This is a genomic window from Actinomycetospora callitridis, assembly GCF_028737265.1.
GTDB lineage: Bacteria > Actinomycetota > Actinomycetes > Mycobacteriales > Pseudonocardiaceae > Actinomycetospora > Actinomycetospora callitridis.
Window position 1 is genome coordinate 794339 of record NZ_JAQZAK010000002.1, and the last position, 55917, is coordinate 850255.

Annotated in this window: 57 protein-coding genes and 3 tRNA genes; 26 read left to right on the plus strand and 34 right to left on the minus strand. The window is 71.3% G+C overall.

Annotated elements, in window-relative coordinates; all coding sequences use genetic code 11:
- Positions 1-95: 95 nt before the first annotated feature.
- The 7 genes from rplL to PH191_RS09670 form a co-directional block, all read right to left on the minus strand.
- Positions 96-485, minus strand: a complete 390-nt coding sequence (rplL, locus tag PH191_RS09640; RefSeq protein ID WP_274190786.1) for a 50S ribosomal protein L7/L12 — start codon at positions 483-485, stop codon at positions 96-98.
- 47 nt (positions 486-532) lie between these two features.
- The gene (gene rplJ / locus PH191_RS09645) at positions 533-1171 is read right to left on the minus strand and encodes a 50S ribosomal protein L10 (RefSeq protein WP_274194367.1); all 639 of its coding nucleotides are present in this window, start codon (positions 1169-1171) and stop codon (positions 533-535) included.
- Positions 1172-1533: 362 nt separating this feature from the next.
- Entirely contained in the window at positions 1534-2244 is a 711-nt protein-coding gene (gene rplA, locus PH191_RS09650) for a 50S ribosomal protein L1 (protein ID WP_274194368.1), read from the minus strand.
- 88 nt (positions 2245-2332) lie between these two features.
- Positions 2333-2767, minus strand: a complete 435-nt coding sequence (rplK, locus tag PH191_RS09655; protein WP_274194369.1) for a 50S ribosomal protein L11 — start codon at positions 2765-2767, stop codon at positions 2333-2335.
- 34 nt (positions 2768-2801) lie between these two features.
- Complete coding sequence (nusG, locus tag PH191_RS09660; RefSeq protein ID WP_274194370.1) at positions 2802-3842, minus strand: transcription termination/antitermination protein NusG; 1041 nt, start codon at positions 3840-3842, stop codon at positions 2802-2804.
- Between the two features lie 66 nt (positions 3843-3908).
- Positions 3909-4292: a preprotein translocase subunit SecE gene (gene secE, locus PH191_RS09665; protein ID WP_274194371.1), complete on the minus strand. Its 384-nt coding sequence runs from the start codon at positions 4290-4292 to the stop codon at positions 3909-3911.
- A 63-nt stretch (positions 4293-4355) separates the two neighbouring features.
- Positions 4356-4428, minus strand: a tRNA-Trp gene (locus PH191_RS09670).
- A 191-nt stretch (positions 4429-4619) separates the two neighbouring features.
- Here PH191_RS09670 and PH191_RS09675 point away from each other — a divergent pair.
- Both PH191_RS09675 and PH191_RS09680 read left to right on the plus strand, forming a co-directional pair.
- Positions 4620-5855: a pyridoxal phosphate-dependent aminotransferase gene (locus PH191_RS09675; protein WP_274194372.1), complete on the plus strand. Its 1236-nt coding sequence runs from the start codon at positions 4620-4622 to the stop codon at positions 5853-5855.
- A 58-nt stretch (positions 5856-5913) separates the two neighbouring features.
- A complete protein-coding gene (locus PH191_RS09680; protein ID WP_274194373.1) occupies positions 5914-6795 on the plus strand; it encodes an SGNH/GDSL hydrolase family protein in 882 nt (293 codons plus the stop codon).
- A 162-nt stretch (positions 6796-6957) separates the two neighbouring features.
- On the opposite strand, the gene PH191_RS09685 is transcribed toward PH191_RS09680, so the two are convergent.
- From PH191_RS09685 to PH191_RS09710, 6 genes are all read right to left on the minus strand, one after another.
- A complete protein-coding gene (locus PH191_RS09685; RefSeq protein ID WP_274194374.1) occupies positions 6958-7377 on the minus strand; it encodes a MaoC/PaaZ C-terminal domain-containing protein in 420 nt (139 codons plus the stop codon).
- Complete coding sequence (locus PH191_RS09690; RefSeq protein WP_274194375.1) at positions 7374-7832, minus strand: FAS1-like dehydratase domain-containing protein; 459 nt, start codon at positions 7830-7832, stop codon at positions 7374-7376. The genes PH191_RS09685 and PH191_RS09690 overlap by 4 nt, the downstream gene beginning before the upstream one ends.
- A gap of 13 nt (positions 7833-7845) precedes the next feature.
- Positions 7846-8010, minus strand: coding sequence for a 50S ribosomal protein L33 (gene rpmG / locus PH191_RS09695; RefSeq protein ID WP_274190796.1), 165 nt, complete (start codon positions 8008-8010; stop codon positions 7846-7848).
- Between the two features lie 57 nt (positions 8011-8067).
- A tRNA-Met gene (locus PH191_RS09700) sits at positions 8068-8140 on the minus strand.
- Between the two features lie 61 nt (positions 8141-8201).
- A tRNA-Thr gene (locus PH191_RS09705) sits at positions 8202-8274 on the minus strand.
- A 37-nt stretch (positions 8275-8311) separates the two neighbouring features.
- Positions 8312-9829 (minus strand): putative bifunctional diguanylate cyclase/phosphodiesterase, encoded by a 1518-nt coding sequence (locus PH191_RS09710; RefSeq protein ID WP_274194376.1) that lies wholly within the window; start codon positions 9827-9829, stop codon positions 8312-8314.
- A 345-nt stretch (positions 9830-10174) separates the two neighbouring features.
- On the opposite strand from PH191_RS09710, the gene PH191_RS09715 reads away from it, so the two are divergent.
- Positions 10175-11503 carry a competence/damage-inducible protein A gene (locus PH191_RS09715; RefSeq protein WP_274194377.1) on the plus strand — a complete coding sequence of 443 codons (1329 nt, stop codon included), beginning with the start codon at positions 10175-10177 and terminating at the stop codon, positions 11501-11503.
- Between the two features lie 66 nt (positions 11504-11569).
- Here the strand turns inward: PH191_RS09715 and PH191_RS09720 are convergent, their stop codons facing one another.
- The 8 genes from PH191_RS09720 to PH191_RS09755 are packed head-to-tail and all read right to left on the minus strand — an operon-like array spanning position 11570 to position 21096.
- On the minus strand, positions 11570-12379 hold the full coding sequence (locus PH191_RS09720; RefSeq protein WP_274194378.1) for an alpha/beta hydrolase: 810 nt from the start codon (positions 12377-12379) through the stop codon (positions 11570-11572).
- The gene (locus tag PH191_RS09725; protein WP_274194379.1) at positions 12376-13197 is read right to left on the minus strand and encodes an alpha/beta fold hydrolase; all 822 of its coding nucleotides are present in this window, start codon (positions 13195-13197) and stop codon (positions 12376-12378) included. Before PH191_RS09725 ends, PH191_RS09720 begins: the two co-directional genes overlap by 4 nt.
- Positions 13194-14639, minus strand: a complete 1446-nt coding sequence (locus PH191_RS09730) for a wax ester/triacylglycerol synthase domain-containing protein (RefSeq protein ID WP_274194380.1) — start codon at positions 14637-14639, stop codon at positions 13194-13196. Before PH191_RS09730 ends, PH191_RS09725 begins: the two co-directional genes overlap by 4 nt.
- Positions 14636-16042 (minus strand): 1-acylglycerol-3-phosphate O-acyltransferase, encoded by a 1407-nt coding sequence (locus PH191_RS09735; RefSeq protein WP_274194381.1) that lies wholly within the window; start codon positions 16040-16042, stop codon positions 14636-14638. The genes PH191_RS09730 and PH191_RS09735 overlap by 4 nt, the downstream gene beginning before the upstream one ends.
- Positions 16023-18287, minus strand: coding sequence for a glycerol-3-phosphate 1-O-acyltransferase (locus PH191_RS09740; RefSeq protein WP_274194382.1), 2265 nt, complete (start codon positions 18285-18287; stop codon positions 16023-16025). The genes PH191_RS09735 and PH191_RS09740 overlap by 20 nt, the downstream gene beginning before the upstream one ends.
- A 44-nt stretch (positions 18288-18331) precedes the next feature.
- On the minus strand, positions 18332-19615 hold the full coding sequence (locus PH191_RS09745; protein WP_274194383.1) for a cytochrome P450: 1284 nt from the start codon (positions 19613-19615) through the stop codon (positions 18332-18334).
- A complete protein-coding gene (locus PH191_RS09750) occupies positions 19612-20901 on the minus strand; it encodes an NAD(P)/FAD-dependent oxidoreductase (RefSeq protein ID WP_274194384.1) in 1290 nt (429 codons plus the stop codon). Before PH191_RS09750 ends, PH191_RS09745 begins: the two co-directional genes overlap by 4 nt.
- 3 nt (positions 20902-20904) lie before the next feature.
- Positions 20905-21096 (minus strand): ferredoxin, encoded by a 192-nt coding sequence (locus tag PH191_RS09755; protein WP_274194385.1) that lies wholly within the window; start codon positions 21094-21096, stop codon positions 20905-20907.
- Between the two features lie 235 nt (positions 21097-21331).
- On the opposite strand from PH191_RS09755, the gene PH191_RS09760 reads away from it, so the two are divergent.
- Together PH191_RS09760 and PH191_RS09765 are read left to right on the plus strand one after the other, a co-directional pair.
- Positions 21332-22180: a crotonase/enoyl-CoA hydratase family protein gene (locus PH191_RS09760; RefSeq protein WP_274194386.1), complete on the plus strand. Its 849-nt coding sequence runs from the start codon at positions 21332-21334 to the stop codon at positions 22178-22180.
- A gap of 260 nt (positions 22181-22440) precedes the next feature.
- The gene (locus PH191_RS09765) at positions 22441-23502 is read left to right on the plus strand and encodes an IS110 family RNA-guided transposase (RefSeq protein ID WP_274194387.1); all 1062 of its coding nucleotides are present in this window, start codon (positions 22441-22443) and stop codon (positions 23500-23502) included.
- 67 nt (positions 23503-23569) lie between these two features.
- Here the strand turns inward: PH191_RS09765 and PH191_RS09770 are convergent, their stop codons facing one another.
- Positions 23570-24181, minus strand: a complete 612-nt coding sequence (locus PH191_RS09770) for a TetR/AcrR family transcriptional regulator (RefSeq protein WP_274194388.1) — start codon at positions 24179-24181, stop codon at positions 23570-23572.
- A 109-nt stretch (positions 24182-24290) separates the two neighbouring features.
- On the opposite strand from PH191_RS09770, the gene PH191_RS09775 reads away from it, so the two are divergent.
- Positions 24291-25841 (plus strand): acyl-CoA synthetase, encoded by a 1551-nt coding sequence (locus PH191_RS09775; RefSeq protein WP_274194389.1) that lies wholly within the window; start codon positions 24291-24293, stop codon positions 25839-25841.
- On the opposite strand, the gene PH191_RS09780 is transcribed toward PH191_RS09775, so the two are convergent.
- On the minus strand, positions 25838-25990 hold the full coding sequence (locus PH191_RS09780) for a hypothetical protein (protein ID WP_274194390.1): 153 nt from the start codon (positions 25988-25990) through the stop codon (positions 25838-25840). The two genes, PH191_RS09775 and PH191_RS09780, sit on opposite strands and share 4 nt — an antisense overlap.
- Before the next feature lie 178 nt (positions 25991-26168).
- On the opposite strand from PH191_RS09780, the gene PH191_RS09785 reads away from it, so the two are divergent.
- A complete protein-coding gene (locus tag PH191_RS09785; protein WP_274194391.1) occupies positions 26169-27008 on the plus strand; it encodes an alpha/beta fold hydrolase in 840 nt (279 codons plus the stop codon).
- 138 nt (positions 27009-27146) lie between these two features.
- Here PH191_RS09785 and PH191_RS09790 read toward each other — a convergent pair whose 3' ends face one another.
- Entirely contained in the window at positions 27147-27515 is a 369-nt protein-coding gene (locus tag PH191_RS09790) for a hypothetical protein (protein ID WP_274194392.1), read from the minus strand.
- Positions 27516-27670: 155 nt separating this feature from the next.
- On the opposite strand from PH191_RS09790, the gene PH191_RS09795 reads away from it, so the two are divergent.
- Together PH191_RS09795 and PH191_RS09800 are read left to right on the plus strand one after the other, a co-directional pair.
- Positions 27671-28249, plus strand: a complete 579-nt coding sequence (locus PH191_RS09795; RefSeq protein WP_274194393.1) for a CGNR zinc finger domain-containing protein — start codon at positions 27671-27673, stop codon at positions 28247-28249.
- A gap of 368 nt (positions 28250-28617) precedes the next feature.
- Positions 28618-29058 carry a hypothetical protein gene (locus PH191_RS09800; protein ID WP_274194394.1) on the plus strand — a complete coding sequence of 147 codons (441 nt, stop codon included), beginning with the start codon at positions 28618-28620 and terminating at the stop codon, positions 29056-29058.
- A gap of 115 nt (positions 29059-29173) precedes the next feature.
- On the opposite strand, the gene PH191_RS09805 is transcribed toward PH191_RS09800, so the two are convergent.
- The gene (locus tag PH191_RS09805; RefSeq protein ID WP_274194395.1) at positions 29174-29713 is read right to left on the minus strand and encodes a hypothetical protein; all 540 of its coding nucleotides are present in this window, start codon (positions 29711-29713) and stop codon (positions 29174-29176) included.
- Positions 29714-29761: 48 nt separating this feature from the next.
- On the minus strand, positions 29762-30121 hold the full coding sequence (locus PH191_RS09810; protein WP_274194396.1) for a cupin domain-containing protein: 360 nt from the start codon (positions 30119-30121) through the stop codon (positions 29762-29764).
- Positions 30122-31573: 1452 nt separating this feature from the next.
- Between PH191_RS09810 and PH191_RS09815 the strand changes: the two genes are divergently transcribed.
- The 6 genes from PH191_RS09815 to PH191_RS09840 all read left to right on the plus strand — a co-directional run bounded on the left by PH191_RS09815 (position 31574) and on the right by PH191_RS09840 (position 38108).
- Positions 31574-32794, plus strand: coding sequence for a hypothetical protein (locus PH191_RS09815; protein WP_274194397.1), 1221 nt, complete (start codon positions 31574-31576; stop codon positions 32792-32794).
- 65 nt (positions 32795-32859) lie between these two features.
- Positions 32860-34644, plus strand: coding sequence for an AIPR family protein (locus PH191_RS09820; RefSeq protein ID WP_274194398.1), 1785 nt, complete (start codon positions 32860-32862; stop codon positions 34642-34644).
- Positions 34645-35133: 489 nt separating this feature from the next.
- The gene (locus PH191_RS09825) at positions 35134-35676 is read left to right on the plus strand and encodes a class IV adenylate cyclase (RefSeq protein ID WP_274194399.1); all 543 of its coding nucleotides are present in this window, start codon (positions 35134-35136) and stop codon (positions 35674-35676) included.
- Complete coding sequence (locus tag PH191_RS09830) at positions 35669-36274, plus strand: GTP cyclohydrolase II (protein WP_274194400.1); 606 nt, start codon at positions 35669-35671, stop codon at positions 36272-36274. Before PH191_RS09825 ends, PH191_RS09830 begins: the two co-directional genes overlap by 8 nt.
- A 17-nt stretch (positions 36275-36291) precedes the next feature.
- Positions 36292-37395: a dCTP deaminase domain-containing protein gene (locus tag PH191_RS09835; RefSeq protein WP_274194401.1), complete on the plus strand. Its 1104-nt coding sequence runs from the start codon at positions 36292-36294 to the stop codon at positions 37393-37395.
- Between the two features lie 20 nt (positions 37396-37415).
- A complete protein-coding gene (locus PH191_RS09840) occupies positions 37416-38108 on the plus strand; it encodes an HAD family hydrolase (RefSeq protein WP_274194402.1) in 693 nt (230 codons plus the stop codon).
- A gap of 25 nt (positions 38109-38133) precedes the next feature.
- On the opposite strand, the gene PH191_RS09845 is transcribed toward PH191_RS09840, so the two are convergent.
- Positions 38134-38613 carry an NUDIX domain-containing protein gene (locus PH191_RS09845; RefSeq protein ID WP_274194403.1) on the minus strand — a complete coding sequence of 160 codons (480 nt, stop codon included), beginning with the start codon at positions 38611-38613 and terminating at the stop codon, positions 38134-38136.
- 33 nt (positions 38614-38646) lie between these two features.
- Positions 38647-39867 (minus strand): helix-turn-helix domain-containing protein, encoded by a 1221-nt coding sequence (locus tag PH191_RS09850; protein WP_274194404.1) that lies wholly within the window; start codon positions 39865-39867, stop codon positions 38647-38649.
- 134 nt (positions 39868-40001) lie between these two features.
- Here PH191_RS09850 and PH191_RS09855 point away from each other — a divergent pair, with 134 nt between their 5' ends.
- Genes PH191_RS09855 through PH191_RS09865 form a run of 3 tightly spaced genes read left to right on the plus strand, consistent with a single transcriptional unit; the run spans position 40002 to position 41934 of the window.
- Positions 40002-40412 (plus strand): hypothetical protein, encoded by a 411-nt coding sequence (locus tag PH191_RS09855; protein ID WP_274194405.1) that lies wholly within the window; start codon positions 40002-40004, stop codon positions 40410-40412.
- Positions 40412-40687, plus strand: a complete 276-nt coding sequence (locus PH191_RS09860; RefSeq protein WP_274194406.1) for a hypothetical protein — start codon at positions 40412-40414, stop codon at positions 40685-40687. Before PH191_RS09855 ends, PH191_RS09860 begins: the two co-directional genes overlap by 1 nt.
- The gene (locus PH191_RS09865; RefSeq protein WP_274194407.1) at positions 40684-41934 is read left to right on the plus strand and encodes a hypothetical protein; all 1251 of its coding nucleotides are present in this window, start codon (positions 40684-40686) and stop codon (positions 41932-41934) included. Before PH191_RS09860 ends, PH191_RS09865 begins: the two co-directional genes overlap by 4 nt.
- 26 nt (positions 41935-41960) lie before the next feature.
- Here PH191_RS09865 and PH191_RS09870 read toward each other — a convergent pair whose 3' ends face one another.
- Complete coding sequence (locus PH191_RS09870) at positions 41961-42290, minus strand: DUF4190 domain-containing protein (RefSeq protein ID WP_274194408.1); 330 nt, start codon at positions 42288-42290, stop codon at positions 41961-41963.
- A 98-nt stretch (positions 42291-42388) separates the two neighbouring features.
- Between PH191_RS09870 and PH191_RS09875 the strand changes: the two genes are divergently transcribed.
- From PH191_RS09875 to PH191_RS09890, 4 genes are read left to right on the plus strand one after another with little or no spacing between them, the layout of a single operon-like run.
- Positions 42389-42619 (plus strand): hypothetical protein, encoded by a 231-nt coding sequence (locus PH191_RS09875; RefSeq protein ID WP_274194409.1) that lies wholly within the window; start codon positions 42389-42391, stop codon positions 42617-42619.
- Positions 42616-42822 carry a hypothetical protein gene (locus tag PH191_RS09880; protein WP_274194410.1) on the plus strand — a complete coding sequence of 69 codons (207 nt, stop codon included), beginning with the start codon at positions 42616-42618 and terminating at the stop codon, positions 42820-42822. The genes PH191_RS09875 and PH191_RS09880 overlap by 4 nt, the downstream gene beginning before the upstream one ends.
- Before the next feature lie 2 nt (positions 42823-42824).
- Positions 42825-43040 (plus strand): helix-turn-helix transcriptional regulator, encoded by a 216-nt coding sequence (locus tag PH191_RS09885; protein ID WP_274194411.1) that lies wholly within the window; start codon positions 42825-42827, stop codon positions 43038-43040.
- Complete coding sequence (locus PH191_RS09890; RefSeq protein WP_274194412.1) at positions 43037-44431, plus strand: tyrosine-type recombinase/integrase; 1395 nt, start codon at positions 43037-43039, stop codon at positions 44429-44431. The genes PH191_RS09885 and PH191_RS09890 overlap by 4 nt, the downstream gene beginning before the upstream one ends.
- A gap of 123 nt (positions 44432-44554) precedes the next feature.
- Here the strand turns inward: PH191_RS09890 and PH191_RS09895 are convergent, their stop codons facing one another.
- The gene (locus PH191_RS09895) at positions 44555-46093 is read right to left on the minus strand and encodes a long-chain-fatty-acid--CoA ligase (protein ID WP_274194413.1); all 1539 of its coding nucleotides are present in this window, start codon (positions 46091-46093) and stop codon (positions 44555-44557) included.
- A gap of 218 nt (positions 46094-46311) precedes the next feature.
- On the opposite strand from PH191_RS09895, the gene PH191_RS09900 reads away from it, so the two are divergent.
- Together PH191_RS09900 and PH191_RS09905 are read left to right on the plus strand one after the other, a co-directional pair.
- A complete protein-coding gene (locus tag PH191_RS09900) occupies positions 46312-47454 on the plus strand; it encodes an acyl-CoA dehydrogenase family protein (RefSeq protein ID WP_274194414.1) in 1143 nt (380 codons plus the stop codon).
- Positions 47455-47459: 5 nt separating this feature from the next.
- Positions 47460-48500, plus strand: a complete 1041-nt coding sequence (locus PH191_RS09905) for an LLM class F420-dependent oxidoreductase (protein ID WP_274194710.1) — start codon at positions 47460-47462, stop codon at positions 48498-48500.
- A 30-nt stretch (positions 48501-48530) separates the two neighbouring features.
- On the opposite strand, the gene PH191_RS09910 is transcribed toward PH191_RS09905, so the two are convergent.
- From PH191_RS09910 to PH191_RS09925, 4 genes are all read right to left on the minus strand, one after another.
- The gene (locus PH191_RS09910) at positions 48531-49178 is read right to left on the minus strand and encodes a TetR/AcrR family transcriptional regulator (protein WP_274194415.1); all 648 of its coding nucleotides are present in this window, start codon (positions 49176-49178) and stop codon (positions 48531-48533) included.
- Positions 49179-49246: 68 nt separating this feature from the next.
- A complete protein-coding gene (locus PH191_RS09915; protein ID WP_274194416.1) occupies positions 49247-49855 on the minus strand; it encodes a TetR/AcrR family transcriptional regulator in 609 nt (202 codons plus the stop codon).
- Complete coding sequence (locus PH191_RS09920; RefSeq protein ID WP_274194417.1) at positions 49852-50571, minus strand: acetoacetate decarboxylase family protein; 720 nt, start codon at positions 50569-50571, stop codon at positions 49852-49854. Before PH191_RS09920 ends, PH191_RS09915 begins: the two co-directional genes overlap by 4 nt.
- On the minus strand, positions 50568-52325 hold the full coding sequence (locus PH191_RS09925; protein WP_274194418.1) for an FAD-dependent oxidoreductase: 1758 nt from the start codon (positions 52323-52325) through the stop codon (positions 50568-50570). Before PH191_RS09925 ends, PH191_RS09920 begins: the two co-directional genes overlap by 4 nt.
- Positions 52326-52486: 161 nt before the next feature.
- Between PH191_RS09925 and PH191_RS09930 the strand changes: the two genes are divergently transcribed.
- Both PH191_RS09930 and PH191_RS09935 read left to right on the plus strand, forming a co-directional pair.
- A complete protein-coding gene (locus PH191_RS09930) occupies positions 52487-53695 on the plus strand; it encodes an acetyl-CoA C-acetyltransferase (RefSeq protein ID WP_274194419.1) in 1209 nt (402 codons plus the stop codon).
- 59 nt (positions 53696-53754) lie between these two features.
- A complete protein-coding gene (locus tag PH191_RS09935; RefSeq protein WP_274194711.1) occupies positions 53755-55911 on the plus strand; it encodes a 3-hydroxyacyl-CoA dehydrogenase NAD-binding domain-containing protein in 2157 nt (718 codons plus the stop codon).
- The last annotated feature ends 6 nt before the right edge of the window (positions 55912-55917 follow it).

Below are 55917 nucleotides of genomic sequence, written 5' to 3' on the forward strand. Positions count from 1 at the left end.
CGGACGCGGGCTTGACGGGGCCGGAGACGACGACGGGGCGGGGACCGACCGGTCCCCGCCCCGTACGTTCCGTGCAGCGCTCGTGCGCGCCGAGATCAGGTCAGGCTGATCTTGGCGCCGGCCTCCTCGAGCTTGGCCTTGGCCGCGTCGGCGGCCTCCTTGTTGACGCCCTCGAGGATCGGCTTCGGGGCGCTCTCGACGAGCTCCTTGGCCTCCTTGAGGCCCAGGCCCGAGACGACCTCGCGGACGACCTTGATGACCTGGATCTTCTTGTCGCCGGCGCCCTCGAGGACGACGTTGAACTCGTCCTTCTCCTCCTCGACCGGGGCGGCGGCACCGCCGGCGGCCGGGGCGGCGGCCGCGGCGACCGGCGCCGCCGCGGTGACCTCGAAGACCTCCTCGAACTTCTTCACGAACTCGGAGAGCTCGATCAGGGTCATGTCCTTGAAGGCGTCGAGCAGCTCGTCGGTGGACATCTTCGCCATGGTGGCTCCTAAAGAATGGTCAGTGATGGGGACGGGACCGGCCGCACTCAGGCGTCGGCGGTCTCGGTGTTCTCGGCGGCGGCCTCGGTGGCGGCCTCGGCGTCGGCGGACTCGACCGCCGCGACGGCGTCCTCGGTGCTCGAGGTGCCCTCGGCGGCCCGCTTGTCCTGCAGGGCCTGCGCGAGACGCGCGACCTGCGAGGCCGGGGCGCTGAACAGCTGGGCGGCCTTCGTGAGGTTGCCCTTCATGGCGCCGGCCAGCTTGCCCAGCAGCACCTCGCGGGACTCGAGGTCCGCGAGCTGGGTGACCTCGACGGCGGAGAGCGCGCGGCCCTCCATGTAGCCGCCCTTGACGACCAGGGCCTTGTTGTCGCGCTGGAAGTCGCGGAGCGCCTTGGCGGCGTCCACGGGCTCCCCGCTGACGAACGCGATGGCCGTCGGGCCGACGAGCAGGTCGTCGAGACCCTCGACCCCGGCGTCGGCGGCAGCCCGCTTGACCAGGGTGTTCTTCGCGACCGTGTAGGTGACGTCCGTGCCCAGCGAACGCCGCAGCTGCGAGATCTGCTTCATCGACAGGCCGCGGTACTCGGTGACGACCATCGCCGACGCGTCGCGGAACTCCGCGGCGATCTCGGCGACCGCGGCCACCTTGTCGGCGTTCGGAGGCCTCTCGGTCTCTGTAGCCATGCGCGCCTCCTCTCTGCGTACTCGGGCGACCGCGGTGTGCGGGGCCCGGAACGACGAACGCCCCGTGCGCAGGCGCACGGGGCGTGGAGGTGACGCACGGGCCGGGGCCCGGCGGACTCGCTGCCCTCGTCCTCCTGCGCGGGACGCCCCTCGTGGGGCCTTCGTCCGCTCGGGCCTGACGTGCAATGGCCCGGGCGGAGACCAGCGGTCTCGGGTGGATCGGGGTTCGATCTGGTTCTCAGTCTACGCGGGGACCTCGGGGACCCTGGACACCAGGGCCCGGTAACCCAACCGCACCGAGTGATGCGGTGGGAGCGCTCCTACGTCGCGCTCCCACCGCTCACCGGCACGGGGGCGTCAGGTCAGGAGTCCGCGGTGAGCAGGTTGCGCGTGCGGTTCGGGTCGACCGGGATGCCCGGGCCCATGGTCGTGGTGACGGTGATCTTCTTGACGTAGCGGCCCTTCGCGGCCGACGGCTTCACGCGCAGGATCTCGTCGAGCGCGGCGCCGTAGTTCTCGACGAGCTTCTCGACGTCGAAGCTCGCCTTGCCGATGATCAGGTGCAGGTTGGCCTGCTTGTCGACGCGGAAGTTCACCTTGCCGCCCTTGATGTCGCCGACGGCGCGGGCGACGTCCGGGGTGACCGTGCCGGTCTTCGGGTTCGGCATGAGCCCGCGGGGGCCGAGGATGCGGGCCACGCGGCCGACCTTGGCCATCTGGTCGGGCGCGGCGACGGCGGCGTCGAAGTCGAGCCAGCCGCCCTGGATGCGCTCGATGAGGTCGTCCGACCCCACCACGTCGGCGCCGGCCGACTCGGCCTCGCGCGCCTTGTCGCCGGTGGCGAACACGATGACGCGGGCGGTCTTGCCGGTGCCGTGCGGCAGGTTGACGGTGCCGCGGACCATCTGGTCGGCCTTGCGCGGGTCGACACCCAGGCGCATGGCGACCTCGACGGTCGCGTCCATCGACGTCGGCGACGTCTCCCGGGCGAGCTCGATGCCCTCGAGCGGGGCGTAGAGCTTGTCGAAGTCCACCTTCTCGGCGGCGTTCTGATAGGCCTTGCTGCGCTTCATGTCTGTCCTTGTCCTGATGGATCAGTGGTGGTCAGGGCTGCGCCGCCCTCCCACGTGTCGCCGACCGGGTCGGCGCGGGTCACACTGCTCAGTCTGCGACGGTCAGACCCATCGACCGGGCGGTGCCGGCGATGATCTTCGACGCCTGGTCGAGGTCGTTCGCGTTGAGGTCCGCCATCTTGGTCTGGGCGATCTCGCGGACCTGGTCCGCGGTGACCGACCCGACCTTCTTGCTGTGCGGCGTCGCGGAGCCGGACTTCACGCCGGCCGCGGCGAGCAGCAGCTTGGCCGCCGGCGGGGTCTTGAGCTCGAAGGTGAAGGACCGGTCCTCGTAGACCGAGATCTCCACCGGCACGACCTGACCACGCTGCGCCTCGGTGGCGGCGTTGTAGGCCTTGCAGAACTCCATGATGTTCACGCCGTGCTGACCCAGGGCCGGGCCGACGGGCGGGGCCGGCGTGGCCGCGCCGGCGTTGATCTGCAGCTTGACGACTGCGGAGAGTCGCCTCTTCTTCGGGGGCATCGGATTCCTCTACTGCGTTGTGCTGGGTGGTGCCTTAAATCTTGGAGACCTGGTTGAACCCGAGCTCGACCGGGGTCTCGCGGCCGAAGATCGAGACGAGCACCTTCAGCTTCTGGGCGTCGACGTTGACCTCGGAGATGCTGGCGGGCAGCGTCGCGAACGGGCCGTCCATGACGGTGACCGACTCGCCGACCTCGAAGTCGACCTCGACGGCGGGCTTGGCGCCGAAGGACTCGGTGCCCGACTTGTCGGCACCCTTGGCCTTCTTCGGCGTCTCCTGCCTCGGCAGGAGGAACTTGACGACCTCGTCGAGGGTCAGCGGCGACGGACGGGAGGTGGCCCCGACGAAGCCGGTGACGCCCGGCGTGTTGCGCACGGCGCTCCACGAGGCGTCGTTGAGCTCCATCCGCACGAGGATGTAGCCCGGCAGCACCTTGCGCTGGACCTGCTTGCGCTGCCCGTTCTTGATCTCGGTGACCTCTTCGGTGGGCACCTCGACCTGGAAGATGAACTCCTCGACGTCCAGCGTCTGCACGCGGGTCTCGAGGTTGGCCTTCACCTTGTTCTCGTAGCCCGCGTAGGAGTGCACGACGTACCAGTCGCCGGGGGCCAGACGCAGCGAGTCCTTGAGGGCCTGCGCCGGGTCGACCTCCTCCTCCTCGACCTCGGCGGCGGGCTCCTCGACCGGCGTCTCGTCGACGGCGATGTCGTCCTCGGTGTCGCCGCGCGCGGCGACGTCGCCGGTACCCGCCGACTCCTCGGGGAGGTCGGAGTCGTCCTCGTCGGCCGGTCCGCCGAGCGCCGCCCGCGCGGCCTGCAGCTCGGCCTCGGCGTCGACCTCGTCCTCGGCGCTCTCGTCATCGGCGTCGTCGGCGGCCTCGCGGGCCTCCTGGCCGGCGCGGGCCACCGCGGCGTCGTCGAGCGTCGCCGGGTTCTCCTCGGTGCTGAGATCCCCGTACGTCCCACTGCCCTCACGCACCATGACGCCGCGCGTGCGGGCTTCACCGACGAGCTCGGGCTCGCCGCCTTCGGGGGTGGTGGTCTCGGAGTCTGCGCCGGATCCTGCGGAGGTCACTTCTCGTCTCACTTCCTTTGCACGGCGGGCACCGCGGAGGTGCCCGGCCGGCCGCTCGCGGAACGGTCAGCCGAAGAGGGCGAACACGGCCTTGGCGAACACCCAGTCGAGGGCCGCCACCAGGGACACCATGAACGCCACGAACACGAGGACGACGAACGTGTAGACCACGATCTGCCGTCGGGTCGGCCAGTGGACCTTGCGGAGCTCGGCCACGACCTCGCGCAGGAACCGGCGCAGGCGCGTGATGAGCGAGCCCTCCGGCTCGGCCTGCGCCCGGTCGCGCGTCGGGGTGGTCGTGCCCTTGCCGCCGGGACGCCGTGACGTGCCGGTGTCCGCGGCGTCCCCGGCACCGTCGCCGGAGGCCCGCCGTCGACGGCCGGCGGCGGTGACCGGACGCGCCTCGTCGTCGTCGCTCGCGCGCCGACGTCGGCTGCTGTCCTCGCTCACGGGGCCGTCCTCACCGTCCTCGTCCATCGTCCCGCCGGCCGGCGGGCCCGTTGTCGTGTAGTGCAGGGGCGACAGGACTTGAACCTGCAACCTGCGGTTTTGGAGACCGCTGCTCTGCCAATTGAGCTACGCCCCTGTGGCGGACCCGGAGGCCCGCCCGGACGATCCGAGGTCGTTCCCGGCACGCCGACGGACGCGCGAGGACGACGGACGAACCGTCCCGACCATCGATGGTACGCAACGACCCGCGGGAGCAGCGCCCCGACCCCTGGCCACGGCGGGACCTGGCCGGGAACGCTGTCGCTGCTGTCTGCCAATATCTGTGACATGGCATCGGTGACCTCGCTCCAGTCCACCGCGACCGACCGCCGGATCTCGGCCCGTGTGGGCGGGATCGCGGAGTCGGCCACGCTGGCCGTGGACGCGAAGGCGAAGGCCCTCAAGGCGGCCGGCCGGCCGGTCATCGGCTTCGGCGCGGGTGAGCCCGACTTCCCCACCCCGCAGCCGGTGGTGGACGCGGCGATCGCGGCGTGCTCGGACCCCAAGAACCACCGCTACTCCCCCGCCGCCGGGCTCCCCGAGCTGCGCGACGCGATCGCGACGAAGACCGCGCGGGACTCGGGCTGGCAGGTCGAGGCGCGCCAGGTGCTCGTCACCAACGGCGGCAAGCAGGCCGTGTTCGAGGCGTTCGCGACGCTGATCGACCCGGGCGACGAGGTCCTGCTGCCCGCGCCGTACTGGACGACCTACCCCGAGGCCGTGCGCATGGCCGGCGGCGAGCCGGTCGTCCTCGGCACCGACGAGTCCACCGACTTCCTGCCGACCGTCGAGGCCCTCGAGGCCGCGCGCACGCCGAACACCAAGGCGCTGCTGTGGTGCTCGCCGTCGAACCCCACGGGCGCGGTCGCGCCGCGGGCGCTCGTCGAGGCCGTCGGGCGCTGGGCGGCCGAGCACGGCGTCTGGGTGATCGCCGATGAGATCTACGAGCACCTGACCTACGACGGCGCCGAGCACGTGTCGATGCCCGTCGCCGTGCCCGAGATCGCCGACCGCTGCGTCGTGCTCAACGGCGTCGCCAAGACCTACGCCATGACCGGGTGGCGCGTCGGCTGGATGATCGGGCCCGCCGACGTGGTCGCGGCCGGCGTCAACATGCAGTCGCACCTGACCTCGAACGTCTGCAACGTCGCCCAGCGCGCGGCGCTCGCCGCCGTCTCCGGGCCCCTCGACGCGGTCGCCGAGATGCGCGAGGCGTTCGACCGCCGCCGCCGGCTGATCGTCGAGCTGCTCTCGGGCATCGACGGCATCACCTGCCCGACCCCGCAGGGCGCGTTCTACGCCTACCCGTCGGTGGCGGGCCTGCTCGGACGCGAGCTGCGCGGCGAGCGCCCGCAAACCAGCGTCGACCTCGCCGCGCTCATCCTCGAGCACGCCGAGGTGGCCGTGGTGCCGGGCGAGGCGTTCGGGACGCCCGGCTACTTCCGGCTCTCCTACGCCCTCGGGGACGAGGACCTGCGCGTCGGCGTCACCCGGATGGCCGACCTGCTGGCCGAGGCACGCTGAGACCCGCGATCATCCGCCGCGGCGGTCCCGCCGGGACCCCTGACACGAGGGAGCCCCGGTGCGTCGTCCGGTCGTCCTGCGCCTGCTCGTCGCCCTCGGCATCGGCCTCCTCGGAGTCGCCGTCGCGCCCGTGGCGATGGGCGCCCCGACGACCGCCGGGCAGGCCTACGTCGCGCTCGGTGACTCCTACACGGCCTCGCCGCTGACCGGTCCGATCTCCGGGCCCCCGCCCGGCTGCCTGCGCTCGGCGAACAACTACCCGCACCTCGTCGCCGAGCGCTCCGGCGCCCGGCTGACCGACGTGAGCTGCAGCGGCGCGCAGACCCGTGACCTCGCCGCCCCGCAGCAGACCTCGAGCGGCGTGAACCCGCCGCAGTACGACGCGCTCGGGCCCGGCACCCAGCTGGTCACCGTCGGGATCGGCGGCAACGACATCGGCTTCGGCGAGATCGTCCAGAGCTGCGTGAGCCCGACGCCGTTCGGCACCCCGTGCCGCGATCGCTGGACCGCCGGCGGCGCCGATCAGCTCGAGCAGCGGATCGACACGCTCGCCGGGCGCCTCGACGACGTCCTCGACGAGGTCGGCGCCCGCGCCCCGGACGCCCGCGTGCTGATCGTCGGCTACCCCTCGGTGCTGCCCGCCCAGGGCCCCGGCTGCTACCCGGTCGTGCCCTACACCGCGGGCGACGTGGAGTACCTGCGCGGCGTGCTCGGCCACCTCAACGACACGATCGCCGAGGCGGCCGCCGAGGGCGACGCGACGTACGTCGACACCTTCACCCCGACCGTCGGCCACGACGTCTGCACGCTGCCCGGGACGCGCTGGATCGAGGGCCTCGTGCCCACCGCGCCCGCGCTGCCGGTGCACCCCAACGCCCTGGGCTCCGAGGCCCTCGCCCGCGCGGTCCTCGCCACCCTGGGCGTGCCGGCCGCGGCCTGAGTTCGCCCCTCCCTCGCAACGAACGCGCTGTTCGCTGCTTCTATGCGCCGGAACTCCGCGTTCGCTCGCGCCGCCTCGATGATCGGCCCGCCGCGAACGGGGACTTCGCGCGCATAGAAGCAGCGAGATACCCGTTCGCTGCGGTGGAGGTTCAGGCGCCGGTCAGGCCGGGCGGACGGTGGCGACGGCCTTGCCGAGGACGCCCTTGCCCTCGTGGGTGGCCGTCACGGTGACCGTGCGGCTGCCGTCGTCGGCGGTCTCGCCGGCCTTGCCGCCGAACTCGACGGTGGCGCCGGTGTCGTCGTCGGGGACGACCACCGGGCGGGTGAAGCGGGTGGAGAACGACACGACGGCCGTGGGGTCCTCGGCGAGGTCGGTGACGTAGCGCGCGGCGAGGGCCATCGTGAACATGCCGTGGGCGATGACGCCCGGCAGACCCACCTCGAGCGCGACACGCTCGTTCCAGTGGATCGGGTTCTGGTCGCCGGACGCGGCGGCGTAGCGCACGAGGTCGGCGCGGGTGATCGTCACCGTGCGCGCCGGGAGGGCGTCGCCGGAGGACAGGTCGGACAGGGCGCTCACGCGTCACCACCGTCGGGCTCGGCGCGGCCGACGAGGGTGGCCCGGGTCGTCGCCACGGTGTCGCCGTCGGCGTCGGTGACGTCGCAGCGGAAGGTGATGACGTCGTTGCCCGCGAGCTCGCGGATCTCGTCGACCGACACGACGCTGCTCACGACGTCGCCGGCGTGGACCGGGCGCCGCACCTCGAAGCCCTGGTCGCGGTGGATGACACGCGTGAAGTCCAGGCCGAGGGCGGGGTCGTCGACGACGCGCCGGGTCGCGGGCCAGGTGAAGACCACCGGGAACGTCGTCGGCGCCACGACGTCGGGGTGGCCCGCGGACCGGGCGGCGTGACGGTCGTGGTGCACCGGGTCGTCGGCGCCGACGGCGACCGCGAACTCCCGGATCTTCTCCAGCGAGACCTCGTAGGTCTCCGCGGGCCAGGAGCGGCCCACGAACGACTCGTCGAGCGGCACGAGGAGGGCTGCGTCAGCGGGTCTCGCGGTGACCGCGGTGCGTCCCGCAGTTCGGGCAGAACTTCTTGATCGTCAGACGATCGGGGTCGTTCCGCCGGTTCTTGCGGGTGATGTAGTTGCGGTTCTTGCACTCCTCGCAGGCCAGCGTGATCTTCGGTCGAACGTCGGTGGTGGCCATGGAGGTTCCTCTCGTCACGGTGTGGCAGCGGCCGCGGGCGGACCCGTGGTGCCTGGGTAGCGGTGGCCGGACTTGAACCGGCGACACAACGATTATGAGCCGTTTGCTCTACCGACTGAGCTACACCGCCGCGATGAGCAGCCGTCTCATGACGAAGCCGGCGGAGCCCGTCCGCCGGCCTGCTCACCGAGAGCCCCTTTACGGAATCGAACCGTAGACCTTCTCCTTACCATGGAGACGCTCTGCCGACTGAGCTAAAGGGGCCTGCCCCGGAGGGCACGACACAGCTTACCCCCCGCGGTCACGCGATCAGAGTGCGGGGTCCCGGGGCCGCACCGGGCTCGTCGGGGTGCGCCTCGAGGGATTCCAGCCAGCTGTCGAAGCACCGTGCGGGCAGCGGACGGGACACCAGGTAGCCCTGGGCGACGTCGCAGCCCATCTCCGCGAGGGTGGCGCGCACGGCGGCCTGCTCGACGCCCTCGGCGACGACCGTGAGGCCCAGGGTGTGGCCCATCTCGACGATCGCGCGGACGACGGCGACGTCGCCGTACTCGGTGCCCATGCCCAGCACGAAGCTCTTGTCGATCTTGACCTGGTCGACGGGGAGCCGGCGCAGGTGGGCCAGCGACGACTGGCCGGTGCCGAAGTCGTCGACGGCGAGGTGGCAGCCCAGCGCGTGCAGGCGGCGCATCACCGGCAGCGCGATCTCCCGCTCCGAGGAGACCCCGGACTCGGTGAGCTCGAGGGTGAGCAGCTCGGCAGGGACACGGTGGGCCGCGAGCAGGGTGGCGACCTCCTCGGGGAAGCCCGGCGTGCCGAGGTTGCCGACCGAGACGTTCACCGCGACGGACAGCCGCATCCCGCGGTCGAGCCACCGTCGGGCCGCGGCGAGGGACTCGTCGAGCACGAACGTCGTGAGCTCGGCGATCTGGCCGGTGGCCTCGAGGACGGGGACGAACTCGTCGGGCAGCAGCAGACCCAGTTCCGGGTGGTCCCAGCGCGCGAGCGCCTCCACCCCGACGACCGTGCGCTCGCCGAGCGAGACGACGGGCTGGAAGTCCACCCGCACGTCCCGGCGCCCGACGGCCGCGGAGAAGCCCCGGATGAGGCGCAGGCGGCGAGCCGCCCGCTCGCCCATGCTCGGCTCGTAGCAGCGCACGGCCTCGACCCCGTCGCGGGTGGCGGCGAGCGCGACGTCGGCGCGGCGCAGCAGGGCCGCGGTGCGCTCGGGGCCCGCCGGGACGTCGGCGAGCCAGGGGCCGTCGGCGGCGATGCCGACCACCACGGGCGGCTCGAACCGCACGCCCTCGACGACGTAGGGCGCGAGGAGGCGCTCGCGCAGCTCCTCGCCCGCCCGGTGCGCGTCGTGGCCGTCGACGCCCGGGATGTGGACCGCGAACGTGTCGCCCTCGAGGCGGGCGGCGACGAGCTCCCGCCCCGTCAGACTGGGCAGCCGCACGTCGACGAGACGCTCGGTGGCGAGGCGGACGAAGACCTCGCCGCGGGCGTGCCCGAGGGTGTCGTTGACCTGGTCGAGCAGGCTGAGATCGACCACCGCGACCGCGCCCCCCGCCCCCGTGACCGCGTGCAGGAAGCCCTCACGGTTCCGCAGGCCGGTCAGGGGGTCGTGGTGGGCGTCGCGACGGAGGCGCTCGGCGAGCGCGGCCGCCTCGACGTCGTGGCGGTGGCGCCGGACGCGCTGGACCAGCAGGCCGACGACGGCGGCGGCGAGCATGAGGAGGAGCAGGGCGGCGACGATCAGGACCCACAGCGCGGGAGCCGGCGAGGCGACGGCCGACGCGCCACGAGCCGGGGTCACGTCACCACACCCTTTCCGGTCGCGCCGCGACGACGAGCCGCCAGCAGCGGAGGGACGACGAGCCGCCAGCGGCGGAGGGTCGCCGGGGTAGCGCACCACATCGTCGTCTCGTTCACCCTACGCAACAAATCGTGGCCAACCGACGGACGGGGGATTCACTCCTCCGGCCCATCATGCACCTCATGTGACCCCCAACGATGACCGACCGACACAGGTGCGCCCGCACGTCCGACACGTCCGTGTCGTGGAGATCCGGGCGGCGGCCGTCCACCCCGCTTCGCTGCGCCCCCGGCCGCGAGCTCTGGTGGGATGAGCGGGGGACGACCGATCGGACAGGGGTGCGGCGTGACCGACGACGGGCAAGGGGCGCGCACGGGCGTGCGGGCCGGGATCGTGGCGACGGGCAGCGAACTGCTGACCGGGCGCATCACCGATCGCAACGGCCCCTGGGTGGCCGAACGGCTCGGCGAGCTCGGGGTAGAGGTGTCCCACCTGCTGCTCGTCGGCGACCGGGCCGAGGACATGGCCGCCGCGCTGCGCTTCCTCGCCGGCGACGGCGTCGACCTCGTCGTGACCACCGGGGGCCTCGGCCCGACCGCCGACGACCTCACCGGCGAGGTGGTCGCCGCCGAGACCGGGCGCCCGCTCGAGCTGGACGAGCACATGGAGAAGGTGGTCGGCGACATCATCGCGAAGTTCGCCGACCGGCTCCGCTGGGACGCCGACGCCCTCGCCGCCGCCAACCGCAAGCAGGCGATGGTGCCGCGCGGGGCGACGCCGATCCGCCCGGCCGGCACCGCGCCGGGACTCGCCGTCCCGCCCGACGACGAGCGCGGCGGGCCGACGGTGCTGGTGCTGCCGGGGCCGCCGCGCGAGGTCCGCGCGATGTGGGACGACGCGCTGGCGACGGAGCCGGTGAGCAAGGTCCTCGCCCGCACCGAGCCCTACGCCGAGACCCACCTGCGGCTCTTCGGGGTGCCCGAGTCCGAGATCGCCGCGACCCTGCGCGACGTCGGCGAGCAGACCGACCTGGAGCCGCTGGAGATCACCACCTGCCTGCGTGACTTCACGCTCGAGGTCGACCTGCGCCACGCCCCCGGCTCCACCGCGGGGGCGACGGCCCGCGACGCGGTGCTCGCCGAGATCGACCGTCGGCACGGGCACACCGTCTTCTCCCGCACCGGGCAGTCCATCGACGAGCTGCTGTTCGACCTGCTCGACGGGCAGGTCGTGGCCACCGCCGAGTCGTGCACCGGCGGCCTGCTCGCGGGGCGTCTCACCGCGCCGGCCGGGGCGTCGGCGCACGTCGCCGGCGGCATCGTGTCGTACTCGAACGACGCGAAGGCCGACCTGCTCGGCGTACCCCGCGAGCTGATCGAGACCCACGGCGCGGTGTCACCGAAGGTGGCCGAGGCCATGGCCGACGGCGCGCTGGCCCGCTTCGGCGCGACGGTCTCCGTCGCGATCACCGGCGTGGCCGGCCCCGGGGGCGGCACCGAGGCCAAGCCCGTCGGCTACGTCTGCTTCTGCGTGCGCACCGCCGACGGCCGGACCCTGGCGCGCGACCCGGTGCTGCCCGGCGAGCGCGGGGACATCCGCGAGCGCTCGGTCGTGCTCGCCATGCACCTGATCCGCCGCGTCCTCACCGGCGACGGGGAGCCCGCGCCGGTCTGACCCGCACGCGAGTGATCGACGGAAGAATACGGACACTGGGTGTCAGCGGCGCCACGCCGCCGACGTCTACGCCACGCGAGCGACGAACGCCGACACGTCGTCGAGGAACTCGTCGCGGTTGGTCTCGTTGAGCACCTCGTGCCGGGCGCCGGGCTCGATCCGGGTGGTGACGTCGCTGCCGGCGAGCTTCTCCATCACCGGCCGGGTGGAGTCCAGCGGGACGAGCTGGTCGTCCTCGCCGTGGATCCACAGCACGGGCAGCTCCGCGAAGCCCGGACCGGCCGCGATCGCCTCGACGGCCGCGACGAACGCCTCGAGCGTCGGGCGCTTGAACGGCCCGTGCCACACCAGGTCGTCGGACTCGTAGTCCGCGCCGACCGCGGGGTCGCGGGAGAGCACCGCGGGGTCGATGGGGACGTCGGGGATCTCGTCGTACTCGAGCAACCCGAAGATGCCCGGGCTGCCGCCGACGACGGGGCCGGTGAGCACCAGGCCCGCGAGCACGTCGGGGTAGCGCTGGGCGTAGCGCGCGGCGACGAGGCCGCCCATGGAGTGCCCGAGCAGCACGATCGGCAGGTCGGGGTGCTCGTTGCGGGCGGTGCGGCGGACCTGGTCGAGGTCCTCGACGACGTCCTCGACGTCGGCGACGAGCACCCGCTCGCCCTCGGAGCGGCCGTGGCCGAGGTGGTCGGGCGCGTAGACGACGGCCCCGTCGCCGGCGAGGCGGTCGAGCACGTGGGCGTAGCGCCCGGAGTGCTCGCCGTAGCCGTGCGCGACCAGCACCACGCGGCGCGGCGCGCCCTCGGGGTCGCGACGGCGGACGACGACACGACCGTGCGTGCCGCCGAGCTCCAGGTCGGTCTCGGTCCCGATCATGCTGAGGTCTCCTCGCGAACGCTGGGTTGGGCGGTGGTGACACCGAGGACGGTGCGCACCACCAGGTCGGGGTCGTCCCACATCGGCACGTGGCCGACACGGGGCAGGCGGACGAACTCGGCGCCGGGCAGGCGCGCCCGCAGCGTCTCGCCGTGACGCCGCCACGGGATGAGCCGGTCGCGCCCGCACCACGCGACGCGCACCGGGCACGGCAGCTCCGCGAACGACGCGAGCCCGCCGTGCTCGGCGGCGCCGTCGAGCAGCTCGTGCAGGATCACGCAGCCGCCGAGGTCGTCGATCAGGTCGGGGACGTCGGCGGTCGGCACGCGGTCACCGCGCTCGAGCACCCGGCCGAGCAGCAGGCGCCGCACCCGGGGCCGCGCCGCCAGCACGCGCACCGCGGGCGAGCCGCCGAGCGCCGAGCCGAGGCGGAACGACCACACCAGCCGGCGCAGGTCGAGCCGTGTGCGCCAGCCCCCGGCCGGCGACAGCGCGACCACGGTGCGGGCACGCCCACGCCGGGTGAGCTCGAGGGCCACCCAGCCGCCCAGCGAGTTGCCGACGAGGTGCGCGGTCGGCATGCCGGCGGCGTCCATCAGGGACTCGACGTCGTCGACGATCCCCTCGACCCCGACCGGCTCGCCCTCGGGCCACGGCGCCCCGCCGCGGTGCCCGATCATCGTCGGCACGAGCACGTCGTGGTGCTCCTCGAGGCCGGAGAGCACCGGGCGCCACGCCCGCCACGACATGCTCGCGCCGTGCAGCAGCACCAGCGGCTCGCCGCGCCCGCCCCGGTACGGGCCCTCGGGCGCGCTCACGTGCGTCCCAGGGCGAGCACCTCGTCGAACCCGTCCGCGAGGTCCTGCTCGAAGCCGGGCAGATCGGTGATCGACGCGGCGTCGAGGTTGGCGGCCACGCAGCACGTCGGCCCGTGGGTCAGCATCGCGATCATCGCCGCGCAGCCGGGCAGGGGCGCGAACGGGTAGCTGCGCACGATCCGCGCGCCGGCGAGGTAGATGTCGCCCTGCAGGCCCGGGATGTTGCTGGCCTGCAGGTCGTTGGCCCCGGTCGCCGCGCCCGCGCCGAGGCCGGTGATGACCGAGCCCGGCAGCCGCGCGAGCCACGGCGTCACGACCTCGACGCTCTCCAGCGCCGGCTCGGCGAGCGCGGCCTTCATGCGCCGCCGGACGTCGACGATCCGGGCCGCCGGGTCGACGATGCCGACCGGGGCCGAGAGCCGGGCGGGCGCGAAGTGGTTGCCGCCGGCCTCGTGCTCCTCGCGGCGCACCGACACCGGCAGCGTCACCGGCATCAGCCGCTCCGGGGGCAGCGGGTCGCCCTGGCGGGCCGAGTAGCGGCGGAACGCGCCGAGCAGCGACGCGAGGTAGGAGTCGTTGATCGAGCCGCCGGCCGCCTTGCCCGCCGCGCGCAGGTCGGCGAAGGGCACGTCGAGGGTGCGGAAGCGCCAGGACGGGCTCCGGTGCGCGAGCACCGGCAGCGGCGGGGCCGGCGGCGGCGAGAGCACCCGGCGCGCCGAGACGACGTAGCCGAGGGCGTCCCGCACGGCGCGGTCGGGACGGACCAGCGACGCCGCCATCCCGAGCAGCCCGCGCGCCGCCCCGCCGACCAGTCCGAGGTCGCTGCGGACCTGGCGCGCGAGCTCCTCGGACAGGGTCGGGGCCTCGCCCGTCGGCGCGGGCGGCTGGGGCTTGTCGGTGGTGGGCTCCCGGGTGCGCGAGTGCAGCCCGGCCAGGAGCTGCGCGAGGCCCATGCCGTCGGAGAGGACGTGGCTGAGCTTGAACAGCAGCGCGGCCCCACCGTCGGGCAGGCCGCCGACCAGCGTCGCCTCCCACAGCGGGCGCGACGGGTCGAGCGGGGTCATCGCGGCCTGCTCGGCGACCGTGAACAGGCCGTCGGTGCCCGCGCCCTCGGGCAGCCGCAGGCGGCGCAGGTGGTAGTGCAGGTCGAAGTCGGGATCGAGCGCCCAGTGCGGGGTCCCGGCACCGAGGAACGGCGTGACGATCCGTTCCCGGAACCGGGGGACCACCCGCGAGGCCCACTCGGTGGCGGCCACGAAACGGTCCCAGTCGGGCTCGCGGTCGAGGGTCTCGACGATGACGACGGTCGAGCGCATCCGCGGGTCGACCTCGACGCGCCACATGAGCGCCTCGAAGCCGGTCATCTCCTCCGACCGGGACCACAGGAGGCTCCCGTCGGCGCTGCGGGGCGGGGTGGGGTCGGGGGTCACCGACGGGCTCACGGGGCGCCTTCCAGGGTGGCGACGAACCGGTTCCGCACGTCCTCGACGTGCTCGGTCATCGTCGCCACTGTCCACGACGAGGTGTCGACCGGCGGCAGGACGTCGACGTGCACGGTGCCTCCCCGCAGGGTCTGGTGCCCGCGCCACATCACCTCGCCGGCGTCGTGGATGACGATCGGCACCATCGGCACGCCCGCCTGCATCGCGATGTGGAAGGCGCCCTTCTTGAACGGCCCGAGCCGCGGGGTCGGCGAACGGGTGCCCTCGGGCGCGATCGCCAGCGACCAGCCCTCGTCGCGCATCTTGCGCACCGCCGGCTCGAGGGCCTCCTTCGACTGCCGGGCGTTGCCGCGCTCGACGAAGGCGACTCCGGCCAGGCTGAACATCTGGCCCCACAGCGGGATCGAGGCGGCCTCCGCCTTGGCCACGCCGGTGAAGCCCCCGCGCAGCAGCTTCATCAGCAGGGCGACGTCGAGCTTGGACTGGTGGTTGAAGACGAAGACGCACGGCCGCGCCGACCACAGGTGCTCCGCACCGCGCACGTCGACGTCGATGCCGGCGAGCGCGAGCCCGAGGTCCCCGGTGACCGACGAGGCGAGGTCGACCATGTGCCGCCGCGACCGACGCGCGAGGCCGACCGCCGCGCCCGCAGAGGCGCCGCCGAGCAGGGCGCCGTAGAACCCGGCCGTGCGCAGGACGTCGCCGGGGGTGGCGAGCGCGCCGCCCCGCTCGGCGACGGTGAGCACCGGCCGGTCGCCGCACGTCGTCTCCCGCGGTGTCACCACCAGGGGCCGCTCGCCCGCGTCCAGCAGCGCCGACGAGCACGGGCCCGCGTAGACGAAGGTCGGCCTCCGCCCGTCGAGGGCCGCGGCGAGGGCGGCGGCCTTCGCGCTCCCGTCGTCGTCGACCAGCACCGGTCCGGCGACCTCCCCGCTCAGCGTGCCGTCGCGGACGTCGACCTCGGTGGTGACCAGCTCGTCGGCAGCGAGGTCCTCGGCGAGGGGCGCGAGCACCGGCCGGGGCGCGTGCCCGGTGACCACGACGCGGTGCCCGGCCCGACGGTGCTCGGCCACGAGCGACCACATCTCCGGGCGCAGCGCCGCCCCGAGCTCGTCGCGGTGCAGCACCCGCGCCCGTCGGGCGACCGTGTCCTCGTCCTGCCCGGCCCAGCCCGCGACGAGACGGCGCACGGCGGCCTCGTCGTCGCCCGCCCCCGCGACCAGCGCGATGTCGGCGGGCAGCGCGCGCCAGGACGTGCGCCCGGAGCGCAGGGCCTCGCCGGCGTGCGCGGCGACCGCGGAGGCGTCCAGCAGCGCGGTCTCGTCGACGACGGCGACGCTGCCCGACGGCGCGGCCCGGACCGAGGCCCGCCGGGCGTCGAGCTCAGCGCTGGGCAGGGGCATCGAAGACCTCCGAGCGGAGTGCGTGCTCGCGTTCCGCGACACGGCGCAGCTGGTCGCGGACCCCGGCGACCTCGTCGCGCCAGGCCGCCCGCGCCGCCGGTGTCGCGTCCACCCCCAGCAGTGCCCGGTTCTCCGCCGCGCGCAACGCGGTGGAGAAGAGCTCGCGGGACACGACGTCGGCACCGTGCAGGCGCTGCTGGCGCCACCACTGCTGCCCGAGGCCCGTGCAGGCGTCGAGGAAGGGTCCCCGGTCCTCCAGGGCCCCGTCCTGCTCGGCGAGCACCGTCGCCACCACCCACTGCGACTCGACGAACGGCAGCAGCGTGCGGGGCGCGACGAGCAGCTCCGCGCGGCCCAGCATCTCCGCCGCACCGCCCGGCGTGCCGAGGACGTCCTTCCAGTCGGGGGCGAGGCGGTCGAGCTCGGCGAGCAGCTCGTCGCGGTACTCCCGCTTGCGGGAGAAGAAGAAGTCGAACTTCAGCAGGTCGCGCAGCTCGAGGGCCGTCCCCCAGCACGCCTCGAGGGCCTCGTCCTGGGGGAGGTCGGTGTCGACGATGGTCAGCAGCGCCATCTCGAGCACGGCCCGGGTGAGCAGGTGGTGGAGCACCCCGTTGCGGTAGAAGGCGGCGACGTGGTGACGGTCGGAGTCGATCGACCACACGGCCTGCGGTCCCCCGTCGAAGCGCTCGGCGACGCCCACCGAGACGAGCCGCTCGAGGGTGTCCTCCAGGGCTTCGTCGGACCCGAGGTCGCCGATCGCCGGCACGCGCTCGAGCAGCCGGCGCACCGGCTCCACGACCGCGCGGACCTGCTCGAACGTCAGCGCCCGCCCGCCGGCGCCGAGCAGCGCGAAGGTGACCACCGACGTCGGCGTCACAGGGGTGGCCCGGTTGATGCCGACGGCGATCCGGAACGCGACCTTCTCGAGCTGCGAGCGCCCCTCGCCGGCCTCGTCGAGCGCCGCCCGCAGCGGGAGCGGCTCGCCGAAACGGACCCGGGCCGAGCCGATGCGCCGCTGCTGGTCGCGCATGTAGCCGGCGAGCCAGCCCAGGCCCTCGGCCTTCTTGCCCGCCCCGCCCTGCTCCGCGGCCAGCGCGCCGACCTCGTGGAGCTGGTCGTAGTGCAGCGACACGGGCACCAGCAGCGGGTCGCGGCCGGGCGAGTCCGGCTCGAGCTGGGCCGCCGCGTCGACGAGGTAGCGCAGCAGCCCGTACTTCGGCGGGCGCAGCTTCCCGGTCCGCGTGCGGCCGCCCTCGATGTACCACTCGAGGTTGAAGCGCTTGTCGAGCAGGTGGCCGAGGTACTCGCGCACCGCGAACTTGTAGATCGCGTCGTCGCCGAAGCTGCGGCGGATGAACACGATCCCGGCCCGGCGCCCGAGCGTGCCGAGCGGCCAGAAGGCGAGGTTGTCGCCGCCGAGGACATGGTTGCGCGGGAAGTCGTGCGCGTGGAGCACCTCGGCCAGCACGAGCGGGTCGGCGTAGCTGCGGTGGGAGGGCAGGAAGATCAGCGGACGCCGCCGGCCCTGCTCGCGCAGGCGCTCCAGGCTGGAGGTGTCGACGTCGACGTCCCAGGCCTTGCGGTGCAGCGGGCTCATCACCGACCGGAAGGCCTCGATCGCCGGCGGGCTCTGCACCGCGGCCATCTCCTCCAGGCAGTCCGACGTCTTCGCCAGCACCTCGTCGGGCGTCAGGCCGAGCTCGCCGGCCAGGTCGGCGGCCCGGCGGGCGACCGCCGTCGACGCGACGATCTGCTCGGCCATCAGCCGAGGCACCTTGTAGCGGTCGCCGGTCAGGCGTCGTTCCGCGCGGTCGCAGGCCAGGGTCGCGCGGCGGCGGACGAAGGCGACGAAGCCCGACCCGTCGGGCGAGCCCACCTCCTGGTCGCCCTCGCGCCGCAGGTCCGACAGCGTCGCCGCGTCACCGGCCACGACGCGCGCACGGTCGGCCGACCAGCCCCGGAGCCGGGCGCGCGCGTGGCGCACGCCCCGGCGCCGCGGGCTCAGCGAGAACAGGTCCGAGAGCGACGGCTCGTCCGAGGAGGCGCGCTCGTCGGGCGGCCAGACGACGCGCACCGGCACGACGGTGGTGTCCGGCGCCGCGGCGTCGAGGGCGCCGGCGAGCTCGCGGGCCCCGTCCGGGACCACCTGGGCCCGGCCGTCGCCGTACGTCGACTCCGTCCACTGCCGCACCAGCTCGCGCTCGGTCCGGGACTTCGCGCCCGAGAGCACCAGCGTCCGCACCACTCTGTGCTCCTGCCTCCACGCGCCCCCGGGAGGGGACGCGAGCGTCAGCCCCGGATCGAGCAGGGCATGGTCTTCACCGCGTGCACGAAGTTGCTGCGCAGGGTCTCGGGCTCGCCGACCGTCAGGTCCGGGACCCGGGTCAGGAGCTGCGAGAAGATCTGCCGCAACTGTGTGCGCGCGAGCATGTTGCCCATGCAGAAGTGTGGTCCGCCACCCCCGAAGCCGACGTGGGGGTTGGGGTCGCGGGAGAGATCGAAGCGCAGCGGGTCGGTGAAGACCTCGGCGTCCCGGTTGCCCGACTCGTAGAACATGACGACCTTGTCGCCCTCGGCGATCGGGGTGCCGCGCAGCTCGGTGTCTCGGGTCGCGGTGCGCCGGAACGTCACCACCGGGCTGGCATGTCGGATGAACTCCTCCACCGCCGTCCTCGCCCGGCCCTCGGGGTCCTCGGCGAGCCACGCGCGCTGGTCCGGGTGCTCGGTCAGCCGGCGCACGGAGTGGGCGATCGTGTTGCGCGTGGTGTCGTTGCCGGCCACCGAGAGCAGCACGAAGAAGGCGCCGATCTCGTTGTCGGTGAGGCTCTCGCCGTCCACCTCGGCCTGCACGAGGTTGGTCATGAGGTCGTCCTGCGGGGCCCGGCGGCGGGCCTCGGCGAGCTCGAGCGCCGGTCCGAGCAGGGCCATGAGCGCCTGGCCCGCGGCCTGCAGCGGGTCCTCGAGGCCCCGGTTCTGGAGCACGTCCGGGTCGTTCGTGGCGACGAGGAGGTCGGCCGCCTCGGCCAGCGACTCCTGGTACTCCTCGGGCGCGCCCATGAGGTCGAAGATTGTGCCCATCGGCAGCCGCTTCGCGACCAGCTGAACGAAGTCGCCGTCGCCGTGGTCGAGCAGCTCGTCGACGATCGACCGGGCCCGTCCCGCGATCCTGTCCTCGAGGCGGCGGACCTGCTTCGGCGTGAACGCGGCGCTCACGATCTTGCGGAGCTTGGTGTGCCGCGGCGCGTCCATGGCCAGGAACGACTGGCTCGCCTCGAGGAGCTCCGCCGGCGCGTCCTGGAACTGCGTGCCCTGCCCGGAGCAGAAGAGCTTCGGGTTCTTGCTGACGTGGCCGATGTCCTCGTGGCGCACGACGGCCCAGAACCCCGGGTCGTCCTCGCCGGGCATGAGCATGCCCTCCGGCGGGCGATGCCAGGAGATCGGACGCTCGGTCCGGAGCTCGGCGAACGACGCGTCGCGCTCGGCCATCGGCCGGCCCCAGAACTCCAGGGACGACAGGTCGACCGGGTCGAGGTCCGGCCCCGGGGTCGTGGCCGTGCTCGTGGTGGTGGTCATGCGTTCGCCCCGTCCTGTGCCGTCTCGGCCGCCGTCGCCGCTGCCGCCTCGGCCGCCTTCGCCGCGGCCTGCTCGCGCCGCTCGGCGGCGAGGGCGAGCGCGGCGTCCCAGCCCTCGCGCTTGCCGATGAGACGGCGGTACTTCATGACCTCGGCACGCATGTCGACCGCGAGGGCGCCGACGATCCGGTCGTGCGCCCGGTAGAGCGCGGTGAACGGGCCGCCGTCGGCGTCGTCGCCCGCGACGACCTCGACGTGGTCGCCCGCCGCGACACCGACGAACTGCACCCGGCTCGCGTACCAGTCCGACCAGAAGTACGGGACGGTCTCGTAGACCTTGGCGTTCTCCGGGTCCACGGCGTTGCGCGCGGCGTAGCGCCCCTGCTCGGCGGCGGAGGTCCAGTGCTCCAGGCGCATCGGGCCGTCGAGGACGTCGTCGAACAGCGCGTTCGGCCAGCGGGCGACATCGCCCGCGACGTAGACGCCCGGCGCGGCGGCGAGGCGGGCGTCGGCCACCACGCCGTCGTCGACGGTGAGGCCGGAGCCCTCGAGCCAGCCGGTGGTCGGCTGCGCGCCGATGCCGACGACGAGCAGGTCGGTGTCCAGCTCGGTGCCGTCGCCCAGGCGCACGGCGCGCACCCCGCCGTCGTGGTGGAGGACCTCGTCGACGGCCACCCCGGTGCGCACCTCGGTGCCGTGACGCTCGTGCAGGCGGGTGAGCGCGCGGCCCATCCGCTCGCCGATCGCGCGCACGAGCGGGGTGTCCATCGCCTCGAGGATCGTCACCTCGAGGTCGAGCGAGCGGGCGACCGCGGCCACCTCGGAGCCGATGAAGCCCGCCCCGACGACGGTCACCTTCCGGTTGCCGTCCCGCAGGGCCCCGCGCAGCCCGATGGCGTCGTCGAGGGTGCGGACGACGTGGACGCCCGCGAGCCCCTCGGTGCCGGGCAGGGTGCGCGCGTGCGCCCCCGTCGCGATCACCAGGCCGTCGTAGGGGATCGCGCGGTCCCCGACGGTCACGGTGCGCGCCGAGGTGTCCAGCGCCGACGCCGGCGTCCCGAGCACGAGCTCGACGTCGAGGTCGTCGGCGAAGGTCGCGTGCTCCCGGTAGCGCGGATCGGGGCACTCCTCGGCGGCGAGGTACTCCTTGGACAGCGGCGGCCGGTCGTAGGGCAGGTGCTCCTCGGCCCCGACCAGGGTCACCGTCCCGTCGAACCCGTCGCCGCGGACGGCCTCCACGGCGCGCAGGCCGGCGAGGGACGCCCCGACGACCACCAGGTGCGTCACCGCTCAGGACTCGAGCGAGAGCGCCTCGGTCGGGCAGGCGGCGACGGCCTCGCGGACCTCGTCCTCCTGCCCGTCGGGCACCTCCTCGGCGTGCAGGATGAGCGAGCCGTCGTCGTCCACCTCAAACACGTCGGGCGCCAGGGACTCGCACATCCCCATGCCGGTGCACTTGTCCCAGTCGACTTTGATCTTCATTGGGGTGGCCCTCCCCCGGGTCGGCGTCCTCGGCGACGGAGCTCTCGGCGAGCCCGCACCCGGCGCACCATAACGTGCGTGATGCTACGCCGCGAGACCTGCGTCACCGACTGATCACTCCACGTCAGCACCGGCGGGACTGCCGGCGTCGTGCCAGCCTCGTGTCAGCCTGGGGGCCACGCTGGCGTTGGACGTCAGGAAAGCCCCCACTGGACCCGGCGAGAGGAACACGCACGTGAGCACGCTCGACCTGGACGCGCCGGCCACCCCCACAGCATTGTCGGTGACCCACGACGGCGGGGTCGCGACGGTGCGCCTCGAGCGCCCCGAGGCCGCGAACGCGCTCGACCGCACGCTGTGGCGCGAGCTGCGCGACACCTTCACCGTGCTCGACGCCGACCCGGGCGTGCGGGTCGTCGTGCTCGCCGGCGCCGGGAAGCACTTCTGCGCGGGCATCGACCTCTCGATGCTCGGCGAGATCCAGGGCATGGCCCCCGACGGCGCCGACCCCGGCCGGGCGCGCGAGGCGCTGCGCCGGCTGATCCTCGACCTCCAGGACGTCCTCACCACCGTCGAGCGCTGCCGCGTCCCCGTCCTCGCCGCGATCCAGGGCGTCTGCGTCGGCGCCGGCCTCGACCTCGCCGTCGCCTGCGACCTGCGCTACGCGACCCCGCGTACGAAGTTCTCGCTCAAGGAGGTCGACATGGGCCTCGCCGCCGACGTCGGCGTCCTGCAGCGCCTGCCCCGCATCGTCGGCGAGGGCCGGGCGCGGGAGATGGCGTACACCTGCCGCGACGTCCGCGGCCCCGAGGCCGAGACGATGGGCCTGGTCAACGCGTGCGTCGAGGCCGACGACCCCGAGGCCCTCGTCGCCCACGTCCAGGAGATCGCCCGGGGCCTCGCCGCGAAGTCCCCGCTCGCGATGCGCGGCACCAAGCACGCGATCACCTACGCCCGCGACCACTCCGTGGCCGACGGCCTCGACCAGATCGCCACGTGGAACGCCTCGGCGCTGATCTCCGAGGACCTCACTGAGGCCGTCACCGCCTTCAGCCAGGGACGCGCGCCGCGCTACGCCGACTGACTGTGAGGGTCAGTTCTCGCTGGCCCTGGTGGTCATGGTGGGCTGGTGATCAGCAGCAGCGGGTGTGACCCTCCGACTGACTGGCGTGATGCCTGCGAGGCGACATGTCCGCCTGCTGCTGCTGGTGTCGGCCCGGCCGGAGTGGTGGCCTGATCAGGAGCTTGACCCCCGAGTAGCCGCTCGGGGTGTCCCATCACAGTCCTGCCCGTTCTCCGAACCGGACCGGCGTTCACAGTCGCGTCCACGCGTCAGGAGAACGCATGTCCATGCTGGCAGAGGTCGTCGAGCTCGTCATCGGAGTCGACACCCACACCGACACCCACACCGCCGCGGTTGTCGTCGCGGCCACCGGGGCGTTGGTCGAGACCGTCACCGTGTCCGCGGACCCGGAGGGCTATCAGAGCCTGCTGGCGGTGGCCGAACGTCACCGCGGGTTGCGGGCTTTCGCCGTCGAGGGTGCCGGCGGGTACGGCGCCGGATTGACCCGCCACCTCGCCGCGGCCGGTGAGGTCGTGGTCGAACTCGACCGCCCGGCGCGGCCCGCGCGTCGTGGTGGTCGTCGCTCGGACCCGTTGGACGCCGAGCGCGCCGCCCGGGACGCGCTGGCCCGCACCCGCCTGGCCGCGCCCAAGACCGGGCCGCAGCGCGGCGCGCTGCAGGCCTTGCTGACCGCTCGACGTTCGGCGGTCGACGCCGCCACCGACGCCGGGCGCCAGCTGCGCGCGCTGGTCGTCACCGCCCCCGAAGCCGTCCGGGCCCGGTTCCGCGGGCACCGCAGCACCCGCGCCCAACTCGCCATCGCCGCCGGGCTACGCCCCACGACCTGCAGCGGCGACGTCGAGGTCGTCACCACCCTGACCGTGCTGCGCGGTCTCGCCCGCCGGGTCCGTGCCCTCGAGGCCGAGGCCACCGACCACGAGAAGGCCATCCGCACAGTCGTCGCCGCCTGGCACCCGAACCTGCTCGAGCTGCCCGGCATCGGCCCGATCAACGCCGCCGTCGTCCTGACCGCCTGGTCGTACCCCGGGCGCTGCCGCGACGAAGCCGCTTTCGCCATGCTCGCCGGCGCCGCCCCCATCCCCGCCAGCTCGGGTCGCACCGTGCGCTACCGGCTCAACCGCTCCGGAAACCGCCAACTCAACCGGGCGCTGCACTCGATCGCCCTCTCGCGGCAGCGCTACCACCAGCCCACCCGCGACTACACCAACCGACGCCGCTCCCAAGGCAAGACCGACCGCGAGATCCGCCGCTGCCTCAAGCGCTACATCGCCCGACAGCTTTACCGTCAGCTAGAACCCCTAGGAGGGGTTGACGAACCATAGGAGCGTCGCACCTGCGGTGCCAGCCCTGCGTCCACGCTTGCACTGAAGGCCAGGAAATCCGCGTCGATCACTGCTCCTCGTGCGCCGCCGTCCGCCACGGTGCGACGGTCGCGGCAGGGGTGACGGCGGGATCCCAGGCGCCGTCCGCGTGCGCCCGCACGAGCAGCTCGAACTCGTCGAGCAGCGAGGACAGCTCGACCGGGGTGACGCCCGCGATCTGCTGGTGGCCCGCCAGCACCGCCACCCCGAGGGAGGCGAGCCGCTCGCGGAGCGCGTCGTCGGCGATCACCGACGCGAGCACGTCGCCGAGCGCGCGCACCCGGCCGCGGTCCACCGCCCGCTGCGCGGCGTCGACGATGGGGTCGACCGTCGCCCAGGCCCGGATTGCGGTCTCGGCCTCGTGGGGCACGGTGAGCGCCAGGTACTTCATCCGCGTCACGCGCTCGAGGGCGTCGTCGGAGGCGTTCACCAGCTCGACGAGACGGGCGGTCTCCTCACGCTCCCAGTGCTCGAGCAGCGCGGCGACGAAGCCCTCCCAGCTGCCGAAGTGGTGGTAGAAGGACCCGCTGGTGACCCCGAGCGCGGCGCACAGGCGCCCGATGCGCAGCCCGTTGCGGCCCTCGCGGGCGAGCAGGCGCAGGGCCTCCTCGAAGTAGGCCTGCGGGGTGGCGGTCGGCATGACTCCCGGCACCCCCACCTCGACGCGAACGCTCGGTTCCCCTCCGAGCACACCGTAATCTACTCTACGGCCCGCCGACCCCGGTCTCGTGATCGCTGAGGAGACGACGATGTATCCCGGCACCTTCGCCGCCACCCACCCCGACCGCCACGCGGTGATCATGGCCGAGACCGGCGAGGGGCTGACCTACCGTGAGCTCGAGGACGGCTCGGTGCGGCTGGCACGCACGCTGCTCGACCACGGCCTGCAGCGCGGCGACGTCGTCGCCCTGCTCAGCGACAACCACCCGCGGGTGTTCGAGGTCTACTGGGCCGCTCAGCGCGCCGGCCTGCTCGTCACCGCCGTCAACCACCACCTCTCCCCCGACGAGGCCGCGTACATCGTCGACGACTGCGGGGCCCGCGCCCTCGTGGTGTCGGCGGCGAAGGACGAGCTCGCCCTGGCGATCGTCGACGCGACCCCGGGCGTGACGCTGCGCCTCGCCTTCGGCGGCACGGTCGCGGGGCACCGGGACTACGACGAGGTCGTCGGCCCGCAGAGCCCCGAGCCGCTCGCCGACCAGCCCCGCGGCGGCGACATGCTCTACAGCTCGGGCACCACCGGGCGACCGAAGGGGATCAAGCCCAACCTCGTCGAGCGCCAGATCGACGAGCCCGGCGACCTCTACATCGCGGTGTTCAAGCCGATGTACGGCTTCGGCGAGGACACCGTCTACCTCTCTCCGGCGCCGGTGTACCACGCGGCGCCGCTGCGCTTCGGGGCCACGATCCAGTCGACCGGCGGCACCGTCGTGATGATGCACCGCTTCGACCCGGAGCAGGCCCTCGCCGCCATCGAGCGCTACCGGGTCACCCACAGCCAGTGGGTGCCGACGATGTTCGTGCGGATGCTCAAGCTCCCCGACGAGACGAAGCAGCGCTACGACGTCTCGAGCCTGCGCGTCGCGATCCACGCCGCGGCGCCGTGTCCCGTCGAGGTCAAGCAGGCCATGCTCGACTGGTGGGGCCCGGTGCTCTACGAGTACTACAGCTCGTCCGAGGCCAACGGGATCACGTTCATCGACCCGCAGCAGTGGCTCGACCGGCCCGGCTCGGTCGGGGTGGCGGGTCTGGGCACCATCCACGTCTGCGACGACGAGGGCCGCGAGCTCGCCCCGAACGAGGTCGGCACCGTCTACTTCGAGCGCGACCGCGTCCCCTTCGCCTACCACAACGACCCCGACAAGACCCGGGGCGCGCAGCACCCCGAGCACGAGACCTGGACGACCACCGGCGACCTGGGCTACGTCGACGCGGCCGGCTTCCTCTTCCTCACCGACCGGAAGAGCTTCATGATCATCTCAGGCGGCGTGAACATCTACCCACAGGAGATCGAGGACGTCCTGACGCTGCACGACGCGGTCTACGACGTCGCGGTGATCGGCGTGCCGGACGACGAGATGGGCGAGTCGGTGTTCGCCGTCGTCCAGCCCGCCCCCGGCACCGAGCCCTCCGAGGCGCTCGCCGAGGAGCTCCTCGAGCACGTGCGCGGCCGCATCGCGCGCTACAAGACGCCCCGGCGCCTGGTGTTCACCGACGACCTGCCGCGCACGCCGACGGGCAAGCTCGTGAAGCACCGCCTGCGCGAGCGGTACGCGGCGGGCGAGTTCGCCGTGGCCTAGAAGAGCGAGCGGAAGAACGTCGCGATCGACGACAGCGCGTCGCCGATGATGGCCAGGATCGACTGGACGACGTCGGCCGCGCCCTCGGGCTGCGAGATCACGAAGAAGAGCAGCACGGCCACGACCACCAGGATCAGGAACCGCCTCAAGCCTGAAGACATCTGTCCCTGCCGCTCCCGTGCACCCGCTCCGCGCCGCATCTCCGGTCGGATGCGACGAGTACCGACCGTAACGCGACCGCCTCACCCGAGGGTCCTCCTTCGACGGAGTGTCGCGAGGTAGCCGCAAGATCGACGTGACGGCGCCGGCGCGGCACCATCCCGGGCCGTGGACTCCTTCACACGCGACGGCCTGCGCTTCGACGTCACCGAGCACGGCCCGCCCGACGGCACCCCGGTGCTGCTGCTCCACGGCTTCCCGCAGACCGCGGCGAGCTGGGAGCCCGTGGCCCGCCGTCTCGCCGACGCCGGCCATCGCGTGCTCGTCCCCGACCAGCGCGGATACTCGCCTGGCGCCCGGCCGGCGGGGCGCCGCGCTTACCGCGTCGAGGAGCTGGCCGCCGACGCCGTCGCCCTCGTGGACGCGGCGGGCGGCGGGCCGGTGCACGTCGTCGGCCACGACTGGGGAGCGATCGTGGCCTGGGCGCTCGCCGCGCTGCACCCCGAGCGGGTGCGCACCGTGACCGGGGTGTCGGTGCCGCACCCCGCCGCGTTCCTGCGGGCGATGCGGTCGAGCCGACAGGTCGCACTGTCCTGGTACACGTACCTCTTCCAGCTCCCCGAGCTGCCCGAGCGGTTCCTGAGCCGCCCGGGAGCCTTCGTCCGGGCGCTGCGGCGGACCGGGCAGACCGCGGAGCGGGCCCGGCGGGACGAGGCCGCGCTCGCGTCCCGGGGCGGTCTCCGCGCGGCCGTGGCCGGGGGCGTCAACTGGTACCGGGCGACGCCGCTCTGGGAGCACCCCGGCCTGCCGATCCCCGTCGAGGCCCCGGCGCTGATGGTGTGGAGCGACGGCGACACCGCGGTCTCACGGGCGGCCGTCGAGGGCAACGCCGCGTGGATGCGTGGGCCCTACCGTTTCGAGGTGTTCTCCGGGGTCAGCCACTGGATCCCGGACGAGGCCCCGGACCGGCTCGCGGAGCTCGTGCTGGAGCACATCTCGGAGCGGTGAGGTTAGGGGGTTCCGGGAGCGCGGGGGGATGCGCTCCCGGAACCATGGTCGGCCGAGGGGGGCGCGGCCGACTGCTCCATGTTACGGCCGGTGTGCCGTTCTCAGGGGTGCGTTATGCCACCCTCGGTGAACGGTCCTTCAGCCGACGAGGTCGAGCCGGCCGTCCCCGCGGTGTCCGAGGGCGATGTCCAGGGGAGGTGTGGGGTCATCGCCAGGGAGGAAAGGGCGATCGGATCTCCCGTATCGCAGCAGGGAGTTCCGGTGCGCCACGATCGCGGTCGCCAACGCGTGGGCGTGGGACTCGGCGTCGGGGGCGTCCTCACCCGAGACCCGCTCCACCGCGCGGCCGAGCACCTCGGCCAGGCGGGCGAGCTCGTCGAGCACGTCCGCGGACCAGGTGAAGTGATCCGTACCGTCCGGTCGCAGCGTCCGCCCGTGGTCGTCGAGGTGCCGGAGCGCCTCGGTGGCCTGCCGGGCGAGCGCGACGCCTGCGTTCTCAACCGTCACGACGCTGCTGTACCCGGACCCCGGCGGCCCGACGCGCTCCGGGGCGGACGAGGCATCGCGGTGCCCCGGACGGGCGCCCTCCGTCGACCGGCGGTCGTGCGAGGCTCAGGGGTATAACCTCGGTTCACCGATTACGGGCGCGGAGGAGGTGCAGGGTGCGGGTCGATCTCGACGACTACGTGAGCGGCGCGACCCTGGCGACGGAGCTGGTCAACACCGCCCCCGGGGTCTGGCACGGCGAGGACCAGCTCGACGGCGTCCCCGCACTCGTCCGCTTCCTCGCCGAGCACGGCGTCGCCGCGGAGCACGCGCCGACGGTCGACGACCTCGAGGCGGTGCGGGCGCTGCGCACGCCCGTGCGCGAGGCGATCGAGGCGGGCGAGCGCCCGGACGGCGAGGCCGACGTGGCGGCGCGCGCCGGGGCGCTGGTCGCCCGGGCGGGCGGCCCGCCGTCGCTCGCGCGCGACGACGACGGGCGCTGGCGGTGGACGGTCGCGCCCCGAGCGGACGCCACGCTCGCCGAGCGGCTCGCGCTCCTGGCCGGGGTCGGCCTGCTGGGCGTGGTGCGGGTGCTCGACACCGACCGCTTCCGCGACTGCGCGTCACCGACCTGCTCGGGGGTCTTCGTCGACACCAGCCGTGCCGGCCGACGGCGCTACTGCATGCCCGATCTCTGCGGGAACCGCGCCCACGTGGCCGCGCACCGCGAACGGCGGAGGTCAGGCGAGAAGTAGAGGGCCGGTCTCGCTCCTGATCGGCTCCCCAGCGGACAGGAGCGAGACCGGCCTTCCGGAACGGTCACGCGGCGAATCCCCCGAAGAAATCGCCGTGACCCGTTGCACACGGGGTGTCCTCACCTCCCGGGGCGGAAACCGGTTCGGCGCCGATGAATCGGTTCAGCGGACGCGATCAGCGACACGTGTTTTGCTGCACAGCCGAGGTGGGACGCGGGAGCGGGCAGCTCGCCGGATCGGACCGGAGCGCCCGGGTCACGACTCCAGCGCCGGCCCACGGAAGCATGGGGGTCCGCAGGGCTTGGCGAGCACGTGACGTGGCGCCACACTCCGCCTGCCACCACGCATGTGCCGGCCCTGGGGGGATCGTGAACACGAAGATCGAGACGGCGGGACGGGTCCTGGCCGGACTCCTCGGGTTCGTCCTCCTCGCGACCGGCGCCGTGGCGACCTTCATCGCCGGCACCAACAGCATCGGGCTGGGATTCATGCTCGCCGCCGGAGCGATCCTGACGATCCTCGCCGCCACGGGAGTCCTGCCCCAGAAGTTCAGCATCTCCAAGGACAGCATCGACATCGCCTACAAACAGGGCGCGGAAGAGGGCTCGAAGAACACGAAGGACGCCACCAAGGACGCGCTGACGAAGGCCACGGCGGCGGATTCCGACCTCGCCTCGGAGCTGGCGAAGCTGGACGACCCGCAGTCGATCGGCAAGGTCCTCACGAGCCACCTGAACCACGCGATCGACGCCGACGTGCCCGAGCCCGCCGAGACCGCGAGCATGCTGGCCGGGCGGCGTCTCGTCTAGCCGATCTGGCGTCGCTCGGCGCTCTCCAGTAGGGCGTGCGGTCGTCTCGAGGACTCGAACGATCGTGGTCGATCACCAGGTGGTTCCGTCGTCCGCGCCGGCCTGACGCTGTTGATCACGGCCTAGGCGGTGACACGCGGACGTCTCCGCTCGCGCCCGCCAGCTCGGTCTCCAGGCGTTGCCACCGGGCGGCCATCGCGTTGTTCCAGAGCGCGACGACGAGCACCAGGGCGACCGCGGCGAGGGGAATCCCGATCGGAGCGGTCGGCTGCATGAGAAGGAAGCCCTGCATGAGAGCGACGGCGGGCAGGGTCGGCGCGGCGTCGTGGGCAGCTCGGGCGCGGTAGGCCGCGTATCGCCGAGTGACCTCGCCGAGGCGGGCCGGAACCGACTCGGGGTGTCGCCACGCGCGTCGCACGATGCGCCGGTCCTCGCGCGGGAGCCGTCGAGCTGCTCGCCGTGCCGCCTGGTCGCTCCGGACGTGGGGCACCGTCCGCGCGATCAGCACGACGAGCACGAGGAGCCCGACACCGACCGGGGCGAGCTGGACAGCGGCAGGCAACGGCTCGGCACGTTCGCGGGCCAGCCCGGCCGCCACCAGGCACACACCGACGACAGCCCAGAGCCCGAGCTGCACACGCGTCGTCGCCGGCATCGGCCCCTCCTGTCCCTCAGGCGTCCGTCCCGCGGGATTCGCCCCGGATCAGCTGTAGAGGTCGTTGCCGCGCGAGAACTCGACGAAGGTGCACGGCTCGTCGCCGACGCTCCAGGCGTCGTGGCCGGGCGGCAGAAGCATCACGTTGTGCGGCCCGAACTCATCCTCGGACCCGTCGTCCATGACGACGTGCAGGGTGCCGGACAGCACCAGGGCCACGTGGGGCAGCTCGCAGGACTCGGTGCCCATGTCCGGCTTGAGGTCCTTCGACCACTTCGCGCCGACTCCGAACGTCACCTCGGTGACGCTGACGCCGTCCAACTCGACCGTCTTCTTCGAGATGGCCCCGTGAGTGTCGGCCGGGGCGGCAGCGAGGTCGCCCTTCTGCATGCCGGTGGTCGGGTTCATCACGTGGCTCCTCGTTCCGAGGTCGTTCTGACCCGGCAAATCATGCCCGCACCCGTGCAGGGTCCGCGATGGATGTGGTGCTTGCGACCGCAGCAGTGATGCTGGCCCAGCGGTTCGAGGCCACTGCCGTCGGCGGCGGCTTGGGAGCCGACGCTTCCGCAGGTCAACGCGGCTCTCAGCCGATGTGGCGCCCCTCGGCGTGCTCCCAGTAGGGCTTGCGGAGGTCCTTCTTGAGTACCTGACGGCCCACGTCCGGGCAGCGGTCTCACCTGCGGGAACAAGGGCTGTTGACGATCATTGTGACCGGTCTGTTCCGTGGTGGTTCCGCGCGCCGTCGATGGCCGACGTAGCCAGCCGCTGTCAGATCGGGTTAGGACCCACCGGGAGCGAGCCGGTTCGGCGACTCTGGTCACCCACGTTCAAAGGCCGCGCGCCGCGCTTCCAACTCATCGAAGCACGAGTGGCAGCGCCAACGCCCCCCGTACGCCGCGCCGTCCTTCCGGCAGACGCCGTGTCCGCAGTAACTGCAGACTCCCGAGGCGCGCGCGCCACAGGAGCAACTGTTCGGAGCGGGCCGGGCTGGCGACGGCGAATCGCAGTACCGGTGGCCGCATCGACCTTCGATCGGGGTGCCAGTTCGAAGGTCGACGTCGACGACCGCGCGCGAAGCGCACTCGAACAGCCCACCGCCCAGATCGTGGCGGACGGAGCCCCTGCACCGTGGACAGCTCAACCAGGCCCCCCGTCTGACTCCTTAGAGTTCGCTCTCGGCTCAGTGTCCGTTACGGGCACTTCCCGTAAGCGGGCCGGCCTCGGGGTCTCTCCCTCGGCGGCGCGGGCTCTGCCCTGCCGGGCCGCTCGTGCGGGTGCAAGCGCCCCGGTCGTCGATGGCCGGCGCTCACGTTGCTCGGTGGCGCTTGCGGCTGTGCGGGCGGTCTGGCAGCCCTCGGGCGCGTCGTCGTGGGTGAGGCCCCGCCCCAGCCACCACCACCCCCCCGCCCCGGAACTCGTCGCTGGTGGGGACTCTCCTGAGGTCGGTGCCCGGGTCCAGGGCGGAGCGCCTGGCCGCCGGAGGCTCGTCCTGCTCCCGGCCGCCGCCATGGTCCAGGTCCTCGCTGTCGCCGTCGTGGTGGCCGGCCCGGGGGTCGGCCGCGCGCCACGGGACGAAGACAGGAGTGAGAGCGTGGCCGGCCCGGAAGGGCCGGCCACCGCCGGCGCGCCAGCGCCGGCTCTGACCGCTGGTGGTGCTCGGTGAGCGGGCGGGTTCTCGGTAAAGGGGTAACAGCTCTTCGACCCGGCCGGCGCCGCCGCGAGGACCACACCCCCGACCGCCGCGGTCCAGGGCGGGCTCGTGGTGCGGGCAAGGGCGCCGAGGCCGTCGAGCGCCAGCGCCAGGAGCGCTCGCAGGCTCGTCGCCGGGACCGCTGGGCCCGCCGCCGCCAGCTCCGGAAAGTGTCGCAGCTCAAACGGGTCCGCGAGTGCGGCCACAAGATCGGCGGTCCGGACGCGGGTCCGACGCTGGGGGTGATCACGAACAAGGACGGCACCCGCTCAGCAGCCTATGGCGGGCTCAAGCACTGCGGGTCGGTCTGGACGTGCCCGGTGTGCGCGGTCAAGGTCGCCACCCGGCGCGCTGACGATCTCGCCGCGGTGATGCGCGTCGTGCACGAGCGAGGCGGGTCGGCGTTCATGCTGACGCTGACGATGCGCCACGCCCGCGGCGATCGCCTCGGCCTCTCGACTGCCGAGCGGCGTCGGCGGGACCTGCTCGAGGAACGCCGCACTGATCGTGAGGTCGCGGAGGCCAACGGCTGGGATGTCGATGAGCGTGCCGCCGAAGCCGAGGAGATCGAGCTCGCCGGCATCAAGGCCTGCGAAGGCTGTTGGGACGTCCTGGGCTACGCCTGGGCCTCCGTCACCAGCGGCTCCACCTGGGTGAAGGACTCCGCCCTGTTCGGGGGGCTGCTGGGTTGGGCGCGGGTCGTGGAGGTCACTGATGGCGCCAACGGCTGGCATGTCCACGTCCACGCGCTGCTGTGCTTCGCCGACGACGTCTCCGCCGAGCTCGTCGCCGCCGGCGTCGGCGCGCGCATGTTCGGCCGCTGGCGCCGCGCGCTGGAGCGCAAGGGCTTCGACGCCTCCGACGCCCACGGCTGGGACCTGCGCAAGGCCCAGCTCGGCGAGGGCGACCTGGCCGACTACTTCACCAAGATGGCCCACGAAGTCACCGGCGCCCCCGGCAAACATAGTCGCGCCCGCGGTGGTCGCACCCCTATGCAGCTGCTCGCCGACGCCGTCGACACCTACGAGGCATCGGTCGTGGCTCGATGGTGGGAGTGGGAGGAGGCGTCGGACGGTCGGCGCCAACTCACCTGGTCTCGTGGCGCGCGGGACTTGCGCGCCCTTGCCGGTCTCGACGAGGAAGCCACCGACGAGGAAGTCGCGAGGGAAGATCGGGGTTCGGACGTGCGTCTCGGGCTAGAGCCTGACACCTGGAACTGGCTCACGGCTGGGCACCACGAAGTCGCTCTCCTGGAGGCGACAGAGACTAGCGGCCTGGCTGGAGCCCAACGATGGCTTGACGAGCGAGGCCTTGCTTACACCGAGGCGCTCGCAGCAGCGCGACCTGCCAAACGGTACCCTACTGCACGGCTGGCTGTTCCTGCACCGTGACGTACTGTAACGCCCGCCGACTGTGACGCGAGAAGGAGTTAGGCCGCGTCAATCTTGGGGGACACTTGTCGAACAGCGCACTGACAGCCTTTGCGAGCAGAGACGACCTCGCTCGCTATGGCTCAAACGGCCTGATCCTGTTCGCGCTCCAGATGAACTTCGGGATCGAGGATATTCACAGCGTCGCTGCTTCCGCGTTAACTGACGGACCCGACGACAAGAGCTGCGACCTCGTCTATGTTGATCGAGCAACATCCTGCATCGTGCTGGCTCAGGGCTACTTTGCCGACATACCCAAAGCATCAGCTAAGGCCTCCAAAGCATCCGACCTCAATGCCGCCGTCTCATGGTTGCTGAATGGCAAGCTTGAGGAGATGCCAGACGCGCTGAGGTCCGCCGCTATGGAGGTACGACAAGCCCTAGAAGAGGACCGCATTAGCTCCGTTGAGCTCTGGTACGTGCACAATTGCCCGGAGTCGGACAACGCGACGCGGGAAGTCGAGCAAGCGGCATCGACCGCGAAGCACCTCATTGATAGCCACTACTCCCCTGACTCAATCACATCCATTGTCGCCCGCGAGATCGGCAGGGACAAGCTAGAGAACTGGTACCGCCGCACCGAAGTTCCGATCATTGTCACCGACGAGTTCCGTGTGCCAGTGATCGACGGGTTCGCGGAGCGCACCGATAAATGGACATCCTTCTGCACCTCAGTGCCGGGCGCTTGGTTGCGGCAGATTTGGCTCGAGCATGAGACCGATCTCCTGTCGCCGAATGTTCGCGACTACCTTGGCCTAGTTCGCTCAGAGAAGAACATCAACTTCGGAATCAAGAAATCAGCACGCGAAGACGCGTCGCAGTTCTGGATCTACAACAACGGCTTAACTATCGTTGTCAACGAGATCGAGATACCGGAGGATCTGGGTCTCGGCCTGACCGAGCTGGTCGTGAGAGGTTTGGGCATCGTCAATGGCGCTCAGACGACGGGCACCCTCGGCACCCTTTCGGACAGCGAAGCTAGTGCACTACCAGATTTACGCGTCATGGTTCGCTTCGTGAAGTGCCAAGACCCCGATGTGTTAAGAGACATAGTTCGTTACAACAACACCCAGAACAAGATCGAGGCCGCTGATTTCCGCAGCAACGACGCTGTGCAGGATCGCTTGCGTGCGGAGTTCGACAGCATTCCGGAGGCAGAGTACCGAGGCGGTCGCCGAGGTGGCGTGCGTGACGCGATCGAACGGAAGAAGAACCTCATCGCGAACAACGGGGCCGCCCAAGCTCTAGCCGCCTTCCACGGTCGTCCCAACCTCGCGTATAACGACACGAGGTTGGTCTGGACCGACGACGCGATCTACGCCCAGCTGTTCTCGGACCGCACTACAGCGCGACACATTGTGCTCTGCCACTCGCTGCTGCGCTCGATCGAAGAGGCAAAGCAGGAGATTCAGAGCACGCCAGAGGCTGGACGGACCGACATGCAGCGCGCGGCGATGGACTATTTCCGCCGGCGAGGATCACTGCAAGTCCTCTGCGCCGCCATATCGGCGAGCATCGAGTCGATCGTGGGCTTCGCGATACCTGACCGATTCGGAGTTCGCTTCAGCGACAACTGCTCCCCGCGGCTTGCGGCTGAACGCTGGTCCTCGATTGTCCAAGCATGTCTTCCTTTCGCACCAAACTTGAAGACCGCGTGCGATCGCGATCTTCAGAACAGCGAGAAGGTTCGCGATGCTCTTGCCATGTTCGCGCAGTTCATTGCAGCTACGAGGCTCAGCAATCAAACGCTATTCGATTCATTTGCCGACAACGTACAGTACGTGGGCACTCCTGTAACGAATTCTCACTGACGCCGCTGATTTTACTGACCCAAGTTGAGCAGGCGCAGGACCGGGTGGCACAATCGGTCCGTTCCCCGCTCGAAAGCTCACTCGCGGGTCCGGCCTCATTGTGATTCGAGCTGAGGGCTTGTGACTGATCCGCCCTAGGGGGCACCCAAACTGATTCTAGCGAGTTGCCGACTGCGCCGGTTTCCGCCCCGTCGTGAGTACAACAAGCGGAGGTCTATCGAGTCGGCACTGGCGAGGATCGCAGCCAGCAGCTGGCCTCCTGCCGCTTCAGTGCGACGCGATCGGTGACCATAGATCGCATTAGGGCACTCGTCGAGGAGCCAGACTGCTCAGTCTTTCTGTGGCGGTTACGCCGCGCCACTCCTTGTTGCACTCGGTGATCAGACCGAGTCGTTAGCGGTCGCACGTATCCAGAGAAGGGGCGAACGCAGTGACGTTGCCGCTTTAGCCTATAGTGTTGATGCGACCGGCCGACATCGCGGGAGAGACGTGTTCGAACTTGAGATCAAACTGGCGGTCAAGGATTTCGAAACCGCCTATTCTGCGCTAATCGACGCAGGGGTGGTGTTTGCCGAGCGCATTAGCCAGTACGACTCGATTTTCGCCGCCTCGCCGGAGACGATTACGAAACCGAGACCGGGGACGGTTGTTGCGCGGGTTCGCCAGCAGGGGTCCAAATCACTACTCAACGTCAAGAGGCACCTGACGAATGAGCTGGACTGCGAGGAACACGAATTCTCCGTGTCCGATGAAGCCGAGGCTAAAGCCTTCCTTCAGATTCTGGGCCTTCAGCAAGTCGTAGAAGTTAAGAAAGACCGATTGAAAGGCAAGTTGGGCGATAAGACTGTATGCCTAGATTCCGTACATGGGCTCGGTTCCTTCGTCGAGTTCGAGCTCATATCGAACGAACAGCCAAGAGCTGGCGAGCAAGATGCGCTCCTGGTAGAAGCCCGATCAGCGCTGGGGCCCGCAGTCGTCGACCGCGTGTCGATGGGCTACGACCGAATGATTCTGGAAGCCACGAGTGAATAACTCTAACGGCTACTCAGGGTACTTCCTCGCCGCAGCACCGTTCCATACGACTAAGTTTGGCGACTTCGACATTCTGGCCTCTCCGGGTCCTCGCACTGGCAGTGAGAATGTAACTCTCGTCAAGGGTTCAGTTGCTGGCTCCGGTTCAGTCTTATGTCGTGTCGCATCCGCTTGCCTTACCTCAACTGCCTTCGGAGCCGCTGACTGCGACTGTGCAGGCCAACTGGATGATGCACTAACCCGGATCGCAGAGCAGTCGAGAGGCGTGCTGCTCTACCTTGCACAAGAAGGTCGAGGAAACGGTCTAGTTAGCAAGATTGCCGCTATGAACGGCAAGGAAAAAGGGCTCGACACCTTCCGCGCCACGGAGGAGCTAGGGCTTGACCCCGACGTGCGGAGTTACAATGCCGCGGCCAGGATTCTCTCCGAACTACGTATCAAGTCGATCGTGCTCATGACCAACAACCCCGACAAAGAAACGGCGCTGACGTCGAATGGGGTGCAGGTCGAAGGCATGCTTCCATGTATTGACGCACACCCACCTGCTCGATCGTTGATACATCTCAACGCAAAGCGGGCCCTAGGTCATATGCTGTAGCCACCCCGGGGGGAATAATGCTGTCTGATAACCAAATTCGCAACCTGGTCGAATCGAAAGAGTTGGAGGTCACGTACTCCTTCTTACCAAATTCGACTCGATCTTTCGAACGCCGCGATCCTGCTGCATCCGTGGGCGATGACCCAGCTGCCAGATTGTTCTTCGACCAGAGTCTGATTCGCAGCCGGCTTGCGTTAACCTTGGGTCCAATCATTCGCCCGGTCTCCCAATGGAGGCGCGCTAGCCGGAACCGCCGCTTCGCTGGCCATACTTCCCTGGTAGACCTCCGCCAGTGCCCCGACGGGTGGGCACTCGCCCCCTCTCAATCGGTAGTGGTGTTTACTAACGAGTACTTGGCGACCCCTTCCAACGTCGTTGGCCTTATCGTCGGGCGGGTCTCGAGTTACAACAACGGGCTTGTAACGGCGACCTCCTATGTTGATTCGACTTGGAGGGGTTTAGCGAAACTTCACCTCATCAACACTTCCCAGCGCACGGTCAGGCTCAAGCTGGGGATGGAGATCGGACGAGCATTCTTCTTCGCAACGCCGGACGCGACGACTATCGACAACACTGTCCAGCAACAGGGAGTGCATTTCGGAATCACATGGGGCCGTATACTCGATGATGAGATTGATCCCTTCCCTCTGAGTTCCGCGCCCCGGCCCGAATCGCGCCTCGCGCGAGTAAAGGCGCTCAATGAGGCTGCAACACAATACGCGGGATATGGGCTAATTGCCCTACTTGTGTTGGCAATTGGCGGTGGGGTGAAACTGTATGCCGACGTTTCTCAAGCGGTGGCGAGTAGCGATCGGCTCGCGAGGCTTGAGCAATCCGAGCGGGACAGGCTAGCGGGCGCTCCAAGGACAGGTGTTGCATCAATCGTGGTTCAGCCAGGCCAAAATGAGGGCTCCGCCACCATAGTTCTTCCACCTGGCACACAATTCCGCGAAGGCTCCACGTACAGCGGCTCCTCCTTGGTGACGCCGTCGCCCGGAGTAGTCGCCGCAGCAACAGCAAGGTCCTCAAATTCCGACGTCGTTCTAACTGTGATGGTCAGACTGGCGACTCCCGCGCGAGAGTCGACTACAATCCCCGTACAGTGGATTTTTGTCTCATGACTCTAAGTCGAGGTGGCCAAGTGCTGGATGGGTCGATGGGTCGCCCGTGGGCCCTGGCTGGGTTCGATCTAGACGGGACCCTTGTAACGGGCTCGACTGTGCTACGGCATCTGGGCGCGAAATTGCGCCGCGCCGAGTACGTAGACGAGATCGTAAAGTCATACGAAGAATACCGAGCAACGAACGAGGAAGTCTCGGCCTCAGGAGCCGAGCTCTTCGCGGGGCGCTCAAGAGCCGAGCTCAAAGCGCTTGTCTCCGACATTCCAGTGGTCGCGGACATCCCGCGCGCGGTGCAGTCTCTGAAGAGTCAGGGTATCCGGTGTGTGATCGCGACTGTAACCTTTAGGTTTGCCGCCGAGGCCATCGCGGAAGCATACGGTTTCGATGGCGTATCTGGGGTTGAGCTCGAGTGGAATGAAGAAGATCGTGCCACCGGCGCCGTATTGCGGCATTTTTCTGAGAAGGATAAAGCCTCCTACATCTACGAGGAGTGCCGCCTCTCAGGAACGCATCCAGACAGAGCGTTCTTTGTTGGGGACTCCCGCTCGGACCTAGAGACTTTCGACCTCGTTGGCTTCTCGGTAGCGCTCAATGCTTCGTCGGAAGCACGCGCGCGCGCCAGAGCCGCGATAGACACCAGATCTCTTCTCGACGTGCTTCGGCTTGTTCCTGGCCTAGCGGTTGATTTGGCTGCTTCGCGGCGTGAACCATAATTGCCCGATTGCTCCCCTTCTGACTCTAGAGCAAGTGCGAAGCAGCGCGTGGAAGTATGCCGTGCTCGAGATAGAGGCATTGTTTCGGTTCGCCGGCCGAAACGGATCGGACGCGGCGCGCGAGACGCGCAATGAGATAGTCGTCGAGTTCGTCAACTGCGATCCACGACCAGCTGTCGAGCTCGCGCTGATCGAGCCGGATGCGAGCCTCATCCGCTCCTAAAGGGCCGCAGTCAAAGATGAACAGGAGCTTGTCTCCTTCGCGTTCATGTGGAGCCCAGTCGACCGCAGCAAGCCGGATGGGCGCGCGGTCTATCCCGAGTTCCTCGAGGACTTCGCGACGGCACGCTGACGCAGGAGACTCGCCGCGCTCCACGTAGCCACCGGGGATGTCCCATGTGTCCTTATATGTCGGATGAACGAGGAGCACCCGGCCTCTGGCGTCGATGAAGAGTGCACCGGCTGCGACCCGTGGGGTGGCGAAGCTGTCCTCTGGCGACGACATGGCGCCGAGAGTACGGGCCCGCTCTGGGCCGGTTCAGGCGGTGAGGCGAAGGCGGTGGGCGAGGGCGCCCAGCTCCGTGCTCACGGTGCCGCGAGAGTTCTTCATCCACGACAAGACGAGCTGGCGGCTGATGAAGTGATGTCGGACCTGCTCGGGGGCCAGGCGCTCGGCGTCGAGCACGGTCGCGAGCGCCTCGTCGCGCCGGTTGGACGTCGACAGCGCGCGGGCGGTCTCGAGGGCGTGGCGGACGCGGCGCTCGGTCGGCAGGGCCGAGGTGTCGATCCGTGGGCCGAGGTCGATGGCGACCTGTACGTCTCCCAGCTCCATCGCGGTCGCGACGCGGTGGATCGCTACATTCGTCGGGCCGAAGGCAGTCCAGAGGTGGTTCCCGTCGGTGCCCAGGTAGCCGGCGGCGCGCTGCGCGTGCTCGAGGAAGTCGCGCGTGAGCCCGCGGTCCTCCATCCGCGAGGAGGCCATCGCGCCGGCCAGGAACAGCGACCCGTAGACCGACCATAGCCCGGCGTCGGCGGAGCCAAGAGAATCGCCGAGGTAGTCCGACCCGTCGGCGGTGAGCTGCGCCGCGGCGTCGTACCTGCCGGTCGCGAGCAGGGAGTGAACGACCGAGCGGAACAGCGACCCCATCACCGCGAGGTCGCCAGCGCGCTGAGCCGCGGCCAAGCCCCGGTCGGCGGCCATCCACGCCAGGTCGCACTCGCCCAGCTTGGTCAGGGTCGACGCCGACACCTGGTACGACAGGGCCAGCAGCGCGTGAGCGCGCTCGAGCTCGGCGCCCTCGTGGGTGTCCACGGCCAGCAGCGCATCGGCCAGCAGCAGCGGAGTTCGCGCGGTCACGAAGCCGAAACGAGCGGCCTGGTAGGCGTCGAACACGTCGGCCACGTCGCGTTCGAGGTGCGCGATCACCGGCGCCTCGGCATTGCCCCCGGTCCGGCGAAGGATCGGGTTGAGCTGGCGGTAGTCCATCAGCGCGGTTCGCAGCGCGGTGACGGTGGCGGTGCCGCTGTCGGCGGTCCAGTCCAGGAAGGTCGGCTCGCCGAGCAGGTCGCCCAGGGAAACGTCGAGGACGTCGGCGAACTTGCGGATCACCGAAAGGCGGTCCAGTTCGGCACGGTTGTTCTCGATCTTGCTGAGCCAGTCCTCGGTGCGGCCGACGAGACCGGCGACGACTTCCTGAGAGAGTCCGCGGCGCCGACGGTAGAACGCAACCCGCTCGCCAATGGTCAGTGACTCGGTCATCCCGCGCATGGCAAGACCGTCCTCTCGCCCTGCTCGACGACCCCGGATTTTTCTTCCGGGTCGATCGCTCGAACCGCCCTGACGGTAGTGGCACACCCCGACACGCGGGTGCCGATTCCGCCAGGAGAACCCCGATGTACGAGCTGAACGCGCCCCTCAACGAAACCCGGATGAAGGCGATTGCCACCGGGCACAGCCAGACCCTCGAGCGCTGGGAGGACGGCCCCAACGGGCGGCGCTCCAGCGGGCAGCCGCTGATCGACGAGGCCACCGGCGCACCGGTGCGCATCTACGACTGCCTGTTCGACACCGGCCGCGACGGGCGACCCGAACTGCACGGCGTACGCATCGTGAGCCACGAGGCCCCCGAGCTGGCCCCTTACACCGAAGTCACCTTCGACGACCTCTCCGCCCGCGTCCGCCCGGCGCGCAACGGCGCCAAGGGCATCGAGGTCTCCTTCTCCGCCACCGCCATCCGCCCCGTCGGTATCACCGAGACGCGCCCGTCGCGGAAGGCGACCAGCGATGAGACGGCGGCCGCCTGATGGCCGCCCCCGCCCGGCTCCGCGCCCGCGTGCAGGTGCGCACCGCCGCGCTGCTCGACGAGCTGGTCCTGACCTGCCGCGCACAGAGCTGCGTGGAGCAGTGGACCCCAGCCCCCATCGGCGACGACTCCGGTGACGGCGTCGTGCAGCTCTCCCAAGAGCGGTGTCCCGCCTGCGGGTCCTCGGTCTGGGAGGTCACCCAGGTCCAGGTCGCCGCCTCCCCGTCCCGCGCCCGCCGCCAGCGGGCCCGCACCCACCGGAGCAGCCGGTCATGACCACCCAGACCCTCGACCGCACCCGCCCACCCGCCGCCGGCCACGGCCGCCCGCCCGGCTTCATCAGCCGCTGGCGCGCCCGCCGCGCCGAACGCGACGCGTGGGCTGCGCATCACCGCTTCGCCCAGGCCGTCACCGCCGAGTTCCGCGAAGCCTGCACTGCCCTGCGCCTTTGCCAGTACGTCTCCATCGCCACCGGGGTCACCGTCCGCACCCCGCGCGTCGGCGCCGTCCATGCCGGACCGCCTATGAGCCTGTCGGTGGAGCTGATGGCCGGCCAGGAACCCGGCGACTTCATCAGCAAGGAGAACGGGCCACGCCTCGCGCACTCCCTCGGCGGTCACGGCCTGCGAGTCGAGCCGCTGGCTGGGCGCTGGGTCCGGGTCACCGTGCTTAACCACGATCCGCTGCGCGACGGCTTCGGCCTCCCTTCGCTCGCCGTGGCGTCGGGAGCGGAACCGGTGATCCTGGGACGGACCGAGGACGGCATCACCCTCGGCCATGCCTTCACCGACGCCGGGCACCTCGGGGCGCAGGGCCAGAACGGGTCGGGCAAGTCGGCGCTGTTCTACGGGCTGCTCTCCCAGGTCGCCGCTGCCTCCGACGTCCTCGTGACCGGCTCCGACATCACCGGCCTCCTGCTCGGCAAGCCCTGGGATGGCACCGTCCACCGGCCGCATCAGGTCGTCGGCACCAGCGACATCGCCGCCCACGCAATGCTGCTCGAAGGCCTCGTCGCCGAGATGGACCGCCGGCTCGAGGCCATCCCACCGAGACGGGACAAGGTCGAGCCGTCACCGACCACACCGGTCGTCCTGGTCGTGCTCGAGGAGTTCCCCGGCCTCCTGCGAGCTGCCGACGCACTCCCGAAGCCCAAGCGCGGTGAGGGCGTCCCGGTCGGTGACCGCATCCGCTCGGCGGTGCTCCGCCTGCTCTCCGAGGGACGCAAGGCCGCGTTCCGGGTGCTCATGCTGGCCCAGCGCTTCGAGGCCACCGCAGTGGGCGGCGGCTACGCCCGCGACCAGTTCGCGCTACGGCTGAGCTTCCGCGTTCCAGCCGACTCGCTGGCGATGCTCCACGGCGACGACGCGCGCCCCCTCGGTGCCGAGCACGCCAATGCTGCCCCTGGCATCGCCTACCTCTCCGGGCTCGGCCGCGACTGCGAGCGCATCCGTGTGCCTTACCTCGGCGAGTACGGCGAGTACGTCAACCGCATCCAGGCCCACGGACGACGGGAGGTCGTCTGATGGCACGTCCGTGCGCGCTCGGCCAACTATGCCCCGGCGGCTGCTCCCACGATCACGAAGAACCAGAAGAGCAGCCAACCACCGCACTGAATCCAGCCGAGGATCAGGCCCGCGATGGCAAGTCCATGGCCTCCCCGAGAACCGGAGCGGGTCTCGGTCAAGGCGATGTGTCCGCAGATCACGCCGACGATGGCAAGCAGGCCGAAGGTCACGAACCCGATCAAGCTGCAGATCAGCGACGCAACCGCCGCGCCCGACGTCGGAACCACGTAGGCCTGCGGCATGGCGTAGTAGCCCGGCGGCGGACCTCCCCAAGGCATCGGCTGCTGCGACGGCGGCTGGTGATCGATGGCCATGGCGCTCCCCCTCGGACTCATTGCGGTCCGCGTGAGGTCGGGGAATCGGCCCTATGCGTTACGCCGCTTCCCGCAGACCCGACGGCTCGGTGAGCGCAATGAACCTCATCGCCATCGTCATTATCGCCGGGCTCGTCACCGCCCTGCTCATCAAGAGCCACAAGGCCGCGCCCGCGCTCGTTTCCGGCGTCGTGACCCTCGTGCTGCTCTTCGCCGCCTTCCCCACTCTCGGGCCAGCGGTGTCGAGCAGCGCCGGCGAGTTCGCCCACCAGCTCGGCGCCGCCACCGACCGGGCCGCCGACGTCCCAGACGACGGGCAGCGGCCATGACCGGCCACGAGGACGCCCAGGCGCTCCACGCCCACATCAGGGCCCTGGTCCGGCCCCTGGTCGGGCTCGACCTCACCGACGCCGAGCACCACGCCCTGGTCGCCGTCGCCGACCTCGGCGCCCCGACCGCTACGGCCATCGCCGGGCTGCTCCATCTCGCCCGGCAGGCCCGACCTCTCCGCACGACGACCCTGAGGAGCTGACCATGTCCACGACGAAGGGACCGCGCCCGGACCGCAACGAGCTGCTGACCGTGCCGCAGGTGCTCGAGGCGCTGGGCGGGCTGTCCAAGCACACGTTCTACGAGTGGCGCGAACGTCGCGTCGCCCCGCCGTGCTTCCGGCTTCCCAACGGCCAGCTTCGGGTCCGCCGCGGCGACCTGCTCGACTGGCTCGAGGCCCATCGTGAGGGCGCGGCGTGAGCGACGAGAGCACCTACCAGGTGCAATTCTGGAAGCTGCGCAAGTCCGAGGGCCGACGCCGGCCGTGGGGCGTCCGGTGGGTGACCGCCGGCAAGGAGCACTCGGAGTCCTACGCGACGAAGGCGCTGGCGGAATCGTTCCGTTCCGAGCTCGTCCGTGCCGCCCGCGCCGGGGAAGCGTTCGACGTCGCGTCCGGGCTTCCGCCGTCGATGACCCGCAAGCGGCAGGCCGGCACGTTCCTCGAGCTGGCCGTGGCCTACGTCGACCACGTGTGGAAGGGCGCGCCGCCCAACACCCGCCGCGCGGTGGTGGTGAACCTGGCCGCGATCGTCCCGAAGTTCGTCACCGACCTCGATCACCCGCCGGCCGAGGAGGACCTCCAGCGACTGTTGAGCACCAGGCTCCTGCCGCCGCCGCGGCGCGACGAGTCGACCGACGCCGAGGACCGGGCGGTCGCCTCGTGGTTGCGCCGTGCTTCGCGGCCCGTGGAGGACCTGAACGATTCCCTGGCTGCCCGCGCGCTGCTGCAGTCGCTCTCGACGGCCGCAGACGGTCGCTCCGTCACCTCGAGCACGTGGGATAAGCGCCGCGCCGTCCTGCACCGCGTCGCCGGCTACGCCGTCGAGATCGGCCTCCTGCCCGCCAACCCCATCACCGGCCGCCGTGTCGGCACCGCCCGCACCACCGAGGGCGTCGACCCCCGCGTGGTCGTCAACCCGGCCCAGGCCCGCCAGCTTCTCGCCGCGCTCACCTACGTCGACGCCAGCTACCGCCCCGACCGCGACCGCGGCCGCCGGCTGCGCGGGTTCTTCGCCTGCCTCTACTACGCCGGCCTGCGTCCCGGTGAGGCCCAGCAGCTCCGGGACACGGACTGCAAGCTCCCCGCCGCCGGCTGGGGCGAGCTGGTCCTCTCCGGGTCGCTGACCGGCGTCTCGGGCGAGCACTACAACGACGGCGCCCGTCACGCAGACCGTCGCCCGCTCAAGCGCCGGCGCCGCGAGGACGTCCGCCGCGTCCCGATCCCGCCGGCGCTGGTCGTGATTCTGCGCGAGCACCTCGACGCCTTCGGCACCGCGCCGGACGGCCGGCTCTTCCACGCCGCGACGAGCGACGGGCGCATCCGCGAGTCCGTCTACACGCGCATCTGGAAGGAGGCCCGCGCGATCGGACTCAGCCCCGCCCAGGCGGCCTCACCACTGGCGGCACGCCCGTACGACCTGCGCCACGCCGCGCTGTCCTCGTGGCTCAACGCCGGCGTCCCGCCCACCGAGGTCGCCGAGCGCGCTGGCCACTCCGTCGCGGTCCTGCTGTCGACCTACGCCAAGTGCCTCGACGGCCAGCGCGACACCTACAACGCCCGCATCCAAGATCTACTGGACCCGGAGGCTTGATCGACAATGCAAGATCTGTTCCGTGACTGTTCCGCGCGACACGCCGACGAACCGGTTCCGGCCACAACGCCTCACAACGGCTTCGCATCGGACACTCGACGTTTCTGCAGCTCAGCGGCTGTTCTAGCCGATGTGCCGCCCCTCGGCGTTCTCCCAGTACGGCTTGCGGAGGTCCTTCTTGAGGATCTTCCCGGACGCGTTGCGCGGCAGGGCGTCGATGACGTCGACCGATCGCGGCCGCTTGAAGCCGGCCATGCGCTCCTTGCACCACTCCAGCAGCGCGTCGCTGTCGATCGTCGAGCCCTCCCGGGGGACGACGACGGCCTTGACCGTCTCGCCCCAGCGCTCGTCCGGCACGCCGATGACCGCCACGTCGGCGATGTCGGGGTGGCCGGAGAGGACGTTCTCGACCTCGATGGGGTACACGTTCTCCGCCCCGGTCACGATCATGTCCTTGATCCGGTCGGTGAGGAACAGGAAGCCCTCGTCGTCGAGGTAGCCGGCGTCGCCGGTGTGGAACCAGCCGTCCGACAGCGCCGTCGCGGTCTCCTCCGGGCGCGCCCAGTAGCCCGGCGTCACCTGCGAGGAGCGGATCCAGACCTCGCCGACCTCGCCCGTGGGCAGGTCCTCGCCGGTGGCGGGGTCGACGGTCTTGAGCTCGACCCAGGGGTAGGCCTTGCCCGCCGAGCGCATGAGGTGGGCGCGCGGGCCGTCCGGGTCGTGGTCCTCGGGGTCGAGCTGCGTGATCGCGCCGGTGGTCTCGGTCGAGCCGTAGACCTGGAACAGCGGCGCCTTGAAGGTGGTCAGGACGCGGTTGAGCACCGTGCTCGTGATCGGCGAGGCCCCGTAGGCGATGGCGCGCAGCTTCGACCAGTCGCGGTCGGCGGCGCCGGGCACCCCGACGAGGAACTGCAGCACCGCGGGCACGAGGAAGGCGTTGGTGACGCCCTCGTCGGCCATCGTCGCGAGCAGCTGGTCGGGGACGATGTCGGCGACGAGGACCACGCGCGCGCCGAACGACATGCAGACCAGCGCGAAGCCCGAGCCGCCGATGTGGAACAGCGGCATCGCGACCAGGCCGACCGACTCGGTGTCGAAGCCCCAGTGGTCGCCGACCGAGAGCAGCGCCGCGAACTGGGTGTGGGTCAGCACGACGCCCTTGGGCAGGCCGGTGGTGCCCGAGGTGTAGAGCTGCAGGACGCAGTCGTCGTCCTGCGCGTGGTCGGGCGGGTCGAGCACCTCGTCGGACGCGGTGAGCCAGGCCTCGTAGTCGTCGTCGACGACCAGGACGCGGCGTACGGCGTCGATCGACCCCACCCGCTCGCGCAGGTCGGCGACGTCGGGACCCAGCACCACGAGCGGGGCCGCGGAGTCCTCGATGATCGCGATCAGCTCGTCGTGGGTGAGCCGGTTGTTCAGCGGCGCGGTCCCCGCCCGCACGCGGGGGGCGCCGAAGAGCAGGTCGAAGAACTCGGGTCGGTTCTTGCCCAGCCACACCACGCGCGCCCCGGCACCCAGCCCGTCGGCCGCCATCGCGCGCGCCGCCAGGCCGGCGCGGCGGTCCAGCTCGGCGTAGGTCGTGTTCTGACCGTCGAACGTCAGCGCCACCAGGTCCGTGGCGCTCGCGTGCCGGCGCACGACGTCGGTCAGGCGGAACGACACAGGAGACCTCCACGAGGGGCGGGCCGGGGAACGGGACAGAGGGGACGGCGGTGACGCCGACCACAGGCCAGGCGCGACCGTAACCGGTGATACGGAAGGGCGGAAGAGTCAGGCTTGACTGTTACCGGGCGGTGCAGCCACGCTGAGGTCCACCAGCACGGACGCGGGCCCGCTGCACCGACAGGGCGCCCGCACGTCCCCAGAGGAGGGGCCACCCGGTGGAGCGAACGATCTTCTCCGACGAGCACACCGACTTCCGGCAGATGGTCCGGGACTTCCTGGAGAAGGAGGCCGTCCCGCACCACCCGGAGTGGGAGAAGCAGGGCCACGTCAGCCGGGACATCTGGCTGGCCGCCGGGAAGACCGGCCTGCTCGCCATGGACATCCCGGAGGAGTACGGCGGCGGCGGGACGACCGACCTGCGCTTCCAGTGGATCGTCACCGAGGAGGTCGCCCGCGCGGGCACGAGCGGGCTCGGCTTCACGCTGCACAACGACGTCATCGCGCCGTACCTGAACGAGCTGACGAACGACGAGCAGAAGCAGCGCTGGCTGCCGCGCTTCTGCACCGGCGAGATGATCACCGCCATCGCGATGACCGAGCCGGGCACCGGCTCGGACCTGCAGGGCATCCAGACCCGCGCCGTCCGCGAGGGCGACGAGTGGGTCATCAACGGTCAGAAGACGTTCATCACCAACGGCATCATGAGCGACCTGGTGATCGTCGTGTGCAAGACCGACCCGGACGCCGGCGCCCACGGCTTCAGCCTCATCGTCGTCGAGCGCGACACCCCCGGCTTCGAGCGTGGCCGCAACCTCGAGAAGATCGGCATGTCCGCCCAGGACACCGCGGAGCTGTCGTTCACCGACGTCCGCGTCCCCGCCGGGAACCTCCTCGGCGAGGAGGGCAAGGGCTTCATCTACCTGATGCAGAACCTGCCCCGCGAGCGCCTCTCCATCGCCGTCGGCTCCATCGCCGGGGCGGAGAAGGTCCTCGAGGAGACCATCAAGTACGTCAAGGAGCGCACCGCGTTCGGCAAGCCGCTCGCGAAGCTCCAGACGGTGCGGTTCTCGACCGCCGAGATGGCGACCAAGCTGGCCGTGACCCGCACCTTCGTCGACCGCTGCATCACCGAGCTCGACGAGGGCAAGCTCGGCCCGGCCGACGCCTCGATGGCCAAGTACTGGGCCAGCGAGACGGCCAAGGAGGTCATCGACGGATGCCTCCAGCTGCACGGCGGCTACGGGTACATGAAGGAGTACCCGGTCGCGAAGGCGTACCTCGACACCCGCGTCCAGACGATCTACGGCGGCACCACGGAGATCATGAAGGAGATCATCGGCCGGGTGGTGCTCGGATGAGCGCCATCAAGGTGGGCATGGGGATCGCCTACGCCCAGGGCGGCTTCCGCGAGACCGTCGAGAAGGTCGTCGAGCTCGAGGACGTCGGGCTCGACGCGGTGAGCGTCGCCGAGCTGTACAGCTTCGACGCGGTGAGCCAGCTCGGCTACATCGCGGCGCGTACGTCGCGGGTGCACATCGAGTCCGGCATCGTCCAGATCTACACGCGGACCCCGTCGCTGACGGCGATGACCGCGGCCGGCCTCGACTACGTCTCCGACGGGCGGTTCGTGCTCGGCATGGGCGCCTCGGGGCCCCAGGTCATCGAGGGCTTCCACGGCGTGAAGTACGACGCGCCGGTCGGGCGGACGCGCGAGATCATCGAGATCTGCCGGCAGGTGTGGCGCCGCGAGAAGGTCGAGTACTCGGGCAAGCACTACACGGTGCCGTTGCCCCCGGAGCAGGGCACGGGGCTGGGCAAGCCGCTGAAGCTCATCAACCACCCGGTGCGGGCGCAGATCCCGGTGATGCTCGCGGCGATCGGGCCGAAGAACGTCGAGCTGGCCGCCGAGCTCGCCGAGGTCTGGGAGCCCATCTGGTTCCACCCGGGCCGGGCGCACGAGGTGTGGGGCTCGTCGTTGGAGGCCGGCAAGGCCCGTCGCGACCCCTCGCTGGGCGAGCTGCAGACCTCGGTCAACGTCCCGTTCGCCGTCGGGCCGGGAGCCGGGAAGCTGCGCGAGCAGGTGCGTCCCCAGCTCGCGCTCTACGTGGGCGGGATGGGCGCGAAGGGCAAGAACTTCTACAACGACCTCGCCGCGCGCTACGGCTTCGCCGACGAGGCGGCCGAGATCCAGGACCTCTACCTCTCCGGCCGCAAGGACGAGGCAGCTGAGAAGGTGCCCGAGGAGCTCGTGCACGCGGTCTCGCTGATCGGCAGCGAGGACGAGGTGGCCGAGCAGGTGCGCGGGTTCGCCGCCGCCGGGGTCACGCAGCTCAACATCCAGCCGTTGGACCCGGACCACGAGACCGTGAAGTCGTCGCTGGAGACCCTGAAGTCCCTGCTGTAGGAGCGCGCTGCAGGAGCGCTGTCGGAGCCCTCAGGCGCCGGACCCGCCCTCGGGCAGCAGGAGCATGCGTGCGAGCTGCTTCCACTGCTCGAGGTGCGGGTCGGTCTGCGGGTCGCGCGGATCGAACCCGTAGGTCAGGGCGACCCCGCGCATGGCGGTCAGCAGCGTCTCGCGCACGAGCGCCGCCCGCGCCGGGTCGGCGTAGTCCTCGAAGAACACGTCGACGGTCTGGCGGATCGCGGCACCCAGGCGCCGCTCGGCGGGGAGCAGGGCCTCGGCCAGCGCCGGGTCGGTGCGCGCGGCGGTCCACAGCTCGACCGACGCCCAGAAGTAGGCCTGCTGGTAGGTCCACCACATGACCTCGACGGCGCGATCGAGCCGGGGACCGGGGTCGACGTCGGCGTCCGGCAGGTCCGCGCGGGCCAGGCCGTCGGCGGCGAACCGGCTGGTCGCGAGGTGCTGCGCGGCGGCGACGAGCAGGTTCTCCTTGGACGGGAAGTGGTGCAGCAGCCGTCCCCGGGAGACCCCGGCGCGGTTCTGGATGGTCAGCGTCGTGGTGCCCGCGTAGCCCGACTCGACGAGACAGGACACGGCCGCGTCGAGGATGCGCGTGCGGCTGTCGGAGGTCCGCTGCTCGCGGGAGCGCCGCTCCGGCTCGGCGGTCGATCGGCTGCTCATCCTCTCGCCCCTCCCCGTCCCTGCTGCCGTCGGTGGACGACGATCGTGCATCCCCCCGACGGGAACGGTCAAACCTGACTGTCCGAGCGGCCAGGGGACACGCCGGGCCGCAGGACCGCGAGCAGGCCGTCGACGAGGAGGGCCCGCGTGCCGGCGCGGTCGAGCGTGCCGCGCACCAACCACTCCCGGGATGCCGAGCGCACCAGGCCGAAGAACGACCGCACGCGCGCCCGGTAGGGGTCGTCGGGTGCGTCGGGGGCCAGGGCCGCGAGGACGCGGTCGGCGGCGATCTCGTCGGCCTCGGCCAGGATCGCGTCGACGTCGATGTCCCCGGCCGCCCCGGTCCCGACCGAGAGCCACAGGCCGCGGTGCCGCTCGACGGCGTCGAGGAACCAGTCGACGGCGGCGCCGGCCCGGACGTCGACGGTGCCCGGCGGCAGCTCGGAGACCGCGACCTCGGGGATCGTCGTCAGCCGGCGCACGACCTCGAGGTAGAGCGCGCGCTTCGTCCCGAAGTAGTGGTTGATCAGGCCGCGCGCGACCCCGGCCTCGCCGGCGAGGTCGGTGGTCGACACCGCGGCGTACGGGTGCTCGGTGAACAGCCGCAGCGCGCCGGCGACGATCTCCTCGCGCCGCGCGTCGGGGTCCAGCCGCCGGCCGCGCAGGGGTGTGCTCATCGGGCGGGGTCGACGTGGGGGCTTTCCTGACGTCGAACGTCAGCCTGGCCCCCAGGCTGCGACCCCCGCGCAGACACCCGCGCGCGATCGGCCGGCGTCATCCCGAACAGCATCGCGAAGTCGTGGAGTGTCGCCGAGACGACGGGACGGCGCCCGGCGAGGAAGGCCAGCGGCCCGTCGGGGTCGAACGACCACTGCGCGGACAGGAGCCCGAGGCCCGCGCGGCTGGACACCGGGCTCTCGCAGCGTCGCCCGTCGAGGTCCTGGGCCAGCGTGAACCCGACGCGCGGGCGTCCCGGGAGACGGCGGCCGTGGCGCAGGACCGCGGACGCCGCCGGGTGGCCCGCACCCTCGAGGGTCATCTCCGGCGTGCCCTCGGCGACGCCGGTGAAGCGCGCGAGGCCCTTCGGGATGCCCCACAGCTCCCGCCCGCCGTCGCGGGAGGCGGGGCTGTCGACCCAGATGGCGACGATGTGCGGGCGCACGTGGGCCCCGACGCGTCCGGCCACCGCGACCAGGAGCTCCCGGTAGCTCATGGCGCCACCCGGGGCGTAGTCGACCCATGCCGCGCCGACGGGCGTCCGGCCGCCGAGCACCAGGGGCCGCCAGTCGTCGGGCCAGGTGGCGGTCGGCAGGTCCTCGGTGGGGACGAGGAAGGTCGACAGGTCCATCCGGCCGACGACCGTCCAGGGCTCCGGGGGGTAGGCGGTGGTCACGTCGGCACTCCGAGGGTCGGGGTCGGGAGGTCGGTGGTCCGCAGCGCGCCAGGGGCGTCGGCGGGCACGGCGGGGTGCCGCGGGGCGACGGGCGCCACGCGGCGGTAGGGCTCGCCGGGGGCGGGACGCGGGTCGGGCTCGCCGCGGTTGGGCCAGAGCGACATCGCGCGCTCGGCGAGCGCGGTGATCGTCAGCGACGGGTTCACCCCGAGGTTCGCCGGCACCGTCGAGCCGTCGACGACGTGGACGCCGGGGTGGCCGTGCAGGCGGTGGTACGGGTCGACGACGCCCGTCACCGGCGTCTCGGAGATCACCGCGCCGCCGAGGAAGTGCCCGGTGACCGGCACGTTGACCAGCGTCGAGCTCGCGCCGACAGGGAAGCCGCCGATCCGGCGGGCGACGCGCCGGGCGACGTCGTGGCCGGACGGGATCCACGCGGGGTTCGGCGTCCCGGCGCCCGGGCGGGAGGTGAGGCCCCGGAACAGGCGTCGCGGGCGCAGCGTCAGCGAGTTGTCCAGCGACTGCATCACCAGCAGCACGATCGACTGCTCCGCCCAGCGCCGCGGGCGGTGCAGGGCGCGCAGGGTCCGCCGCGAGCGCAGGGCCTCGCCCGCGATCCGCCGCCACGACGGGCCGCGCGCGCCGAGCGTGCGGTCGTCCGTCGCCGTCGTGCCGTCGACGAGCACCGCCGAGAGCAGCGCCAGCAGGTTCGACCCGCGCCCGTAGCGCACCGGCTCGACGTGGGTGTGCGGGTCCGGGTGGATCGACGAGGTGATCGAGACCCCGCGCGTGAAGTCGACGTCGTCCCGCGGCGCGCGCGCGGCGAGGATGGCCTCGGAGTTGGTGCGGGAGAGCTCGCCGAGCCGCGGGGAGACGCGCGGCAGGTCGCCCCGGCGCCGCCACCGGTGCAGCAGCCGCTGGCTGCCCAGCGCCGACGCCGCGACGACGACCTGGTCGGCGCGCAGCGTGCGCCGACCGCCCGGACGCCCGGTGTGCCGCACGTCGACCTCGTAGCCGGAGGCACCGGACAGGTCGCCGCCGCGCGGGCGGACGCGCGTCACCGTCGTCAGGGGGTGCACCCGGACGCCCGCCGCCTCGGCGAGGTGCAGGTAGTTCTTGACCAGCGTGTTCTTCGCGTCGTGCCGGCACCCGGTCATGCACTCGCCGCAGTGCAGGCACCCGTGGCGCGCGGGCCCCGCGCCGCCGAAGTACGGGTCGGGGACCTCCTCGCCGGGTCTCTCTCCCGCCCTCCCGGCGCCGAAGAAGACCCCGACGTCGGCGTGGCCGAAGGTGTGGCCGACTCCCATCTCCTCGGCGACGTCGCGCATCACCTCGTCCGACGGCGAGACCCGCGGGTAGGTGGTGGCGCCGAGCATCCGCGCAGCCTGGTCGTAGGGCCGGTCGAGCTCGTCGGCCCAGTCGGTGATGTCGCGCCACTGCGGGTCGTCGTAGAACGCGCGCCCGGGCCGGTAGAGCGTGTTGGCGTACACCAGCGAGCCGCCGCCGACGCCGGCCCCGGAGAGCACGAGGACGTCGCGCAAGGGGTTCACCCGGAAGATGCCGAAGCAGCGGGCCCACGGGGCCCACAGGTAGTCGCGGAGCTGCCAGGAGGTCGCGGGGAAGTCGCCGTCGGCGAAGCGGCGCCCCGCCTCGAGCACCCCGACCCGGTAGCCCTTCTCGGCCAGGCGCAGGGCGCTCACCGCGCCGCCGAAGCCCGAGCCGACCACCAGGACGTCGTAGTCGGGAGCCGCCATGACCCCACCCTCGCGAGCCGTTGGCAGCCTGTCAACGAGAACCGGACAACGCTACCGACCAGTAACAGGAGGTCGGCAGCACGTTGACACGAGAGCAAAACAGTCCATCATGACTGTTGAGAGCAGTCGGCTCACCACGCGCGCGAAGGGACACCCCACCCGTGACCGAGGCATTCATCTACGACGCGCTCCGCACCCCTCGCGGCCGGGGCAAGGCCAGTGGTTCGCTGCACGCGACCAAGCCCGTCTCGCTGGTCGTCGGACTCATCGACGAGCTGCGCAAGCGGAACCCGGAGCTCGACCCCGACAAGCTCGAGGACGTCGTCCTCGGCTGTGTGTCGCCGATCGGCGACCAGGGCGGCGACATCGCCAAGACCGCGGCCATCGCCGCGGGCCTGCCCGACCACGTCGGCGGCGTCCAGCTCAACCGCTTCTGCGCCTCCGGGCTCGAGGCCGTCAACCAGGCCGGCCAGCGCGTGCGCTCCGGCTTCGAGGACCTGATCGTCGCCGGCGGCGTCGAGTCGATGTCCCGCGTGCCCATGGCCTCCGACGGCGGCGCCTGGGCGATGGACCCGGAGACGAACCTCAAGACCTCGTTCGTCCCCCAGGGCATCGGCGCGGACCTCATCGCGACCCTCGAGGGCTTCGGCCGCGAGGACGTCGACGCCTACGCGCTCGAGTCGCAGACCCGCGCGGCGAAGGCCTGGGCCGACGGCGCCTTCGACCGCTCGATCGTCCCGGTGGTCGACCGCAACGGCCTGACCGTGCTCGACCGCGACGAGCACATGCGCGAGACGACGATGGAGGGCCTGTCCGGCCTCAAGCCGTCGTTCGCCGGCATCGGCGACATGGGCGGCTTCGACGCGGTGGCGCTGCAGAAGTACCACTGGGTCGAGGCCATCAACCACGTGCACCACGGCGGCAACAGCTCCGGGATCGTCGACGGCGCCGCGCTGGTGCTGCTCGGCTCCGAGGAGGCCGGCAAGCAGAACGGCCTCACCCCGCGCGCCCGCATCGTCGGCACGGCCGTCTCCGGCGCCGACCCGACGATCATGCTCACCGGCCCGACGCCCGCGTGCGAGAAGGTGCTGGCCAAGGCCGGCATGACGGTCGACGACATCGACCTCCTCGAGATCAACGAGGCGTTCGCCGCCGTGCCGATGAAGCTCATGAAGGACCTGGGCTTCCCGCACGAGCGCACCAACGTCGTCGGCGGCGCGATCGCGATGGGTCACCCGCTGGGCGCCACCGGCGCGATGCTCGTCGGGACCATGGTCGACGAGCTCGAGCGCCGCGACCTGCGCCGCGCCCTGGTGACGCTGTGCATCGGCGGCGGCATGGGCGTCGCCACCATCATCGAGCGCGTCTGAGCCACCCCGGAACGTCACCGACCAGCGAACGAGGAGTCAGTAGCGCAGTGTCCGAGAACATGTTCCGGTGGGAGGCCGACGGGGACGGCATCGTCACGCTGACGATGGACGACCCGACCGCCTCGGCCAACACGATGAGCGCCAAGTGGGGCGAGGACTTCGCCGCCACGCTCGACCGTCTCGAGGCCGAGAAGGACTCGATCACGGGCGTCGTCCTGACCTCCGCGAAGAAGACTTTCTTCGCCGGCGGCAACCTCGACGACCTCGTGAAGTACACGAAGGCCGACGCGCAGAAGGTCTTCGACCAGTCGCAGTCGATCAAGGGTCTGCTGCGGCGCCTGGAGACGCTGGGCAAGCCCGTCGTCTCGGCGATCAACGGCGCGGCGCTGGGCGGCGGCCTCGAGATCGCCCTGGCGACGCACCACCGCATCGCCCTCGACGCGAAGGGCTCGAAGATCGGGCTCCCCGAGGTCACGCTGGGCCTGCTGCCCGGCGGTGGCGGCGTCGTGCGCGTCGTGCGACTGCTCGGCCTGGCCGACGGCCTGATGAACGTGCTGCTGCAGGGCCAGCAGCGCAACCCGAAGGCCGCGCTCGAGGCCGGGCTGGTGCACGAGGTCGTCGACACCCCCGAGGAGATGATCTCCCGGGCGAAGCAGTGGGTGAAGGACAACCCCGAGGCGATCCAGCCCTGGGACCAGAAGAAGTACAAGATCCCCGGCGGCACGCCCTCGACGCCGTCGTTCGCGGCGAACCTGCCCGCGTTCCCGTCGAACCTGCGCAAGCAGCTCAAGAACGCCCCGATGCCCGCGCCGTACAACATCATGAGCGCCGCGGTCGAGGGCTCGCAGGTCGACATCGACAACGCCGGCCAGATCGAGTCGCGCTACTTCGCCGACCTCGCCTGCGGGCAGGTGTCGACGAACATGACGCGCGCCTTCTTCTTCGACCTGCAGGCCATCAACAAGGGCGCCTCGCGTCCCGACGGCTACGAGAAGCACAGCGCCCGCAAGGTCGTCGTGCTCGGCGCCGGGATGATGGGTGCGGGCATCGCGTACTCGTGCGCGATGTCGGGCCTCGAGGTCGTCCTCAAGGACGTCTCGCAGGAGAACGCCGACAAGGGCAAGGCGTACTCGCAGAAGATCCTGGACAAGGCCGTCTCGCGCGGCAAGCAGACCCAGGAGAAGGCCGACGAGGTGCTCGCGCGCATCACGCCGACCGCGGACGCCGCCGACGCCTCGGGCGCCGACCTCGTCATCGAGGCCGTGTTCGAGAGCCCCGACCTCAAGAAGCAGGTCTTCGCCGAGGTCATGCCGTACCTGGCGCCCGACGCGGTGCTGGGCTCCAACACCTCGACCCTGCCGATCACCGACCTCGCGACCGGCGTCGACCGGCCCGAGGACTTCATCGGCCTGCACTTCTTCTCGCCGGTCGACAAGATGCCGCTCCTGGAGATCATCCGCGGCGAGAGGACGAGCGACGCGACGCTGGCCAAGGCCGTCGACATCGCGCTGCAGATCAAGAAGACGCCGATCGTCGTCTCCGACAGCCGCGGGTTCTTCACCAGCCGCGTCATCGGCACGTTCATCAACGAGGCCGTGGCCATGCTCGGCGAGGGCGCGGCGCCGTCGTCGATCGAGCAGGCCGGCTCCCAGGCCGGCTACCCGGCCCCGCCGCTGCAGCTGATGGACGAGCTCACCCTCACGCTGCCGCAGCACATCCGCCAGGAGACCCGCAAGGGTGTCGAGGCGGCCGGCGGCACCTGGGTGGCGCACCCCTCCGAGGCGATCATCGACCGGATGGTCGAGCTCGGCCGCAAGGGCCGCTCCTCGGGCGCCGGGTTCTACGAGTACGACGAGTCCGGCAAGCGCACGCGCCTCTGGCCGGGCCTGTCCGACGAGTTCGGCGCGGCCACGGGCGATCTGCCGTTCGAGGACATGCAGGAGCGCATGCTCTTCGCCGAGGCCCTCGAGACCGTGAAGTGCTTCGACGAGGGCGTCCTGCACACCATTGCCGACGCCAACATCGGCTCGATCATGGGCATCGGCTACCCGGCCTGGACCGGCGGCGTGGCGCAGTACATCGACGGCTACCCGGGCGGCCTGCCCGGCTTCGTCGAGCGCGCCCGCATCCTGGCCAAGGCCTACGGCGACCGCTTCGCGCCCCCGGCCTCGGTGGTCGAGAAGGCGGAGAAGGGCCAGACCCTGCGCGGGGAGTGACCCTCG

Bases quoted from the DNA above. Each gene is read 5' to 3' on its own strand.
- rplL (WP_274190786.1), bottom strand. From the start codon at position 485: ATGGCGAAGATGTCCACCGACGAGCTGCTCGACGCCTTCAAGGACATG.
- rplJ (WP_274194367.1), bottom strand. From the start codon at position 1,171: ATGGCTACAGAGACCGAGAGGCCTCCGAACGCCGACAAGGTGGCCGCG.
- rplA (WP_274194368.1), bottom strand. From the start codon at position 2,244: ATGAAGCGCAGCAAGGCCTATCAGAACGCCGCCGAGAAGGTGGACTTC.
- rplK (WP_274194369.1), bottom strand. From the start codon at position 2,767: ATGCCCCCGAAGAAGAGGCGACTCTCCGCAGTCGTCAAGCTGCAGATC.
- PH191_RS09675 (WP_274194372.1), top strand. From the start codon at position 4,620: ATGGCATCGGTGACCTCGCTCCAGTCCACCGCGACCGACCGCCGGATC.
- rpmG (WP_274190796.1), bottom strand. From the start codon at position 8,010: ATGGCCACCACCGACGTTCGACCGAAGATCACGCTGGCCTGCGAGGAG.
- PH191_RS09720 (WP_274194378.1), bottom strand. From the start codon at position 12,379: ATGATCGGGACCGAGACCGACCTGGAGCTCGGCGGCACGCACGGTCGT.
- PH191_RS09735 (WP_274194381.1), bottom strand. From the start codon at position 16,042: ATGCCCCTGCCCAGCGCTGAGCTCGACGCCCGGCGGGCCTCGGTCCGG.
- PH191_RS09745 (WP_274194383.1), bottom strand. From the start codon at position 19,615: ATGACCACCACCACGAGCACGGCCACGACCCCGGGGCCGGACCTCGAC.
- PH191_RS09755 (WP_274194385.1), bottom strand. From the start codon at position 21,096: ATGAAGATCAAAGTCGACTGGGACAAGTGCACCGGCATGGGGATGTGC.
- PH191_RS09765 (WP_274194387.1), top strand. From the start codon at position 22,441: ATGTCCATGCTGGCAGAGGTCGTCGAGCTCGTCATCGGAGTCGACACC.
- PH191_RS09770 (WP_274194388.1), bottom strand. From the start codon at position 24,181: ATGCCGACCGCCACCCCGCAGGCCTACTTCGAGGAGGCCCTGCGCCTG.
- PH191_RS09775 (WP_274194389.1), top strand. From the start codon at position 24,291: ATGTATCCCGGCACCTTCGCCGCCACCCACCCCGACCGCCACGCGGTG.
- PH191_RS09805 (WP_274194395.1), bottom strand. From the start codon at position 29,713: ATGCCGGCGACGACGCGTGTGCAGCTCGGGCTCTGGGCTGTCGTCGGT.
- PH191_RS09810 (WP_274194396.1), bottom strand. From the start codon at position 30,121: ATGAACCCGACCACCGGCATGCAGAAGGGCGACCTCGCTGCCGCCCCG.
- PH191_RS09835 (WP_274194401.1), top strand. From the start codon at position 36,292: ATGCTGTCTGATAACCAAATTCGCAACCTGGTCGAATCGAAAGAGTTG.
- PH191_RS09845 (WP_274194403.1), bottom strand. From the start codon at position 38,613: ATGTCGTCGCCAGAGGACAGCTTCGCCACCCCACGGGTCGCAGCCGGT.
- PH191_RS09850 (WP_274194404.1), bottom strand. From the start codon at position 39,867: ATGACCGAGTCACTGACCATTGGCGAGCGGGTTGCGTTCTACCGTCGG.
- PH191_RS09855 (WP_274194405.1), top strand. From the start codon at position 40,002: ATGTACGAGCTGAACGCGCCCCTCAACGAAACCCGGATGAAGGCGATT.
- PH191_RS09860 (WP_274194406.1), top strand. From the start codon at position 40,412: ATGGCCGCCCCCGCCCGGCTCCGCGCCCGCGTGCAGGTGCGCACCGCC.
- PH191_RS09865 (WP_274194407.1), top strand. From the start codon at position 40,684: ATGACCACCCAGACCCTCGACCGCACCCGCCCACCCGCCGCCGGCCAC.
- PH191_RS09870 (WP_274194408.1), bottom strand. From the start codon at position 42,290: ATGGCCATCGATCACCAGCCGCCGTCGCAGCAGCCGATGCCTTGGGGA.
- PH191_RS09875 (WP_274194409.1), top strand. From the start codon at position 42,389: ATGAACCTCATCGCCATCGTCATTATCGCCGGGCTCGTCACCGCCCTG.
- PH191_RS09880 (WP_274194410.1), top strand. From the start codon at position 42,616: ATGACCGGCCACGAGGACGCCCAGGCGCTCCACGCCCACATCAGGGCC.
- PH191_RS09885 (WP_274194411.1), top strand. From the start codon at position 42,825: ATGTCCACGACGAAGGGACCGCGCCCGGACCGCAACGAGCTGCTGACC.
- PH191_RS09910 (WP_274194415.1), bottom strand. From the start codon at position 49,178: ATGAGCAGCCGATCGACCGCCGAGCCGGAGCGGCGCTCCCGCGAGCAG.
- PH191_RS09915 (WP_274194416.1), bottom strand. From the start codon at position 49,855: ATGAGCACACCCCTGCGCGGCCGGCGGCTGGACCCCGACGCGCGGCGC.
- PH191_RS09925 (WP_274194418.1), bottom strand. From the start codon at position 52,325: ATGGCGGCTCCCGACTACGACGTCCTGGTGGTCGGCTCGGGCTTCGGC.
- PH191_RS09935 (WP_274194711.1), top strand. From the start codon at position 53,755: ATGTTCCGGTGGGAGGCCGACGGGGACGGCATCGTCACGCTGACGATG.